The 42,933-nt window shown below is 59.0% G+C and carries 37 protein-coding genes and 1 tRNA gene; 14 read left to right on the plus strand and 24 right to left on the minus strand.

Going from position 1 to position 42,933, the window contains the following annotated elements:
- Window positions 1-64: 64 nt before the first annotated feature.
- The 6 genes from VJ651_RS22860 to VJ651_RS22885 all read left to right on the plus strand — a co-directional run bounded on the left by VJ651_RS22860 (window position 65) and on the right by VJ651_RS22885 (window position 5,553).
- A complete protein-coding gene (locus VJ651_RS22860; protein WP_324109639.1) occupies window positions 65-1,348 on the plus strand; it encodes a glycosyltransferase family 1 protein in 1,284 nt (427 codons plus the stop codon).
- A gap of 105 nt (window positions 1,349-1,453) precedes the next feature.
- On the plus strand, window positions 1,454-2,221 hold the full coding sequence (locus VJ651_RS22865; RefSeq protein ID WP_324109640.1) for an SDR family oxidoreductase: 768 nt from the start codon (window positions 1,454-1,456) through the stop codon (window positions 2,219-2,221).
- A 48-nt stretch (window positions 2,222-2,269) separates the two neighbouring features.
- On the plus strand, window positions 2,270-2,893 hold the full coding sequence (locus VJ651_RS22870) for an HAD family hydrolase (protein WP_324109641.1): 624 nt from the start codon (window positions 2,270-2,272) through the stop codon (window positions 2,891-2,893).
- Window positions 2,890-3,984, plus strand: coding sequence for a lipopolysaccharide heptosyltransferase II (waaF, locus tag VJ651_RS22875; RefSeq protein ID WP_324109642.1), 1,095 nt, complete (start codon window positions 2,890-2,892; stop codon window positions 3,982-3,984). Before VJ651_RS22870 ends, waaF begins: the two co-directional genes overlap by 4 nt.
- Window positions 3,985-4,134: 150 nt before the next feature.
- Window positions 4,135-4,734, plus strand: a complete 600-nt coding sequence (locus VJ651_RS22880) for a hemerythrin domain-containing protein (RefSeq protein ID WP_324109643.1) — start codon at window positions 4,135-4,137, stop codon at window positions 4,732-4,734.
- A 138-nt stretch (window positions 4,735-4,872) separates the two neighbouring features.
- Window positions 4,873-5,553 carry a Ku protein gene (locus tag VJ651_RS22885; RefSeq protein WP_324109644.1) on the plus strand — a complete coding sequence of 227 codons (681 nt, stop codon included), beginning with the start codon at window positions 4,873-4,875 and terminating at the stop codon, window positions 5,551-5,553.
- Between the two features lie 56 nt (window positions 5,554-5,609).
- Here the strand turns inward: VJ651_RS22885 and VJ651_RS22890 are convergent, their stop codons facing one another.
- The 5 genes from VJ651_RS22890 to VJ651_RS22910 form a co-directional block, all read right to left on the minus strand.
- Complete coding sequence (locus tag VJ651_RS22890) at window positions 5,610-6,110, minus strand: DUF421 domain-containing protein (RefSeq protein ID WP_324109645.1); 501 nt, start codon at window positions 6,108-6,110, stop codon at window positions 5,610-5,612.
- Window positions 6,111-6,279: 169 nt separating this feature from the next.
- A complete protein-coding gene (locus VJ651_RS22895; RefSeq protein ID WP_324109646.1) occupies window positions 6,280-6,708 on the minus strand; it encodes a PRC-barrel domain-containing protein in 429 nt (142 codons plus the stop codon).
- 189 nt (window positions 6,709-6,897) lie between these two features.
- Window positions 6,898-7,491, minus strand: coding sequence for a PRC-barrel domain-containing protein (locus VJ651_RS22900; RefSeq protein WP_324109647.1), 594 nt, complete (start codon window positions 7,489-7,491; stop codon window positions 6,898-6,900).
- A 77-nt stretch (window positions 7,492-7,568) separates the two neighbouring features.
- Window positions 7,569-10,184 carry an FAD-dependent oxidoreductase gene (locus VJ651_RS22905; RefSeq protein ID WP_324109648.1) on the minus strand — a complete coding sequence of 872 codons (2,616 nt, stop codon included), beginning with the start codon at window positions 10,182-10,184 and terminating at the stop codon, window positions 7,569-7,571.
- A 237-nt stretch (window positions 10,185-10,421) separates the two neighbouring features.
- A complete protein-coding gene (locus tag VJ651_RS22910) occupies window positions 10,422-11,204 on the minus strand; it encodes a hypothetical protein (RefSeq protein ID WP_324109649.1) in 783 nt (260 codons plus the stop codon).
- A gap of 62 nt (window positions 11,205-11,266) precedes the next feature.
- On the opposite strand from VJ651_RS22910, the gene galU reads away from it, so the two are divergent.
- Together galU and VJ651_RS22920 are read left to right on the plus strand one after the other, a co-directional pair.
- Window positions 11,267-12,172: a UTP--glucose-1-phosphate uridylyltransferase GalU gene (galU, locus tag VJ651_RS22915; protein ID WP_324109650.1), complete on the plus strand. Its 906-nt coding sequence runs from the start codon at window positions 11,267-11,269 to the stop codon at window positions 12,170-12,172.
- 343 nt (window positions 12,173-12,515) lie between these two features.
- Window positions 12,516-15,257 (plus strand): hybrid sensor histidine kinase/response regulator, encoded by a 2,742-nt coding sequence (locus VJ651_RS22920; protein ID WP_324109651.1) that lies wholly within the window; start codon window positions 12,516-12,518, stop codon window positions 15,255-15,257.
- A gap of 47 nt (window positions 15,258-15,304) precedes the next feature.
- Here VJ651_RS22920 and VJ651_RS22925 read toward each other — a convergent pair whose 3' ends face one another.
- The 3 genes from VJ651_RS22925 to VJ651_RS22935 form a co-directional block, all read right to left on the minus strand.
- Window positions 15,305-16,702 carry a sigma-54 dependent transcriptional regulator gene (locus VJ651_RS22925; RefSeq protein WP_324109652.1) on the minus strand — a complete coding sequence of 466 codons (1,398 nt, stop codon included), beginning with the start codon at window positions 16,700-16,702 and terminating at the stop codon, window positions 15,305-15,307.
- Between the two features lie 389 nt (window positions 16,703-17,091).
- The gene (locus VJ651_RS22930) at window positions 17,092-17,526 is read right to left on the minus strand and encodes a BON domain-containing protein (RefSeq protein ID WP_324109653.1); all 435 of its coding nucleotides are present in this window, start codon (window positions 17,524-17,526) and stop codon (window positions 17,092-17,094) included.
- Between the two features lie 10 nt (window positions 17,527-17,536).
- Window positions 17,537-17,758: a hypothetical protein gene (locus VJ651_RS22935; protein ID WP_324109654.1), complete on the minus strand. Its 222-nt coding sequence runs from the start codon at window positions 17,756-17,758 to the stop codon at window positions 17,537-17,539.
- Between the two features lie 426 nt (window positions 17,759-18,184).
- Between VJ651_RS22935 and VJ651_RS22940 the strand changes: the two genes are divergently transcribed.
- Window positions 18,185-19,207: a sigma-54 dependent transcriptional regulator gene (locus VJ651_RS22940; RefSeq protein WP_324109655.1), complete on the plus strand. Its 1,023-nt coding sequence runs from the start codon at window positions 18,185-18,187 to the stop codon at window positions 19,205-19,207.
- Window positions 19,208-19,230: 23 nt separating this feature from the next.
- Here VJ651_RS22940 and VJ651_RS22945 read toward each other — a convergent pair whose 3' ends face one another.
- From VJ651_RS22945 to VJ651_RS23005, 13 genes are all read right to left on the minus strand, one after another.
- Window positions 19,231-20,097 carry an SDR family oxidoreductase gene (locus VJ651_RS22945; RefSeq protein ID WP_324109656.1) on the minus strand — a complete coding sequence of 289 codons (867 nt, stop codon included), beginning with the start codon at window positions 20,095-20,097 and terminating at the stop codon, window positions 19,231-19,233.
- Between the two features lie 30 nt (window positions 20,098-20,127).
- The gene (locus VJ651_RS22950; protein WP_324109657.1) at window positions 20,128-20,322 is read right to left on the minus strand and encodes a hypothetical protein; all 195 of its coding nucleotides are present in this window, start codon (window positions 20,320-20,322) and stop codon (window positions 20,128-20,130) included.
- A gap of 154 nt (window positions 20,323-20,476) precedes the next feature.
- Window positions 20,477-21,505: a tRNA dihydrouridine(20/20a) synthase DusA gene (gene dusA / locus VJ651_RS22955; RefSeq protein ID WP_414691387.1), complete on the minus strand. Its 1,029-nt coding sequence runs from the start codon at window positions 21,503-21,505 to the stop codon at window positions 20,477-20,479.
- Between the two features lie 67 nt (window positions 21,506-21,572).
- Window positions 21,573-22,466, minus strand: coding sequence for a DMT family transporter (locus tag VJ651_RS22960; protein ID WP_324109658.1), 894 nt, complete (start codon window positions 22,464-22,466; stop codon window positions 21,573-21,575).
- 112 nt (window positions 22,467-22,578) lie between these two features.
- Window positions 22,579-24,414, minus strand: coding sequence for a translational GTPase TypA (gene typA / locus VJ651_RS22965; protein WP_324109659.1), 1,836 nt, complete (start codon window positions 24,412-24,414; stop codon window positions 22,579-22,581).
- Window positions 24,415-24,512: 98 nt separating this feature from the next.
- A complete protein-coding gene (gene truB / locus VJ651_RS22970) occupies window positions 24,513-25,451 on the minus strand; it encodes a tRNA pseudouridine(55) synthase TruB (protein WP_324109660.1) in 939 nt (312 codons plus the stop codon).
- Between the two features lie 44 nt (window positions 25,452-25,495).
- Entirely contained in the window at window positions 25,496-25,885 is a 390-nt protein-coding gene (gene rbfA, locus VJ651_RS22975) for a 30S ribosome-binding factor RbfA (protein WP_136414461.1), read from the minus strand.
- A gap of 117 nt (window positions 25,886-26,002) precedes the next feature.
- Complete coding sequence (infB, locus tag VJ651_RS22980) at window positions 26,003-28,828, minus strand: translation initiation factor IF-2 (protein WP_324109661.1); 2,826 nt, start codon at window positions 28,826-28,828, stop codon at window positions 26,003-26,005.
- A 47-nt stretch (window positions 28,829-28,875) separates the two neighbouring features.
- On the minus strand, window positions 28,876-30,435 hold the full coding sequence (gene nusA, locus VJ651_RS22985) for a transcription termination factor NusA (RefSeq protein WP_136414457.1): 1,560 nt from the start codon (window positions 30,433-30,435) through the stop codon (window positions 28,876-28,878).
- Window positions 30,432-30,917, minus strand: coding sequence for a ribosome maturation factor RimP (rimP, locus tag VJ651_RS22990; RefSeq protein WP_324109671.1), 486 nt, complete (start codon window positions 30,915-30,917; stop codon window positions 30,432-30,434). The genes nusA and rimP overlap by 4 nt, the downstream gene beginning before the upstream one ends.
- A 269-nt stretch (window positions 30,918-31,186) precedes the next feature.
- Entirely contained in the window at window positions 31,187-32,770 is a 1,584-nt protein-coding gene (locus tag VJ651_RS22995) for a pseudouridine synthase (RefSeq protein WP_414691389.1), read from the minus strand.
- Window positions 32,748-33,650: an SMC-Scp complex subunit ScpB gene (scpB, locus tag VJ651_RS23000; protein WP_324109663.1), complete on the minus strand. Its 903-nt coding sequence runs from the start codon at window positions 33,648-33,650 to the stop codon at window positions 32,748-32,750. The genes VJ651_RS22995 and scpB overlap by 23 nt, the downstream gene beginning before the upstream one ends.
- Before the next feature lie 157 nt (window positions 33,651-33,807).
- A tRNA-Met gene (locus VJ651_RS23005) sits at window positions 33,808-33,884 on the minus strand.
- A 149-nt stretch (window positions 33,885-34,033) separates the two neighbouring features.
- On the opposite strand from VJ651_RS23005, the gene VJ651_RS23010 reads away from it, so the two are divergent.
- Entirely contained in the window at window positions 34,034-34,609 is a 576-nt protein-coding gene (locus VJ651_RS23010) for an NUDIX hydrolase (protein WP_324109664.1), read from the plus strand.
- A gap of 92 nt (window positions 34,610-34,701) precedes the next feature.
- Here the strand turns inward: VJ651_RS23010 and VJ651_RS23015 are convergent, their stop codons facing one another.
- Window positions 34,702-35,904 (minus strand): ammonium transporter, encoded by a 1,203-nt coding sequence (locus tag VJ651_RS23015; RefSeq protein WP_324109665.1) that lies wholly within the window; start codon window positions 35,902-35,904, stop codon window positions 34,702-34,704.
- 183 nt (window positions 35,905-36,087) lie between these two features.
- Between VJ651_RS23015 and aat the strand changes: the two genes are divergently transcribed.
- From aat to VJ651_RS23035, 4 genes are all read left to right on the plus strand, one after another.
- Complete coding sequence (gene aat / locus VJ651_RS23020; protein ID WP_324109666.1) at window positions 36,088-36,843, plus strand: leucyl/phenylalanyl-tRNA--protein transferase; 756 nt, start codon at window positions 36,088-36,090, stop codon at window positions 36,841-36,843.
- Between the two features lie 43 nt (window positions 36,844-36,886).
- Window positions 36,887-37,639 (plus strand): arginyltransferase, encoded by a 753-nt coding sequence (locus VJ651_RS23025; RefSeq protein ID WP_324109667.1) that lies wholly within the window; start codon window positions 36,887-36,889, stop codon window positions 37,637-37,639.
- Window positions 37,640-37,720: 81 nt separating this feature from the next.
- Window positions 37,721-38,764, plus strand: coding sequence for a quinone-dependent dihydroorotate dehydrogenase (locus VJ651_RS23030; RefSeq protein ID WP_324109668.1), 1,044 nt, complete (start codon window positions 37,721-37,723; stop codon window positions 38,762-38,764).
- A 60-nt stretch (window positions 38,765-38,824) separates the two neighbouring features.
- A complete protein-coding gene (locus tag VJ651_RS23035; protein WP_324109669.1) occupies window positions 38,825-39,868 on the plus strand; it encodes an NADP(H)-dependent aldo-keto reductase in 1,044 nt (347 codons plus the stop codon).
- Window positions 39,869-39,952: 84 nt separating this feature from the next.
- On the opposite strand, the gene clpA is transcribed toward VJ651_RS23035, so the two are convergent.
- Both clpA and clpS read right to left on the minus strand, forming a co-directional pair.
- Window positions 39,953-42,253, minus strand: coding sequence for an ATP-dependent Clp protease ATP-binding subunit ClpA (gene clpA / locus VJ651_RS23040; protein ID WP_136414440.1), 2,301 nt, complete (start codon window positions 42,251-42,253; stop codon window positions 39,953-39,955).
- The gene (gene clpS, locus VJ651_RS23045) at window positions 42,250-42,558 is read right to left on the minus strand and encodes an ATP-dependent Clp protease adapter ClpS (protein ID WP_136414438.1); all 309 of its coding nucleotides are present in this window, start codon (window positions 42,556-42,558) and stop codon (window positions 42,250-42,252) included. Before clpS ends, clpA begins: the two co-directional genes overlap by 4 nt.
- Window positions 42,559-42,933: the final 375 nt, after the last annotated feature.

Here is a 42,933-nt window from a genome sequence, read left to right on the forward strand (position 1 = left end):
CTAGGTACATGCTTTGCTTTGCCAGCCAAACAGTGATGTGATCATTCCAACAACGTGGATAACTATGCGAAAAATTGCTCTCATCAGCGAACATGCGTCACCTCTTGCGCGCATCGGCAGCATCGACAGCGGCGGACAGAATGTGTATGTCGCCCAGCTCGCCAAGCAGCTTGCGCGTCTGGGTTACCTGATCGACATATTTACCCGGCGCGACTCCGATCAACTGGAACCGGTCGTCGACTGGCATCCCGGCGTGCGCGTCGTCCACGTGCCGGCCGGTCCGCCGGAGTTCATTCCCAAGGAAGCCATGCTGCCGTATATGGAACAGTTCGGGCGATTCGTGATCCGCTTTGCGCGCCGGCAAAAGATGCGCTATGACATCGTGCACGCCAATTTCTTCATGTCGGGCATGGTGGCCCAGCAGATCAAGGCGACGCTGGGCATTCCCTTCGTGATGACCTTCCACGCGCTGGGTCGCGTGCGTCGCCTGTGTCAGAAGGAAGCGGACGCCTTTCCCGATATCCGCTTCGCCATCGAAGAACGCCTGATGCATGACGCGGACCGCGTGATCGCCGAATGCCCGCAAGACCGGCGCGACATGGAACAGCATTACGGCGCGCCGAGTGCACGGATCGACGTCGTCCCCTGCGGTTTCGACCCCGACGAATTCTGGCCGACCACGCTCGACGCGCGCCAGAACCTCGGACTGGACCGCGACGAGTTCATCGTGCTGCAGCTCGGTCGCATGGTGCCCCGCAAGGGCGTGGACAACGTCATTCGCGCCGTCGCCATCCTGCACCATCAGTATCAGGTGCCGGTGCGCCTGCTGGTCGTCGGCGGCAATGGCGAAAAGCCGGATCCGATCGCCACGCCGGAACTGGGCCGCCTGATGCAACTGACCGAAGAGCTGGGCGTGGCGCAATGCGTTACCTTCACCGGCCAGCGGCAGCGCGAGCAGCTGCGCTATTACTACAGCGCCGCCAATGTCTTCGTCACTACGCCATGGTACGAGCCCTTCGGCATCACCCCGGTCGAAGCCATGGCTTGCGGCACGCCGGTGATCGGCACCGCCGTCGGCGGCATCAAGACCACCGTGGTGGACAGCGAAACCGGCTATCTGGTGCCGCCCAACGATCCTGAAGCACTGGCCGAACGGCTCTCGTGGCTGCAGCGCCATCCCCACCTGGCGCAACGCATGGGATGGGCGGGCATGCGGCGCGCCTACCAGCATTACACCTGGCGCAACGTCGCCACCAGCATTGCCGGCGTCTATGAAAGCGTGCTGGAACCGGCCACCCGCTACGCCCTGCAGCAGCGCGCAGTATCGGGCGAACTGCGGGCGAACTGAGTCTTGAGGTGTGGAAGTGAAGGCCGGCATCGATTGCATCAACAAGCGCACGCCGGAACGGCGTAGCGTAAGACCAACCAAAATCATTTTTTCATGGAGAGCGCATTGAGCAACGTGAACGTATCCAGTTATGTCGCGGATCCCGCGGAAGCCGCGCTGTTCGCCGGCAAAACCGTTCTGGTCACCGGCGGCGGCAGCGGCCTGGGAGCCGCGCTGTCCCACATGTTCTCTGCCTGCGGCGCCAATGTCGTGATCGGGGATCTCGATTTCGACAAGGCGCAGACGGTGGCCTCCCTGCTCGATGCAGCGGGATATAAAACGCATGCCATCGGCTTCAACGTCGGCGATCCGGTCGCGGCCGAACGCGCTGTCGACGAGACCATCGAACGCTTCGGAACAATCGACGTGCTGCTCAACAACGCCGGCACCGATGTCACCTGTCCGATCGAGGAGCTGAGCCATGCCGATTGGGACCGCGTGATTCGCACCAATCTCTACGGCCCCTTCCTGCTCTCGAAGTACGCTGCACGTCACATGAAAGGCAGCGGCGGACACATCATCAACATTTCCTCCACCGCCGCCAAGCGCGCCTGGCCGAACGCCTCCGCCTATCACGCGAGCAAATGGGGCCTGCTGGGCCTGTCGCATGCACTGCATGCCGAACTGCGGCCGCAAAAGATCAAGGTCACCGCGCTTATCGCAGGCGGCATGAGCACGCCCTTCCTGCTCGATCGTTTTCCGGGCATCGACGTTTCGACGCTGCAGGACCCGGCCAATGTCGCGCAGGCGGTGAAGGCCGTGCTGCGGATGCCGGCGCAGACGGTGATACCGGAGATCATGGTCATTCCAATGCAGGAAACCTCGTGGCCATGAACAGGAAATGAGGGCATAACAAGAACGATATGACGACAAGGCAAAATCATGCGAGCAATCTTCCTTGACAAGGACGGCACTCTTGTAGAGAACGTGCCGTATAACGTCAACCCCGCCCTGGTGCAGCTCACCTGGAAGGCGGCCGAGGCGCTGCAACTGCTCACGCATATGGGCTTTGCCTTGTTCGTCGTCACCAACCAGCCCGGCGTGGCCGAGGGCATCTTCACCGAATCCGCTCTCGACGGCGTGCATCGGCGCCTGGCACAGCAGCTCGCGCAATACGGCGTCGCGCTGGACGGTTTCTACTTCTGCCCGCACAGCCCGGACGGAATGGTGGAACGCTATGCCGTGCCCTGCACCTGCCGCAAGCCGATGCCCGGCATGCTGTACCGCGCGGCGCACGAGCATAACATCGACCTCGGCGCTTCATGGATGGTCGGCGACATCCTGAATGACGTGGAAGCCGGCCATCGCGCCGGCTGCCGCACCGTCCTGATCGACAACGGGAACGAAACCGAATGGAAGATCTCGGCGCATCGCATGCCCGACCTGACGGCGCCCAACCTGTATGTGGCCGCGGGCATGATCGCGTCGGCCGAACAGAGTGGGCGCGAACAGACCATGCATATTCCCGGCCTGCGGCCCGGCAGCAGCGGAGTCGCTGTCCCATGACGGTAGAACGCTGGCAGCAGGCCCGGCGCATCCTGTGCATCCGACTCGATTACCTTGGCGACGTGCTGATGAGCACGCCCGCCATGCGCGCGCTGAAGGAATCGCTGCCCGGCAGCAGCGTTACCCTGCTGAGCTCCGCCGGCGGCGCGGCGGCGGCGCGCTACGTGCCTGAAATCGACGACACGATCCAGTACTGCGCGCCATGGATGAAGAGCAGTGCCGCGCAGGAGGCCGCGGCCGACTTCGCACTGATCGAACAGCTTGCGCAGCGCCGCTTCGATGCCGCCGTGATTTTCACCGTGTACAGCCAGAGCCCGCTGCCGGCCGCGCTGATGTGCCATCTGGCCGGCATACCGCTGCGCCTGGCGCATTGCCGCGAGAATCCGTATCAGCTGCTGACCGACTGGGTGCGCGAAACTGAACCTCAGGAGCAGGTGCGGCACGAAGTCAGGCGTCAGCTCGACCTGGTGGCGGCGATCGGTGCCGAAACGCGCAATGAACGCCTGTCCTTTCGTGTGCCGCCAGCCGATCTTGCCTGGGCAAGGAATTGCTTGCGGACGCTCGATATCGACGAGGCGCGGCCATGGATCATCCTCCATCCCGGCGCCAGCGCCCCCTCGCGCCGCTATCCGTCGCAGCACTGGACGGCACTCGCGCGCGACCTGTCCGCCCGATTGGACTGTCCCCTGGTCTTCACCGGCAATGAAGATGAAGCGGCGCTGGTCGAGCAGATACGCGGCGGCGAAGCGCGGGCGCATTCGCTGGCCGGCCGTCTCGACCTCGGCCGGCTGGCGGCGCTGCTGTCGCTCGCCCCGCTGGTCATCTGCAACAATACCGGCCCCGCGCATATCGCCGCCGCCGTCGGCACGCCGATCGTCGACCTGTATGCATTGACCAATCCGCAGCACACGCCGTGGCAGGTGCCCAATCGCGTACTGTTTCAAGACGTTCCCTGCCGTAACTGCTACAAGAGCATCTGTCCGCAAGGGCATCATCGTTGCCTGGCGGAAGTCACTCCGGAGCGCGTCATTGCGGCGGCGCTGGACCTGCTGCAAGGCCACATGCCGGCGCGGCGCCTTCTCGCAAGCTGAAGTTTCCATCTGCATTTTTTACATCGCATTGCAAAAACGCCGCCCCGCCTCGTGGCTATACCGGGATGCAGTGCGCCTTTCCGGCCAGCGCAAGCATGGCATGGAGCTTGCGGAGAAGCTCCACGCCGCCCAACCATGAAAGGAAACACCATGCCACGTAATGCGACATCCAAGGGATCGTCCAAGACCTCGAAATCATCCCCCCGCGTCTCTTCCAAGGGCTCGTCCACCGACGCATTGCATGTTCTTGCGGAAGATCACAAGAAGGTGCTCGACATGTTCGAGGAATTCGAGGAAATCAAGAACGACCCGGATGAGGAAGCAAAACAGTTGTTGATCGAAACCGCTTGCGCCGAGCTGACCATACACGCTCAAGTGGAAGAAGAAATTTTCTATCCCGCCGCGCGCGAAGTTATCGAAGAAATGGATCTGCTGGACGAAGCCGAGGTGGAACATGCATCGGCACGGCAACTCATTACCGAGCTGGCCGCCATGGAACCCGACGACGACTTGTACGACGCCAAGTTCACGGTGCTGGGCGAGTATGTGAAGCATCACATCCAGGAAGAAGAGAAAGAGCTGTTCCCCAAGCTGAAGAAGGCGGAAATCGATCTCGACGAACTGGGAGAAGAGATCCGGCAACGCAAGCTTGAACTGCGCGAAGAGCTGGGCGTTCCGACCGACGACCTCGATGTCGAGGAAGACGAAGACAGCAGCGCCACGGGCAAGTCGCACCGGAACATACATTGACCCGCCCCGACGCAATCCGAAACGAAGTGGCGCGGCACGCCCCGCGCAAGCCTCTGTAACGACTGGACATGACGCGTGCGGCGAACGCGTCATGGAACGCTCTTGCAGAGAGCTCTCTCCTTTGAAGAAAGGTTTGTTGTGATTCTGCCCGACCAGGAAGTACGCGCAACCCATGCGAAATCAACTCATGCCGTGGATATCCTTGCATTCGTCGATGTGCAGGAAATTCCGTCCCTGTACTTTGAAACGCCTTATTGCCTGACACCCGCGCCGGGCGGCGAGAAGCTCTATGCCTTGCTGCGGGAGACGCTGCGCAGCACCGGCAAGATCGGCATCGCCTGCGTCGTCATCCAGTCGCGCCAGCACCTGGCGGCGCTGGTGCCGCGCGGCCAGTCGCTCGTGCTCCAGACGCTGCGCTGGGCCAGCGAGTCGCTCCATCCGCGCCTGGATGTGACACTGTCCGATCCGGCTACCGGAGAAACCAGCGAGAGCGAGCTCGCGCTGCCGCCCTCTTTCATTTCACGGGCGCAGGAAAGCTGGACCATCGCAGGCGCCGAAGACGACGCCGAGAGCCTGCGCGACGATCTCGGCACGGAGGATGTGTCGCCGTTCGGCGACCGCATGCTCACCATCGGCCAGGGAACGGAAATCGAGGTGGAGGAGCTTGACGACTGGCTCGGGGAAAATGATGCGGATGACGGCGATTCGCTATTGTTCCTCATCCCGTCCAATCCGCATACCGGCGCGCCAAGGCCCGCCAACCGGCAGCGGCATCCCGCACGAATGACCCGGGCCAGGACCCGCCGCACGCTTCACTGAACACCGTGGCCGGAAAGAGACTTTCCGGCCACGGGCGCGACGGCCGCCGCGAAGAATCATTTCTCCCGCTTGATCACGCTGATCTGTCCGTCATTCTCCATGAACGCCGACTTCACCTGCGGCAGCGAATCGACGCCCTGCTCGCGCAGCTTGCTCCACAATTCATCTTCGGTAATGAATTCCCGGCGCAGGTTGCGCTTGAGGATGACGCCGTTCTGGATCAGGTGCAGGGGGCCGGGCTCGGCCAGTTTGCGAAACGCGGGCACGTAATAGCCAAGCCAGTCCAGGAACACGTTCCAGCCGATCAGCGTCGCCACCAGTACCATGCCGTCGGAAATGCTGGTGTATTCGCCCGCCATGGCGTTTTGTGCCGCGTCGGCCACAATCACCAGCACGAGCATGTCGGCGATGCCTACCGCGCCGACTTCGCGGCGCACCACGAAGCGAAAGATCAGGAACAGGAACCAGTACATCGCCGAGCCGCGAATCAGGATCTCGGACAAGGGAACGCTCAGGCCGAACAATTCTCCCCAATCGATCGATAAGAAGTTTTCCATTATCGTGTCTCGCTAGCTGCCCACATGAAAATGGCGCCGTTCGCCGACGCCATTTCCGTCTCCGGTTGCGGCACTCGGGAAGCGCCTGATCAGGTCGGCCACTCCCGCAATGGAATCTCCTTGCGGGGAAGACCGCCCCGGTGCGCTTTCCCTGAGTCCCGTTTGTGCACTACTGCCAGTATGGCCTGCTGTTGTAGTAGGAATGGACTTCGTTGGCCCAGGTGGTGTCGGCCATGGAAGGCCAGTGGTCCTTGTCGAAGCCCGGCGCATTCTTCAGCCGGTCCTTGTCGATATCCAGCACGAAGCACTTCTGGTCGGCATCCAGTGTCAGTGCGCTCCAGGGCACGGCGAACAGCTTGTCGCCGATGCCCATCACGCCGCCGAACGACAGCACCGCATAAGCGACGCGGCCGCTCGGCACATCGAGCATGATGTCCTCGATTTCACCGAGATTTTCGCCGCGCGAGTTGATGACCTTGTCGCCTTGCAGCGTATCGGCCGCCATCACTTCAGGACCCGGTCCCGATATGTTTGCCTGTCCGCCGACCACGCGTGCACCGCCACCGCCGGTACTGGTGGAAGAAGGGTAATTGCTCATGAGTCTTTCCTTTCAATAACTACTTGCACGTTCTGCAGAGCGGCTTGTTGATGCCTTATCCGGTAAGCCGATGCCGACGCTTTTCGATTGACTCCCTGTTAGTGCCGTCATGAATCCGTGTCGGGAGCTCGGTTCTCCTTCGCGCCGGGCGATGCCCGCACGCACTCCCCACATGATTCACGACAGGTTCTACCGTGCAGGGGCGGACTTGCCGCTCGCCCCCTTGCTGCTGCTCATTCCGCTTGCGCCGCTGGCACCGGAGGCCGTGCCGCCGGGCGACAGCGTGTTGTTGCCGGCCGTGCCGCGTCCGACCCTGCGGCTCCAGAAGCGGTCGACATCGGCACTCCACTGCCGGTCCGCCATATCCGGCCATTTCCGCTTGTCAAAGCCGGGCGCATGGCCCAGCGTTTCGCGGTCCGCCTGCAGCGTGTAAAACGTGCCGTCGTCACTCGGCTGCAAGGCTTGCCACGGGATGGGGTGATATTTCTTGCCGGCGTCGGCCACGCCGCCAAAACTCACCACCGCATAAGCGATCGCGCCGCGCCGGCTGTCGAGTATGAGATCCCTGATGACACCGATCTTCTCGCTCTGCGGATTCCTGACATTGGCGCCGACGATCTTGCTGCTGCGGTACAGATGTTGCTGCCGCACCGAGTTGCCCTCCTGCTGCGCCGAAATGATTTCCGTGCTTCCGGACAAGGCGGATGGTTGCGCGGCCACGCCGCCAGCGCCGAACCCGGCAGCGGCGAGCGCGAGCAATCCGATGCGAAGTGAGGCTTTCATGCTTCCTCCTTTGCCCATATCCGATTCCCGCCAGAGACGTTCATGTGGAACCATGCAGCAAGCCGCGTGCCACCGCCCTACTCGGCGGCGAGCGCGCTTTTCTTCGGCTCAACCCACTTCACTGCCTCGGCCGCCTTCTTGCCGGCAATGAAGGCGTGATCCGAGTTGTAATACTCCCATTCGCTGTAGCGCCCGGCGAGAATGATGTCGTGCATTGCCAGCCACGACTTGATGGTGTCCACGTTCTTCGCGCGCGCATGGTCGTACACCACATAGCCGTAGGGCATGTCGATTTCGTTGGCGGCGATGATCTTGTCATCCGGACGGAACATGCCGACCTTGATGCAATCCTGGATGCAGCGATCGATCAATTCCTTGCCGCTAGCGGGCAAGGGCTTCCATGTCGGCGAATAGGTGATCTCGCAGGTGATGCCGAAGCCGCCGGGCGCATTGCATTCGGGGCTGGCGTTGCCCTGGACAAAAATGCGATGGAAGATCGTATCTTCAGGATAATAGATCCAGTGCTTGTCGGTGATGTTCTGGCGCGCCACCCCAAGATTCACGCAGCGCACCGAGATGTGCTTGAGCCCCTCGGCCGCCTGTCTGACTTCGTCGGGCGCTTCATCGCCGATCATCCTGACCAGTTCCGGCAAGGGCATGGTGCTGATCAGGTTGTCGTACTGATAGCGGCGGCCATCCGCCAGCGCGATGATGCGCTGCTTCGGCGAGATGTGCGTCACTTCCGCATTGAGTTCGATGGTGCCCTTGATATGCGGTACGAAGCCGGACATCAGCGCCTGGAAGCCGCCGCGCAAGGGATAGCCGAAGCGTGCGTTGGGACCCATCGGCTTGCCGACAGGCTGCAGTGCGCCGTCGATGATTTCTTCCAGGTTCGGCAAGGGTACGCGCCCGCCCAGCCATGAAGTTTCCATCTCGTTCAGGGGCACGGCCCACAGCTTGCGATTGTAGGGAATCGCAAAATGCTTCGCGATGCCCGCGCCCCACACCTGATAAATGAATTCCTCGAAGTTGGCCGGGTTGCGCCGCTCCAGCGCCGCCACCTTCGAATCCGGCAAGGCGACGCCGCCGTCGGCGCAGCAATCCTGTGCGCGCGCCTTTGAAGGAGCGGTGCCGGATCCGGTGCCGGACTTGCTCAGGCTGCCGAAGCGCGCCTCGATGGCGCCGGTAATGCATTCCTTGATGACGTCGGGCGGCAAGCCATACAGCGCACCCTGAAAGGGATAGCGCGTGTAGACGTTCTTGCTGTACACCCAGGCTTCACGGTCTTGCCAGTGCACGTTGGAACCGAGCAGCAGGTCGTACAACTCCAGCACATAAGGGTCGTTGGAAAACATGATGTGGCCGGCGTAATCGAAGGTGAAGCCATTGTCCTTGATCGAGCGGCACCATCCTCCGACCATCGAATTGCGCTCCAGCAGGACCGCCTCATGCCCGAGGTGATACGCCGCGCTCAGCCCAGTCGGACCGGCGCCAATGATGGCGGTGCGGGCGAACTTGAGCGCTTCATGCTGGCGCAGGCGGTTGATGTTGACCACCGGCTCATCGGGCGTCGACACCTTGAGAGCGTGCGGCTGGCGGCGCGGCGCGCTGTCGAGCAGCGCGCGCATCTTCTCGACGGTCGAATCCCAGGAAGTCGACGCCAGCACCCGGCGCATCGCCGCGATCTTCGTTTCCTGCTCCTCCGGCGAAGCCAGCAGCGCCGCTTCGCAGGCGGCGATGAAAGCCGGCGCGTCGTGCGCGATGGCGACGATATCGCTGTAGGCGTCGGCCACATCGGTGACCGGCGTGCTGACGATCGGCAGTTCCGCGGCCATGTATTCCAGCGTCTTGGTCGGACTGATGAAACGCGTCGCCTCGTTCAATGCGAAAGGCAGCAGGCAAACGTCCCAACCCGCCAGGAAATTCGGTAGCGCGTGATAGGGCTGCTGCCCGAGGTAATGAATATTCGTGCGTTGCGGCAGCGTGGCGGGATCGATCTTCACCACCGGACCGACCAGCACCACTTGCCAGGACGAGTGCGCGTCCGCCAGCCTGGCAATCAGCTCCGTGTCGAAGCGCTCATCGATGACTCCGTAGTAGCCGAGGCGCGGGCCGGGAATGTCCTTGTGCGCGGGATGCGAATTGCTTCGATCCAGCGCCTGCACGAAATGCGTCGCGTCAACACTGCTGGGAAAGCAGTGCACGTTCGGATGGCGGTCGCGCTTCGCGCGATACAGGCTCTGCCCTCCGGTGAAGACGATGTCGGCCACCTTCAGCAAGGCGCTCTCGCGTTGCAGAAGCTGCTTCGGCGCATTCTTGAAAGAGGCCAGTTCGTCCATGCAGTCGTAGACCACCAGGCGCGGCTGCATTTCCTGCAGCAGCGGCAGCGCCATCGGCGTATAGAACCAGGCGATGTGATCGTGGTAGTCGCGCACCAGCTGACGCAGCAGCTTTTGCAGATGCGGCAGCTGGTCATCATGAAAACCGGGCATGTTCACCGGCGTGTGCGGCTGGCATACCAGGACATTGGGCGCCGGCGAATAGGTGGTCAGGAAGGTCTTGCTTTCGTGGCAGACCGGTTCTTCGACGAACACGATCGGATAATGCGCGGCCAGGCGCGACAACAGGTGTTGCGGGCGCTGAAAAACGAAGTCCCAGCGCAGATGCGAAAAAACGATAATTGCAGAAGCCATGCTATCTCCTTGCCATGAAATGTCGAAAATGTCGGTCAAGCCCCTGCGCATGACGTCGTGGCGAGGCACACGGCAAGCATTGCGTGCCGCGCGCCATATCGCCGTCGATGTCCTTTCGTGAGTCGTCCGTGCCGGATCGACTCGGCATCGGCGCATGCGAATGCATGACGGACGGAAATTCCGCAGCATCATGCATCCGGCGCGCGCAAGACGGTCTGTGGGAAGCAGCAGCGATCATCATGTCGGATGCAATGTCTGGGCGTTGAAAGGAGCTTGCTGACGCACACGCACATAAACCAGTCCGCATGCGATGGCGGAATGCATTGCGGCAAAGTCTGCAGAGATCGTGCAACCACCGATTCTGTTGCTTTGCATACGCTCAATGCATTGCGACTTGCCGACGCAAGAGCTGTGCCGAGCAATCCGGCGCTGCTTCGACGAGGTAAGTGCTTGCACCGAGAGCATTTCATTTCCGTCATTTTTACAGCCGCTGGTAAAAGCTACACCGGCATATCGCCAACCTGTTCTCCGCGCGGCAAGATGAAACCGCATTGCCGCCGAAGTTTCCTCCAGCATACTTATTGAATGCCGGCAGGTGATGATCAGGCGCAAGAGCCGCCTGCGCTCGATGCGGCATTTCAACTCTCTTTTTCCCCGGAAAGAAACTTCGTCGCCAAACGCGCCGCTTTCCTTTCCGGGCATCAAGTGCGGCGAGCTCGGTACGCTTCCTGCTTGATCGGAATGCCCCGCCAAGGCGGATGCAGGCGCCGCCCTTGATGGATGGCGACAGCCCGCCGGAAAGCGGTTATCGAACACATGTAACAACATGTAAAAACGGCTAGCGAATGTAATCGTTACCCATGCATGACGTGGAGTTCGGCGAGGTGAGGCGCGATGAGGCGAACATCGCAGATGACAGCGCCTCTCGCAACCGGCAACCGGTTTGACAGATCTGCGCAGCGGATTTTTCACCGATGCGGTTTGCGTTCCGAGGCGCGGCGATTCCTTGTTCTCGCCCATTGCGCCACCTGGAGTTCGCCGCCTCCCGACTTTGATCAACCACTGTACGAAGAGAGACGACAATGACCAAGATTCGCAAAGCGGTATTTCCTGTCGCCGGTTTAGGCACGCGCTTTTTACCCGTCACCAAGGCATCGCCGAAAGAAATGCTGCCCATCGTTGACAAGCCTCTTATTCAGTACGCCGTGGAGGAAGCGGCAGCAGCAGGCATTACCGAAATGATTTTCGTGACCGGGCGCGGCAAGCGCTCCATCGAGGACCATTTCGACAAGGCATATGAGCTGGAATCGGAGCTGGCTTCGCATGGCAAGGTAAAACTGCTCAAGGAGATACAGTCGCTATTGCCAGCCAACCTGCACTATTCCTACGTGCGTCAGAGCGAAGCTCTCGGCCTCGGCCATGCGGTGCTGTGCGCACGTCCGCTGGTCGGCGACGAACCCTTTGCCGTCGTGCTGGCGGACGACCTGATCGATGCCGACGTGCCTGTGCTCAAGCAGATGATTGACCTGTACGAGCAGCACGGCAGCTCGGTGGTCGGCGTGCAGAACGTTCCGCTCGACCAGACGTCCAGCTACGGCATCGTCCGTCCGCAGTCGATGGGCGTGCGCATCCATCGCATCGCCGATATCGTCGAAAAGCCGCAGCCCGAGAACGCACCATCGACGCTCGGTGTCGTCGGGCGCTACATTTTCACGCCTGACATTTTCGACTACCTGGAGAACGTTACCCCGGGCACCGGCGGCGAGATCCAGCTGACCGACGCCATCGCCGCCATGCTCGCCGAGCACCCCGTGCTCGCCTATGAATTCAAGGGACACCGCTACGATTGCGGCTGCAAGATCGGGTATTTGGAAGCGGCAGTCATGTTTGCGTTGAAACATCCTGCCGTGGGTGAAGAGTTCAGCCGCTTTCTTGCACAGTTGAAATTGCCCGATCTGAAACAGAACATCGGCGGCAAGACTGCCTGAACGCGGGTGACGCAAGGCAGGCTGCAATACGGGCTGCATGCGAGCACGGAGCTTGCTTGCCTGACTGGACACGTTTCCCTTGCGATGTTGTCGCCGGTCAAGGAAACGTGTCGGCTTGCTTGCGGTTTCCCGGATGCATGCGATGAAACGTGCATTAGCATTATCGTGCCGTGGTCGTGGCGCAGATAGCATCATGCAGCGCCCTATGTTCCGTCCCGCGTCCACAGCGTTTGGAAAACAGGAGTGCGTTTTTACCATGGCTGTCTCAAGCAACCAGGTCTCGATTAATCTTGGCAATGAACATCACTCACATACGGAGCCAAAGGACACCTCGTCCCATGCAATGCGTACACCTCCTTCAAACGATGCGCCGCGATCCGACGAAGAGCATTATCGCCAGTTGATCGAGCGCTGCTCGGAAGGCGTACTGCTGATAAGGAATGCCTGTATCGTCGGCACCAATCGTGCCGCGCTGAAACTGCTCGGATACAACAGCCAGGACCAGGTCAACGGCCGTACGCTGGGCGATGTGCTGCAGGCACGCAGCGCGGCCGCGCACGAAACACATAATGTTTCCCTGCCGGCGGAATGCCCGGCTTCATTCGAACACAAGCTGCAGTTGCCCGACGGCAGCCTCATCGACGCCGAAATCATCATCACTCCCTGCCTCGATGCCAGCGTGCCGGATGGACGCTTGATCGTGCTGCGCGATGTCAGCGCGCGCAATCGCATTGCCGCGGCCCTGTTCGAGCAGGACCAGTACTTGCGCCTGATCACCGACATGGTGCCGGCCTTGATCGCGTACATCGATGCGGGCGAACGCTACCGCTTCGTCAATGCCGCCTACAGTTCCTGGTTCGGCCGCCCGGCCGCCGAGATCGTGGGCAAGACCCTGAACCAGGTGCTTGGTCCGCTCTATCCGCAGGCCTATCCCTACATCACGCGCGCGCTCAGCGGCGAACAGGTGACTTATGAACTCACTGTCCATAACATGCTGGGCGAACGCCACGTCATGACGACGTATACGCCCGATATCGCGCCCGACGGCCGCGTGAGCGGATTTTCCGCGATGATGACCGACATCACCGAGCGCCGCAACGCGGAACAGACGCTGCGCGAGCGCGAGAAGCAACTGCGCCTGATTACCGATGCCTTCCCGGTGCTGATCGCCCAATGCGACCCCGATTACCGCCTGCGCTTTGCCAACAAGGCGTATGTCGATCTCTTCGGCCATCAGCCGGAGTCCGTGATCGGCAAGCGCATTCCCGATCTGGTCGGCGAGGAGATGTTTGCCGGCATCCGCCAGTACCTCGACGCCGCCCTGCGCGGCGCGCCGCAGGAGCATGAAACCAGGGTACGCCTGCCGCAAGGCGAGGAACGTTACCTGCACATGATGTACATGCCGGAGCTGAACGAGCACGGCGAAGTGTGCGGCCTGTTCGCCGCGATCAGCGATACCACCCAGCTGCGCGAGGCGGAAGAACAACTCCATCGCCGCGAGCGGGAATTCAAGACCCTGGTGGAAAATTCGCCGGACATCATTTCGCGCATCGACCGCGACATGCGCCATGTGTATGTCAATCCCGCCATCGAAAAGCTGGCCGGCATCAAGCCCGAAGCCTACCTCGGCAAAACCAAGGGCGAGCTCGGCCTGCCCTTGTCGATGGTGCAGGCCTGGGAAACCGCGGCACACGCCGCTTTCGATACCGCCACGGAGCAACGGCTCGACTTCGATTATGTAATCGACGGCCACATGCGTTATTTTTCCGGCCGCATCATTCCGGAAATTGATCGCCACGGCCATATCGAATCGGTGATCGGCATCGCCTACGACGTCACCGATCGCGCCAGAATGGAGAAGGAGCGCGACGAGCTGCTGGCGCGTGAACGCACTGCGCGCATCCAGGCCGAAACCGCGGCACGCGCGCGCGACGAATTCCTTGCCATCGTCTCGCATGAGTTGCGCGCGCCCTTGAACGGCATTCAGAGCTGGGCGCATGTGCTGGAGAATTATGTCAAGGATGTCTCGAGCGCACCTCTGGCGCAGCGCGCGCTGCAGGGCATCAAGACCGGTGTCGGACAACAGGTGCGCCTGATCGAAGACCTGCTGGACGTGACCCGCATGATGAGCGGCAAGCTGCGGCTGGTGAAGCAGCCGCTTGCGCTCTTGCCTGCCCTGCAGGCTGCCGTCGAAAGCGTGCGCTCGATGGCCTCCGTCAAGCGCATCAGCATCAACTGCACCTACCGCATCACGAGCGAGCAGATCGAAGGCGACGCCGATCGCGTGCAGCAGATCTTCTGGAACCTGCTGTCGAACGCCATCAAGTTCACCCCGGACGGCGGCAACGTGTGGCTCAATGCAGAGCAACGCGACAATGAAATTGCCGTGACCGTGCGCGATGACGGCGTCGGCATCTCACCCGACTTCGTGCCGCATCTGTTCAATCGTTTCAGCCAGGAAGACACCTCCAGCACGCGCGACCATAGCGGTCTGGGGCTGGGCCTGTTCCTGGTGCGCCACCTGGCCGAATTGCATGGCGGGCATGTCCATGCGGAGAGTGAAGGCGAAGGTAAAGGCACCACCTTCCATGTTCATTTTCCGCTGCGCATGCGCTCCGAGAAATACCTCACTCTCGGCGCAGGCGAAGATGGGACTGTGAGCAGTCTGCCTCTGCCCTCTCTCAAAGACGTCCACATCCTGCTGATCGATGATCAGGAGGAAGCGCGCGAGTCCCTGACCGTCGTCCTCGCCGGCGCCGGGGCCGCGGTGTTCGCCGCCGGCTCATGCCAGGAAGCGATGGAATGGCTGCGTACCCTGGCCAGCAATGATCTTCCGGATGTATTGGTCTGCGATATCGCCATGCCCGGCGAAGACGGCTATTCAGTGCTGCGAAAAATCCGCGCGTGGCAATCGGCGGCAGGTGATACCCCCTTGCAGCGCATGCCCGCGCTGGCACTGACCGCCTTCGCCCAGCGTGAGGATCGCATCAGGGCGCTGACGGCAGGTTTCCAGATGCACGTCACCAAGCCGGTGGCACCGGAAGAACTGCTTGTCGTGATTGACGCGATGGCCGCACGGGCATGAAAGGCGGATTCATTCCCCGGTGACGGCTCACCGGGGAAGCAATGCCTTCAATGATAGGAATCGCTGCCGCCGTGCATCGAAGAAGCGCTTTCCTTCTTCTGCATTCCCTCGTACGGACCGTATTCTTCCAGCCTGTTATACAAGGTCTTGAGGCTGATCCCGAGAATGTCGGCGGCACGCTTCTTCACGCCGCCACAGAGTTCCAGCGTGGCATAAATCAGCTTGCGATCGACGTCGGCCAGCGAAGTGCCGACCGGAATGGCCAGCGTCAGTCCGACCGGCGAGTGAGTCGTGATGACCGGCGCCAGTGCTGCCGCATCGATCGTCTGATCCGACAGGATGAACGCACGCTGTATGTAATTGCGCAGTTCGCGTACGTTGCCGGGCCAGTGATAATTGCTCAGGCATGCCAGCCCGTCCGGCGCCAGCACCTTGTTCGTCCCATGCGCCGCGTTCAACTCGTCGAGGAAATGCTGGGCCAGCAGTTCGATGTCAGCGCCGCGCTCGCGAAGCGGCGGAATCTTGAGCGGGAAGACATTCAGCCGATGATACAAGTCAAGGCGCAGCCTGCCTTCCGCCACGGCCGCCTCCGGGTCGCGATTGCTTGCGGCAATGACGCGCACATCGGTTTCGATTTCCTGGTTGCTGCCGATACGCATGAACGAACCGGTTTCCAGCACGCGCAGCAATTTCACCTGCAACTCTGCCGGCATCTCGGTAATTTCGTCGAGAAAAAGCGTGCCGCCGTTCGCACGTTCGAAATAGCCTTTGTGCTGCCGGTCGGCGCCCGTAAAACTGCCCTTCTCATGGCCGAAGATTTCACTCTCAATCAACTGCGGCGAGATGGCGCCGCAATTCACCGGAAGAAAGGGACGTTTCTGCCGCAGGCTCAAGTCATGGATGGTCTGCGCGGCCAGCTCCTTGCCGGTGCCGCTTTCGCCCAGCAGCAACACGGTCGCTTCGGTCGGTGCAACCCGGGCGATATGGTTGTACAGCTTCTGCATCGCCGGCGCCGCACCCAGCATCTGGCCGAAATGCCCGAGCCTGCGCAACTCGCTGCGCAGCACGCCGATTTCTTCCTTCAGGTCGACCGTGCGCGGAATCCGCGACAGCAAGCCTTTCAGGCGGCGAAAATTGATTGGCTTGGTCAGGTAGTCGGCCGCGCCGAGACGGAGTGCTTCCACTGCCGTCTCGACACTTGCGTGCCCTGTGATCAGGACGATTTCGGTCGTGGCGCGGGATTCGATATCGTTGAACAAATCCATACCGCTCCCGTCCGGCAATTTGATGTCGATCAGCACGACATCCGGTCGCTGTCGCACGATCTGCGCCTGAGCGTCGCGTATCGTGCCCGCCACCGCGGTGGTAAATCCTTCTTCGGCAGTAATCGCCGCGAGCGCCTCGCGGGTATTTTCATCGTCATCGACGATCAATACATGGGGCATATGCACAATCTCTTTCCGGTTTTAAAAGTTGAAGGGATATCGCGCAGACAAACATGCCGCATCCTCGGACGCGGCATGTCATCGGGCCAACCTGCGGCATCGCGCCGCGGCCGGTCTTCATGCAAAAAACCCATTCAGGTTTGCAAAAAATGCTTTTTGTATTTGAGTGCTGCTTCGGATTACGTGTTCAATAAACTATTCACAGCATATGCCTCGAACTGTCATTGTCCAAGCCAGCATTTACCGTGTTATTGAGCCAAAACAGTCGGCTAGGCGCTTGTTCCGATGAACAAGAACTTGCAGCGAATAATGCGCCTTTTGCGCCTTTCCGCATTGCGCCCGTCGATGTTCAGTTACTTGCGTTGCCAGGATATTGCAGAGATGTTGGACTATTGTTTGACGGTCATTTTGTTATCGACCTTTTTGACACCCTCCACTGAGCTGGCGATCTTTACCGCCTTGTCGATCTGCGCCTTGTCGTGAACGAAGCCGCTCAGCATGACCTCGCCCATCTTCGTTTCGACACTGATGTCAGTGCCCTTGACCTGCTCGTCGGCGAGCAAGGCACTCTTGATTTTCGTGGTGATGATGCTGTCATCGATTGCAGCGCCGACGGACGAGCCGGAGCTGCCGGAAGATGGGGCGGCCGTGTTCCCCGAAGTACCGGAGGACTCGCGAGACGCTCCGGCGGTACTGCTGCCGGATGCGCTCGATGTAGTGCCGCCGGAGGCCCGGTCCGCTTCCTTGCGGCCGCATCCAGCAACTGCCACACTCAACAAGGCGCCCAGCAAAACGACTCTGGAAGTAGCGGCAATTGCTTTCATGCTGAACTCTTTATTTCGAGGTTCCGCTCGAGCCGCTGCTGCCCGAGGAACCGGACGTGCCGGAAGAACCCGAACCCATGGAGCCAGAACCACCCGAGGAACTGGAGGTACCGCTCGGCGAGCCGCTTGCGCCCGAACTCTGATCGCCGGCGCGCCGCTCACAACCGACAGCTGTCATGCTCAATGCGGCAAGAATCAACAAGATTTTCGACGTAGTCTTGAGTGATTTCATTCTTGTTCCTTTCATGAAAAGTTAACGCTGCCCTCGTACCTTGACCATGGCATGAAGGATAAGTTCTTAACTTTTTCGCAAAACGAGATGCCGCAAAGCGACATTGAATGTCGCATCGGCAATACCGTGTCATTGTTACGCGCAAGGCGCAATGCTTACATGCGGGGAGCGACGGGTTTGATGTACGGAAAGATCGGCTCCCGGAGTTTTCCTCTCGGAATGAATTGTCGATACAGGATCGCCGCAACGCACTATGCGAAGACGCGCTGCACGATATCGTGTATTGTTAGACCATGCTTCGCGCGAGTCCCTCACCTTGGTCGGTCGCGTCGCCTTCAACACATTTGACCTATCTCGAAACCCCACGCGTTTGCGTGAAGGAACTGAATTTACGCAAGCGCTACTTCAGGCATTGATGTAAAAATCATGGCATCGAATCAGACGCTCATGGCGGGGCACAACGACGCCCTGCCTCCCGCTGACCGGCTGGAACCCGAAATGAATTTCGAAAAATCACTCAACCGCCTTGGCATTCTGCAAGGCACTTCTCCAGCCATGGAGCAGCTCTACCAGCAAGTGGAAAGAGTTGCCGCAACCGACGCCACGGTGTTGCTCGTGGGCGAAAGCGGCACCGGCAAAGAGGTGATCGCCAAGGCGATCCATCAGTCGAGTGCGCGCAGCGGACAAGCCTTCGTTGCGGTGAATTGCGGCGCGATCCCGGCGCACCTGATCGAGGCGGCATTGTTCGGACATGAGAAAGGCAGTTTCACGGGTGCCGTACGCCAGCAGATCGGCTACTTCGAACATGCGTCGCATGGTACTCTGTTCCTCGACGAGATCACTGAGATGCCGGTCGACATGCAAGTCAAATTGCTGCGCGTGCTCGAGTCGGGCACCTTTCTGCGTGTCGGCGGCGACGAGGAAGTGAAGGTCGATGTGCGACTGCTGGCAGCAACCAATCGCGATCTCGACCTCGCCGTCAAGGATGGCAGCCTGCGCGCCGACCTGATGTACCGCCTGGCCGTCTTTCCGATTCGCATTCCACCCTTGCGAGAGCGCGGCACCGATATCGAATTGTTGGCGCAGCACTTCCTCGACTTGCTCAATGAAAAGGAAAATACGAAGAAAGTTTTTTCGCGCGCATCGCTGGAAGTGATTCGCTCCTATTCGTGGCCGGGTAACGTGCGGGAACTGAAGAACGTGGTGCACCGCGCCTTCATCCTGGCAACCGATACGCTGAACATCGAGGACTGCATTTCCGATCTCTCGACCAAGAAGCCCACCGAGCATGAAGGCTACCTGAACTTTTTCGTCGGCACGCCGCTGGCCGATGCGCAAAAGGAAATCATCCTTGCGACATTGAAACACTACAGCGGCAACAAGCGCCTCACCGCCGAGGCGCTCGGCATCAGCCTGAAGACCTTGTACAACCGCCTCAAGGAATATTGAGCGTCATGTGGCGGCAGGCCGCGTCATGCATTGACCACTTCGCCGCCGTTCGGATGCAAGACCTGTCCTGACATGAAGGATGCGTCCTCGCTCGCCAGGAAGACATAGGACGGCGCGATTTCATCCGGCTGCCCCGGCCTGCCCAGCGGCGCTTTCTCGCCGAAATGATCGACCGCTTTTTCCTCGAAACTCGACGGAATCAGCGGCGTCCACACCGGCCCCGGCGCCACCGCATTGACCAGGATGTCGCGCTGGATCAGCTGCTGCGACAGCGAGCGCGTGAACGCGACGATCGCTCCCTTGGTCGACGAATAATCCAGCAGGTGCGCACTGCCGCGATAAGCTGTCACCGAAGTGGTATTGATGATGCGCGCGCCAGGCTTCAGGTGCGGCAAGGCAGCCTTTACCGTTAAGAACATCGAGAACACATTGGTGCGGAAGGTCTTCAGCAATTGCTCTTCCGTGATGTCTTCGATGCTCTTCTGCGGATATTGCTGCGCGGCGTTATTCACCAAGATGTCGAGCCTGCCGAATGAGGATATCGCGGTGTCCACCATCTTGCCGCAGAACCCGGCATCGCCGACATCGCCGGCGAGAATCACGCATTCGCGCCCTTCCGCTTCGACATGGCGCTGCGTTTCCTTCGCATCTTCGTGTTCGTCGAGGTAGGCAATCACCACATTCGCGCCTTCCTTGGCAAACCCGATGGCGACGGCGCGACCGATGCCGCTGTCACCGCCGGTCACGAGCGCCACCTTACCCTTGAGCTTTCCGCTGCCCTTGTAATTGCGCATTTCCGACTCGGGGCGCGGCCGCATGGCCGCCTCCGAGCCTGGCTGATGCTCCTGATGCTGTGGTGGAATATCGGGCTTGGCTTCCTGATTAGACATGGTCATCCTTTCCAATGCACTGCGCCGAACTCAATGCTTCCGGGGCTTCTGCTGCGTCCGGCTCTTGCCGGCTTTCTTCAGCGATATCGCCACCGCCTGCTTGATTGCCTTCTTTTTCGACCTGGGATGACTGCTGCCAATCTTGCCTTCGTCTTCCCATTCATGCACAAGCGTCTTGATATTGCTCTTCACCGCATCCTGACTCTTTCCGCCTTTCAGTGGCATGGCCGTCTCTCCATGATTAGTTGATGAAAATGATCGATCGCCGGAAGACATTCATCTTCAAGGCCTTCGATCACAACAAGAAACAAAATGACGAGCGAATTCTGTGCCATTGTCGCGATGGCACAGAGCAGGATGCAGAGGGGAAAAGGATGAATCAGGCCGCGGTAGGCTGCGTGCGTGCAAGCGCTTCCAGCAGCAGGGCGGGATCGCCGGCCGCAAGCTTTTTCGAATCGGAAAGGATTTGACGGAATGCGCGCGCGCCCTGCATGCCGGCCATCAGCCCGAGCATATGACGCGTCATGCTATTGAGACGCAAGCCGCCGCCGACACGACTCTTGCCATAACGCACAAGTTGTTCGCGCATGTAGGGCAGCATCGCCTGCAGCACTTCGGCCCGTGATTTCACCGGCGTCGCATCACCGTAATAGCGCGCATCGAAGGAGGCCATCAGGTAGGGATTGTGATACGCCTCGCGCCCGATCATCACGCCGTCGACATGCAGCAAATGCGCGTCGATGTCCTCGACGGTCTTGATGCCGCCATTGATGATGATTTCGAGTTGCGGGAAATCACGCTTGAGGCGGTAGGCGTATTCGGCTTTCAACGGCGGAATCTCGCGGTTTTCCTTCGGACTCAAGCCTTTGAGAATCGCATTGCGCGCGTGTACGATGAAGGTCGTGCATCCGGCCTCCGCAATGGTGCCGACAAAGTCGCGCACGAAATCGTAAGCCTCGACCTGGTCGATGCCGATCCGATGCTTGACGGTCACATCGATACTGACCGCATCCCGCATCGCCTTCACGCAGTCGGCCACCAGTTGCGGCTTTGCCATCAGGCAGGCACCGAATGCGCCCTTTTGCACGCGCTCCGACGGGCAGCCGCAATTCAGGTTGATCTCGTCGTAACCCCACTGCTCGCCAAGCTTCGCGCCTTGCGCAAGCTCGGCAGGCTCGCTGCCGCCCAGCTGAAGCGCAACCGGATGCTCCTCGTCGTTGAAATTGAGATGACGTTCCACGTCGCCGTGCAACAAGGCGCCGGTCGTCACCATTTCGGTATAGAGCCAGGTATGACGCGTGATCTGCCGATGAAACATGCGGCAGTGGCGATCCGTCCAGTCCAGCATGGGTGCAACGGACAGGCGGCGGGGAGGCAGCGTGGCGATTTCTTGGGTGAGGATCGTCATGGGAAAGTATTTTACCGGCTTGGCTTGCGGCACGACGAGCGTGCGCAGCTCCTGGCGGCGAATGTGATTAATTCCTGGCCACGGCAACGGTCCGCATGGCCGCCAGCTCATTGAATACAAGCGCAAGCATGACAACTGCGCCACCGATCAGGGTCTCCCGCGCGGGCACTTCACCGGCACCCAGCCAGGTCCACAGCGGCCCGAGCAAGACCTCCAGCAGAGCGAGCAAGGACACTTCCGGCGCCGATAAGCGCTTGGCCGCGCGCACCATCAACATACAGGGCAGGCCCAGCTGGAAAAAGCCGAGAATCGCCAGGATGACAATGTCATGCAGCGACGCCTGCAAAGGCCACGCAAACGGCAGCATCATGGCCGCCGAAAAGACGCTTCCTAACAACACGGCCGGAATCAGATCAACGCCGTGGCCCGCCCGCTTGATCGCGATCAGGTTGACCGCCGCGGCAATCGGCACCGCCGTGGCAATCATCATCCCGACCAGATGCTGCCCCTGCACACCGCTCATGCTGCTGACGAACATCCAGAGTATGCCGATGAAGGCCGCGATGATCGCAGCCCAGGTACGCTGCGCGATCCGCTGCTTGAGAAACAGCCACGCAAGAAATGCCGTCAGCAAGGGCGAGATGCTCATCACGATCAGCGTATTCGCGACCGTTGTCTTGGTCAGCGCGATCATGAAGCACATGAACATCACGCTCCACATCAGACCGCTCAACACGCCGAGGCGCCCAACGGCCAAAACCGTTGCGACCGCCTTGCTCCATCCCAGCGTCATCATCATGGCGCCCGCGACGAAAGTGGCCGAGAAAAAACTGCGCCAGAACGTGATCTCGAATCCACGCGCCGCGTCGAGATGGCGGGTGAGTACGCCGGCCATGCTCCACATGGTCGGCGCAATAATCATCAGCAGTATCGCCCGCTGATGCGAATTCAATATTGGCATGATCAATCCACAAAAAATCAGCCCGGTAACCGCAAGGGTGACCGGGCTTGAAGATGATCCAACGTTGTCATGCGGCCGGATCAGCCGCCCGATACTTTCGGAAGGGACGCGATTATGCTGCCTCGCGCGACGCCTTCTTGCGCTCGTGCTCTTTCAGGAAGCGCTTGCGCAGACGAATACTCTTCGGCGTGATTTCCACCAGCTCGTCATCCTCGATGAATTCCACCGCATACTCCAGCGTCAGCTGGATCGGAGGCACCAGGCGCACGGCTTCATCCGTGCCGGACGCACGCACGTTGGTCAGCTGCTTGCCCTTGATCGGATTGACCACGAGATCGTTGTCGCGCGAATGGATGCCGATGATCATGCCTTCATACACCGGATCGTTGTGGCTGACGAACATGCGGCCGCGATCCTGCAGCTTCCACAGCGCATAAGCCACGGCGGCGCCGTCGTCCTGCGAGATCAGCACGCCATTGCGACGGCCCGCCAGTTCAGGCTTGGTGCTGTCAACCGGTGCGTAGTCATCGAAAATATGGCTCATCAAACCGGTGCCGCGCGTCAGCGTCATGAATTCCGACTGGAAGCCGATCAGCCCGCGTGCAGGAATTCGGTATTCGAGACGCACGCGTCCTTTGCCGTCCGGTTCCATGTTCTGCAGGTCGCCACGACGGCGGCCAAGCTCTTCCATCACTCCGCCCTGATGCGCGTCTTCCACGTCCACCGTCAACAATTCGTACGGCTCGCACTTGACGCCGTCGATATCCTTGAACACCACGCGCGGACGCGACACCGCCAGCTCGTAGCCTTCGCGGCGCATGTTTTCCAGCAAAATCGTCAGGTGCAGTTCGCCGCGACCCGAGACTTCGAACGTCGTATCGTCGCCGGTATCGGTCACACGCAATGCCACGTTCGACTTCAGCTCACGATCGAGACGATCGCGGATCTGGCGGCTGGTGACGAACTTACCTTCGCGGCCGGCCAGCGGCGAATTGTTCACGAGGAAGTTCATGGTCAGCGTCGGCTCGTCCACTTTCAGCATGGGCAATGCGTCCGGCGCATCCGTGGCGCACAGCGTGCTGCCGATGCCGATTTCTTCGATACCGTTGATCAGCACGATGTCGCCGGCCTGTGCTTCATCGACAAGCTGACGCTCCAGGCCTTTGAATTTCAGCACCTGATTGATACGCGCCTTGATCGGGGTCGAATCCGGACCGTTCAGAATGATCACATCCTGCAGCGCACGCACGCGGCCGCGCTTGATCCGGCCGATACCGATCTTGCCGACGTAAGAGGAATAATCCAGGGAAGAAATCTGCAGCTGCAAGGACCCGTCCGGATCGTCGTCGCGCACCGGAACGTGTTCCAGCACGGCGTCGAACAAAGGCTTCATCGTTCCCTCGCGCACGTTCGCGTCGAGGCTGGCATAGCCGTTCAGCGCCGATGCGTACACCACCGGGAAATCCAGCTGATCTTCGGTCGCGCCCAGCTTGTCGAACAATTCAAAGGTGGCGTTGATCACCCAGTCCGGACGCGCGCCCGGACGATCGATCTTGTTCACCACCACGATCGGCTTCAGGCCGAGGGCCAGCGCCTTGCGCGTCACGAAGCGCGTCTGCGGCATCGGGCCTTCAACCGCGTCGACCAGCAGCAGCACCGAATCCACCATCGACAGAACGCGCTCCACTTCGCCGCCGAAGTCGGCGTGGCCCGGCGTATCGATGATGTTGATATGCGTGCCTTCGTACTCGACCGCGCAATTCTTCGCCAGAATCGTGATCCCGCGCTCTCTTTCCAGATCGTTGGAGTCCATGACGCGAGTATCGACCTGCTGGTTTTCGCGGAAGGTGCCGGACTGGCGCAACAACTGGTCGACCAGCGTAGTTTTGCCGTGGTCGACGTGCGCAATGATGGCGATGTTGCGCAGAGCGCGATTGGTATTTGACATAGTGGTTTAGCGCAAGATTCGGGGAACCAAACAGTATAGCATGCCGGTCCGCCTCAACCTTAACAAAAGTGTTGAAATTTCAAAGAGTTGCGGCGCATTTACGCATTTGCCGCCATTGCGACGAGGCGTTCAGGCGCAAGCACGCCATATTCCATCAACTGCGCGGTACCGAGCAGGCAACCATCACCCTCGCGATAGACGCGCACGCGGCCGAATTCGGCAGGAAATGCGAGGTTTTCCTTCCCCAAGGCCAGACGCTGACCGTGCAGGAAACGTTGCGCCAAGGCATCCGGCAACACCACCGGCGGGAAGGACGACAACAATGCATCCACCGCCGCGAGCCGGCCGGTCCGCTCCTGTTCGGGCGTGGCGGCGAGCGTCTCAAGCGTCACGGCATGCTCAATGGACAAGTTTCCCACGCCGATCCGGCGCAATGCCTGCAGATGCGCTCCGCAACCAAGCGCTGCGCCGATATCCTCGCCCAGTACGCGTATGTAAGTCCCCTTGCTGCATCTCACATGCAGCCTCAGGAACGGCGCCTGATAGTCCAGCAACTCCAGTGCATGAATCGTCACCCGCCGTGCTTCGCGTTCCAGCGTCACGCCTGCCCGCGCGTACTCATACAAAGGCTTGCCATCACGCTTGAGCGCGGAATACATCGGAGGCACCTGATCGATTTCACCACGAAACCTGCCCAGGACGGCATCGATCTCCTCGCGCGTGACACTTACCGCCCGTTCTGCAGTGACCGCGCCTTCGGTATCGCCCGTCTCGGTGCTAACGCCAAGATGAACAAGCGCTTCGTAAGTCTTGTCCGCATCGAGCAGATCCTGCGAAAACTTCGTTGCTTCGCCAAAACACAAGGGGAGCAGGCCGGTCGCAAACGGATCGAGCGTGCCGGTATGCCCTGCCTTTTGCGCATTCAGCAGCCGCTTGGCCTTGATCAGCACGTCGTTGCTGGAATGGCCCGCGCCTTTGTCCAGTAGCAATACGCCATGCACGGGCACGCGGGGTTTCTTGGGCGATATTTGCGCCATAGTAAAAAGGAAAATGCCGCGCGATTCCGCCCGACATGAAAAACTCAGTCCGGCTCCGAGTCCTTGGAGCGGGTTGCATTCGCTTCGTCGATCAACTTCGACAATTCCATGCCGCGCACAGTCGACGTGTCATGCACGAAATGCAGTTCGGGAATGGTGTGAATCGTCAGGCGTCGTCCCAGCTGGCCGCGAATGAAACCAGCCGCCTTGCGCAGGCCGGACAGCGTGTTTTGCACCGCTTCCTCATTATCGACCAGCGTGGTGAAAAACACCTTCGCGTGCGCATAATCCGGAGTGACCTGGACTTCGGTAATGGTAATCATCCCGACGCGCGGATCCTTCAGTTCGTAGGCAATGATTTCGGCGAGATCGCGCTGAATCTGGTCCGCCACCCGCACGCCGCGGCCCGGGATGGATTTGCTGTGTTTAGCCATGATGATGCAACCTTTGAGCCTGTTATGAAGCAACCTGCACCGCGGGACCTCGCCTTGAGATCCCGGGATTGCGGTTGCGTGTCCACCGGACCGGCAAAGCTGCCGGCCGCAGCCGGCTTACAGGGTACGCGCGACTTCCTGGATCTCGAAGACTTCCAGCTGATCGCCTTCCTTGATGTCATTGAAGTTCTTCAGCGACAAGCCGCATTCGAAGCCGGACTTCACTTCCTTCACATCATCCTTGAAGCGCTTGAGCGAATCGAGCTCGCCGGTCCAGACGACTACATTGTTGCGCAACAGGCGAACCGAGGCGCCACGCTTGACCATGCCGTCGAGCACGTAGCAGCCGGCAATCGCGCCGATCTTGCTGACATGGAACACCTGGCGGATTTCCACAAGACCCAGTGTCTGTTCGCGCTTCTCCGGCGCCAGCATGCCGGACATCGCAGCCTTGATCTCGTCCACCGCATCGTAAATGATGTTGTAGTAGCGAATATCGATGCCGCTTGCTTCCGCAAGCTTGCGCGCGGCGGCATCCGCACGCGTGTTGAAGCCGATGATGACGGCCTTCGAGGCCACGGCCAGGTTGACGTCCGACTCGCTGATGCCGCCGACTGCGGCATGCACGATCTGCACGCGCACTTCGCTGGTCGACAATTTTTGCATCGAGTGAACCAGCGCTTCCTGCGAACCCTGCACGTCGGCCTTGATGATCAACGGCAGATTCTTCACCTCGCCCTCGGCCATCTGCTCGAACATGTTTTCCAGCTTGGCCGCCTGCTGCTTGGCCAGCTTCACGTCGCGGAACTTGCCTTGACGGAACAAGGCGATTTCGCGCGCCTTGCGCTCATCCGCCATGACCATCACTTCCTCGCCGGCAGCCGGCACTTCGGTCAAGCCCTGGATTTCGACAGGAATCGACGGACCTGCCTCGGAAATATTTTTTGCGTTTTCATCCAGCATCGCCCGCACGCGGCCGTATGAAGAGCCTGCCAGCACCACGTCGCCACGCTTCAAGGTACCGGACTGAACCAGTACTGTCGCCACCGGTCCACGGCCCTTGTCGAGCTTCGCTTCGATGACGAGCCCCTTGGCATTCGCGTCGATCGGCGCGGTCAGTTCCAGCACTTCCGCCTGCAGCAGAACGTTTTCCAGAAGATCGTCGATGCCCTGCCCCGTCTTGGCGGAAACCGGGATGAACGGGGCGTCGCCGCCGTAGGCTTCCGGCACGACACCTTCGGTGACCAGTTCCTGCGTCACACGTTCGGTATTGGCACCCTGCTTGTCGATCTTGTTGATCGCAACCACGATCGGAACGCCAGCCGCCTTCGCATGGGCGATCGCTTCCTTGGTCTGGGGCATCACGCCGTCGTCGGCCGCCACCACCAGAATCACAATGTCGGTCGCTTTCGCGCCGCGTGCACGCATTGCTGTAAATGCCTCGTGGCCCGGCGTATCGAGGAAGGTGATGATGCCGCGCGGTGTCTCGACGTGATACGCGCCGATATGCTGTGTAATGCCGCCTGCTTCACCCGCTGCCACTTTGGCGCGGCGGATGTAGTCGAGCAGCGAAGTCTTGCCGTGGTCGACGTGACCCATCACGGTCACCACCGGAGCGCGCGGCAATGCTTCGGCATCGGGATGCGTGGCGCCGACTTCTTCCAGCATGGCTTCGGGGTCGTCGAGCTTGGCGGCAAATGCCTTGTGGCCCATTTCTTCCACGAGGATCATCGCGGTTTCCTGGTCCAGCACCTGGTTGATCGTGACCATCTGGCCAAGCTTCATCAAGTGCTTGATTACTTCGGAAGCCTTGACTGCCATCTTGTGCGCCAGCTCGGCGACGGTAATCGTCTCCGGCACGTGCACTTCCTTCACCACGGCTTCGGTCGGGACCTGGAAATTGGATTCGCGCTGGTCGTCATGGCCATGTCCGCGACGTCCCTTCGGGCCGCTGCGCCAGCCGTCGCGGCCGCCCGGGGTCGTTGCCGCACCGTTGCCGCGTGTCTTGAGGCCGCCGCGCTTTTTCGCAGCATCATCCTGCCAGGTTGAAGAGACATTGGCCGACTTGATCGACTTCTTGTCACCGCCCGCCGGTTTCTTTTCTTCTTTTTTGTCAGTCGGCTTTTTCTCGGCCGGCTTGTGCAAGGTGCCTTCTGCCGCCTTAGCAACCGGTGCTGCCGGAGCAGGCTCAGGCGCCTTCATGACCTTGCGCGGCGCGCTCATCATCGCCTTGATCTGCGCGACTTCGTCAGCCACCATCTTGCGCGCGCGCTCGGTCGCGGCCGCTCTTTCGGCAGCCGCCTTGGATTCCTGTTCGGCCGCTTTCTTCTTGGCCTCTTCGTCGGCCTGGCGCGTCTTCTCTTCAGCCGCAGTCAATTCCGCTTTTTGCGCCTGAGCTGCCGCCGCGACCCGCTCGGCCTCTTCAGCCGCCTGGCGTTCGCGCGCGGCCCGCGCCTGCGCTTCCTTCTCGGCTTCCAGCTTGGCCAGATGCTCTTGCTTTTCACGCAGTTCCGCTTCCTGACGCGCGATCAGCTCAGCCTGTCGGCGCGCCTCTTCCGCCCGACGTGCCGTTTCGGCTTCATCGACAACCGGAGCAGGAGCTTCCACCGCTGTTGCCGGCGCTTCTTCAATCGTCGGCTCGTCGCGTTTGATAAACGTGCGCTTCTTGCGAACTTCAACCTGGATCGTGCGCGACTTGCCTGTGGCGTCGGCCTGCTTGATCTCGGTTGTTTCCTTGCGCGTCAGCGTAATCTTCTTTTTCTCGCCGTCGGGGGACGCGCCATGTGCGCGGCGCAAGTGATTCAACAGCTTATCCTTGTCGTCTTTGGACAATGGATCGGACGCCGAACTCTTGTCGACGCCTGCAGCACGCAGTTGCGTCAACAGCAGGTCTGCGGGCATCTTCAGTTCGGTGGCAAATTGGGCTACGTTGTTACTCGCCATTCAGTCCTCTTTTCTATGTGGCTCAGATGATAATGGAGCGTTGCGGATCATTTAGTCTCGGTCAGCTCCCGCGCTTTCGCCTGCAAGGCGCGCGCCCGGTCATCGTACTTGGCGTCGATGAGCCGCATTTCATCATCCGTCACATCCTCAAATTCATTTTCAATCAATTGACGCGAACGCTCGATCGGCAATGCCAGAATCGCGCCGAATTCGTCATAAGCTAAACCGGCAAACGCTTCCAGCGTCTTGATCCCGGCCAAGCCCAATTTGCCGGCCGTGACACGGTCGATGCCGTCCAGGTTGACCAGCTCGTCCGTCATGCCTTCCAGGCCCTCTTCCGATGCAATCGCTTCGGTCACCAGCGCGTCGCGTGCGCGATTGCGCAGCTCGTTCACGGTGTCTTCATCGAATGCTTCGATATCCAGCATTTCGGTAATCGGCACGTAGGCAATTTCCTCCAGGCTGGAAAAACCTTCTTCCACCAGAATGTCGGCAACTTCCTGGTCGACATCGAGTTTCTCCATGAACACGGCGCGAATCGCGGCGGCTTCCGCAGCGGATTTGTCCGCGGACTCTTCAGCCGTCATGATATTGATCTGCCAGCCGGTCAACTCGGATGCAAGCCGTACATTCTGCCCGCCGCGCCCAATGGCAATTGCCAGGTTTTCCTCGTCAACGACAACATCCATTGCATGTTTTTCTTCGTCGACGACGATCGACGAAACATTCGCCGGCGCCAGCGCACCGATCACAAACTGCGCCGGATCTTCCGACCACAGCACGATGTCCACGCGCTCGCCGCCCAATTCACCGGTCACCGCCTGCACGCGCGAGCCGCGCATGCCGACGCAGGTACCGATCGGATCGATGCGCTTGTCGCTGGTAAATACTGCGATCTTCGCGCGCACACCCGGGTCGCGCGCCGCCGATTTAATCTCCAGCAAGCCTTGTTCGATTTCCGGCACTTCCAGCTCGAACAGCTTCATGATGAATTCCGGCGCCGTGCGGGACAGGATCACCTGCGGACCGCGCGCATTGCGATCAATACGCAGGATGTAGGCACGAACACGATCACCGATACGCAGGTTCTCTTTCGGAATCATCTGGTCGCGCGGAAGGCGGGCTTCGATCTTTCCGGATTCAACGATGGCATCGCCACGTTCCATGCGCTTGATGGTGCCGGTAACAAGCGAGTCGCCGCGCTGCAGGAAGTCCGCAAGGATCTGCTCGCGTTCGGCGTCACGAATACGTTGCAGCACAACCTGCTTGGTATCCTGCGCAAAGCGGCGACCGAAATCGACGGATTCGATCGGCTCTTCGATGTAATCATCGACTTCGATATCCGGAATCTGTTCCTTGGCCTCGAAGTGCAGCACTTCTTGGTCGGGCAACTGCAAGCCAGCCTCGTCGGGCACGACATGCCAGCGGCGGAAGGACTCGAACTCGCCGGTTTCGCGATCGATAGAAACGCGCACATCGACGTCGCCCTCGTAACGTTTCTTGGTCGCTTGCGCGAGCGCATGCTCGAGCGCTCCGAAGACGATTTCCTTATCGACGTTTTTCTCTCGTGCCAGCGCATCGACCAACAACAATACTTCACGACTCATGCTTTGCGACTCCTAAAGTCCACTTTCGGCACCAGGCGTGCCTTGTCCACATCGGCGAGCGTAAAATCGAGCATCGCCGGCCCATCTTTTCCTTCAAATTCCAGCTTCAGCGTTTCGCCGTCCGGCATATGCAAAACGCCTTGAAACGACTTGCGATTTGCCGCACCCGGCATCGGCATCCGCAACTTCACGATCGCTTCCTGTCCGGCAAAACGCGCATAGTCGGCCAGCTTCTTCAGCGGGCGATCCAGACCCGGCGACGAAATCTCGAGCCGCTCGTAATTCGCGTTTTCCACCGTCAGCACATGGGATAACTGATGACTGACCTTCTCGCAGTCCTCCACCGTAATGTTGCCCTTGTCCGCATCTTCAGGCGGGAAGTCGATGAATACGCGCAGCAGTCCATGAGCCGCCTGTTCGAATTCGACCAGTTCATAGCCCATGCCAACGACTGTTCTTTCAATTAAATCCAACAACCGCAAAACCATTCTCCGTAGCGATCCAAGCCGGGGCAAACACACGCAGAATCCGTTGAAGAAAAAAAAAATGGGCATCTGCCCATCTTTTTTATCGCTCCAGCCCATGCGGGTGTAGTTCCCGACAAGCACTCTTGCGGGCCGACTTTTGTTAACTCTCTAATTATAAACAATTATTTGGTGCATCGCAATGGCAATAAGGTCCCTCCGCAGAACAGAGGGTCAAATAATTTCAAATCAGAAATTTTCACGCCGGACCAACCGTCCGGCGCCACTTAACCGCGTGTTCGCCGGCGCACGATGGCGTGCATTCCTATCCCCGCACGTGCCTGTCCGCCGCCTGCACGCGCTTGCCCGCCGCCGCGGCGAGGTTGTCCGGCATCAGGGAAACCAAGCGCAGTTTGCAGCGGATCCGGCTGACGGCTGCGTTGCGCCCCCTGTCCGCGACTGTTGCCGCGAGCCGGGCCACGCTTTTGCCCCTGATTCTTGTCAAAACCGTTGCCGTTGCCGTTGCCGTTGCGATCGACCGCCTGACGTTCGGGGCGGGCCTTGCCCGAAGTCGAACCAGCAGCCTTTTCAAGGCCGCTTAGCGCCATCAAATTGCGTACGGCTTGCTCGTCGAGCTCCTCCCACCGGCCACGCTTCAGATTACTCGGCAAGGTCAATGCACCATATCGAGTCCGGATCAGACGCGATACCGTCAGACCCACGGCCTCAAACATTCGGCGCACTTCGCGGTTGCGTCCTTCGCCAATAATCACGCGATACCAGCGGTTCGCTCCTTCCCCGCCACCATCCGAGATCTTTGAAAATTGCGCGACGCCATCTTCCAGCTCAACGCCACTGAGCAGCTTCTGGCGCATACCCTCTTCGAGTTCGCCAAGCGTACGCACCGCATACTCGCGCTCGATGCCATAACGCGGATGCATGAGGCGATTCGCAAGATCGCCCGAGGTCGTAAAGAGCAGCAAGCCCTCGGTATTGAAGTCGAGTCGACCGACGGCAAGCCATTTTCCCGCTTTCATCGTGGGCAAGTGCTCGAATACGGACGGGCGCCCTTCAGGGTCGCTATGACTCACGATTTCGCCTGCCGACTTGTGATAAACAAGAACCCGCGGCGGACGCTTGCTGATCTTGCGCTGAATGAGCTTGCCGTTGATGCGCACCTGATCGGTCGGCAGAATCCGCTGACCGATGTGTGCCGGCTCGCCATTGACGGACACCCGTCCGGCGATGATCAATTCTTCCATGTCGCGACGCGAACCGAGGCCGGCATCAGCCAGCACCTTATGCAATTTCGGCGCATCGTCCTCGGCCGTCAGGTCGCGCCGAACAGTCTTCACTGCCGCCTGGCCGCGACGCGCTCCTTTTACATCCTCGTCCGCAACGGAGCTGTCGAATGCATCGGAAGTAACAAAGGAAAATATATCGTCGTTAGGGCCGCCCTTGGCGCGCGGCTGCTGCGTCTTGTTGACGGGACCAGCCTGCTTTCCCCGTTGCTTCTGGGCCGGCTTTCCTTTTTGACGCTCGTCTCGCTTGCGTCCATCCACGGCTTTCCGCTGGGTCTTGCCCGCATCCGGCGCCACATCAACTATAGGAGCCTGTTCGCCTGCACCTTCCGATGCAACTTCCTGGCTGGAGGAGCCTTCCACATCGGATTGGCGCGGCGATCTTGCACGCCTCAGGCTGCGCGGACCACGCACGCCACGTTTGGCGGGTTTCGTTTTGCCTTCCTCCGCTTGAGCGGAGCCGGAGGACGTGCTATCTGGCGTCAAATTGTCGCTCTTGCCGGAGTCCGCGTTTGCGGAAGAATCGGTGGTTTTGGCCACTGGCGTCTCATCGTGGGTAGGCAGATTCATCGTTCGGTTCTTGATCATGCTGGCTTCTTGTTGCGATGTCATCTTGCGCCTCTTCTACGGGCGCGACATCAACGGAAGGAACCTCTTCCGCTTCGGATTCCGAAGAAACAAGCGGTATAGAGTCGGCATCGCCAGGAGAATTCGATTCTTCTGCGACGGTTGACACAGATGCCTCAAGGCCGGCATTGATCGCCTCAACTGCCTCGGGATTCTGTGCGGTTTCGGTTTGCGCGTCTTCTGCGCATGGCTGCCCTGGAAATTCCATAGCAGCCTGGTCGACGCTGGATTGCATCCCGCTTTCCAGCGCCTGCATTTCCGGCAACATACCTCCCTGGACCTCTTCTTTCGCGACGTCCTGCAAAGGCGGCAGTTGATCGAGCGAGGTCAGTCCGAGGTCATCAAGGAAATGTTTAGTGGTTGCAAACAGCGCGGGGCGCCCCGGCACATCCCGATGCCCGATTGCCTCGATCCAGCCCCGGTCTTCGAGCATCTTGATGGTCTGCGAATTAACAGTCACGCCGCGAATTTCTTCGATATCGCCGCGCGTCACAGGTTGCCGGTATGCGATGATGGCGAGCGTTTCAAGGGTGGCACGCGAATACTTCGGGGGTTTTTCCGGATTCAGGCGCTCGAGATACTTCTTCATTTCGGGGCGGCTCTGAAACCGCCAACCGGTCGACAGACTGACAATCTCGATACCCTTGTCGGCCCAGTCATTGCGCAATTCTTCGAGCATCGACTTGATGGTGTCAGCGCCGATCACTTCTTCACCGGCGTCGACGTTTTCCGCGTAGAGCTTCTTCATGTCGTTGATCGACAGGGGCTCATGGGCGCAAAGCAATGCCGTTTCGAGGACTTTCTTCGCCTCAATAGTATTCATTTTTATGCGTCTTGTTTTTTACTAACAATGTGCAGAATTTTCGTCAACGACAGGCATCTGACGATGTCGTCCGGTTAGAGAACCAGTTGATACTATTCCGACGCCCAGATTTATTGGAGGTTTAATGGCGGGCGGGAATTTATAAGACTTAAAGACTTGGTTGCGGGGGCAGGATTTGAACCTGCGACCTTCGGGTTATGAGCCCGACGAGCTGCCAGACTGCTCCACCCCGCGTCTGAAGGGATGAAGTATATCCGGTATCGACGATCAACGCAAATGCAATATTGATTGCCATGCGCGATGATACACTTGCGATGCGGCTTCTCGAGGGCCGTGCACACTCACAACAGGCCACGACCAACACTTTATTCGCACACTCCTTTATGAAATTCTGCTCAGAATGCGCGCATCCTGTCTCGCTGCTGATTCCGCCCGACGACAATCGTCCGCGTTATGTATGCGAACAATGCGGCACGATTCACTACCAGAATCCGAAGATGGTGATCGGCTCCATTCCGGTTTGGGAACAGAACGATGAAACGCGAGTCCTGCTATGCAAGCGCGCTATCGAGCCGCGCCATGGCTACTGGACACTGCCGGCGGGTTTCATGGAAAACGATGAAACCACGGGTGAGGCGGCCATGCGCGAAACGCTTGAGGAGGCCGGCGCGCGCATCGAACTGCACGAACTGTTCTCACTGCTCAACGTGCCGCACGTGCACCAGGTGCATATGTTCTATCGTGCCACTCTCCTTGACCTGGACTATCAGGCGGGCATCGAAAGTCTCGAAGTCGAATTGTTTTCGGAAGCACAGATTCCATGGGACGACATCGCCTTCCCCACAGTGGCGCACACACTGAAGTTCTTCTTTGCAGACCTCGCGCGTATTCGCAGCGAAGGCGGCGCATATTCCTTGCATACGCGAGACATTCTGAAACCGATGCGGCGAAGCGACTAGGACTATCTCGCTCTGACACACCGACAATCAAAAAAGGAAGGGCAGCGTCTTGCTGCCCTTTTTCATTTCCGCAAACTGCCAATGGCGCACGCCTACCAGCTTGTCTCGCGCTCCGCAGTCGCACTGATCTTATGAATCGACAGGTCTGCTCCGTCGAATTCCTGTTCCGGATCAAGTCGAATGCCGACAACTTTCTTCAAGACGATGTAAATAATTGCCGATCCGATCAAGGCGATGCTCACTCCCATGACCGTACCAATCAACTGGGACATGAAGGAAACGCCGCCGACACCCGCGAACACCTTCTGCCCGAAAATACCCGCCGCGATGCCGCCCCAGACACCGCACAGGCCATGCAATGGCCAGACGCCAAGCACGTCGTCAATTTTCCATTTGTTCTGTGTGCGCGTAAACATCCAGACAAAGATTGCACCCGCAACCCCGCCGGTGATCAAGGCGCCGAGTGGATGCATCAGGTCCGATCCGGCACAAATCGCGACCAGACCTGCAAGCGGTCCGTTGTAGGCAAACCCCGGATCGTTCTTGCCCATCAGGACTGCGATCAGTGTTCCGCCCACCATGGCCATCAGCGAATTCAGCGCCACCAAACCGTTCATTTTGTCCAGCGTCTGCGCACTCATCACGTTGAAGCCGAACCATCCCACCGTCAGGATCCATGCACCAAGCGCAAGGAACGGGATGTTTGAAGGCGGATGTGCGGCGACCGCTCCATCCTTTGAATAGCGGCCGCGCCGCGCCCCCAACAGCAATACCGCCGGCAAGGCGGCCCAGCCGCCCACCGCGTGCACCACCACCGAACCGGCAAAATCATGAAACTCTTCGGAAAACGCTGCCTTGAGCCACGCCTGGATGCCGAGTTGATGGTTCCAGGCGATGCCTTCGAAAAACGGATACACAAGGCCGACCAGGAGCGCGGTCGCAAACAATTGTGGATAAAACTTCGCGCGCTCGGCAATGCCGCCGGAAATAATGGCGGGAATCGCAGCCGCGAACGTCAACAGGAAGAAAAACTTCACTAGCTCGAAACCATTCTTTGCCGACAATGTGTTTGCATCCGTGAAGAAGCCGATGCCGTAGGCGACCGTGTAACCGACGAAAAAATAGGCGATCGTGGATACCGCAAAATCGACTAATATTTTGACCAAGGCATTGACCTGGTTTTTCTTGCGCACAGTACCGAGTTCCAAAAATGCAAACCCGGCATGCATGGCAAGAATCATGATGGCGCCGAGCAATATGAATAATGCGTCGGTACCGGTTTTAAGCGCGCCCATGCAGAAGATCTCCCTATAAGTGTGCAAAATAATGACGATCGACAACACCTAAGCAAAAACTATTCCGTTGCGGTGCGAAAATATAAGTTATTGAATTACAAGAATTAATTTTCAATAAATGCAAAAAACACGAGTTTTTGCACTGATAGTGTGCGGAACCATGGTCCAGTTTGGGGAGGTCCAATGATTCCTTGGCTGGATGCACGCTCTCCTTTTCCCGACGTTTCCAAGGCACTGACCGAAGCCGACGGGGCCCCGGGTTTGCTCGCCGCCGGTGGAGATTTGTCGCCACGACGCTTGCTGGAAGCCTATCGTCATGGGATTTTTCCCTGGTTTTCGGAAGGCCAGCCGATCCTTTGGTGGAGCACCGATCCCCGCATGGTCTTGCTGACCGAACGTTTTGTCATCTCCCATAGTCTGAAAAAGACACTGAAGAAAGTCGACAACAGTATGCGCACCGACCGGCGCTGGGAAATTCGCTTCGACAGCGCATTCGAGCAGGTGATGCGTGCATGCGCAGAACCGCGCAAGGATAGTGCCGGTACGTGGATATCACCGGACATCATTCGCGGCTATGGCGCGCTGCACCGCCAAGGCTATGCACACTCTTCGGAGCTGTGGCTCGATGGCGAACTGGTCGGAGGTGCGTACGGCGTCTGTATCGGAAAAATGTTTTATGGCGAGTCAATGTTTGCGCGCGTGTCTGACGCTTCCAAAATCGCTCTCGCCTATCTGGTGCATTTTCTTCACGCTCATGGGGTGACCCTGATCGACTGCCAGCAGGAGACGTCCCATCTTGCCTCACTGGGCGCTTCGCCGATACCGCGAGCGGAATTCATCGCGCATCTGCGCGAGGCCGTCGATCTTGCGCCGATAGAAGAATGGCAACCGCTACCATTATTTCGAGCAAGCGGAAAAAATCCCTTATGTCCTCCATGACATAAGGTGTAAATTATGACTATCGCAGTCCGGCTATCTGCATATGACGCATCTTAAAGACCTGCCCTTTGCCACCTTGCAGTTCTACGCAACGGCTCCGTATCCCTGCAGTTACCTCGATGGCCGGCAGGCGCGCTCTCAAGTCGCGACGCCCTCGCACCTCATCAACGCGGATGTCTACTCCGAACTGGTCAAGAATGGATTCCGTCGTAGCGGCATCTTTACTTACCGCCCCTATTGCGACGGATGCCAGGCGTGCATTCCGGTGCGGGTCAAGGTGAAGGAGTTTTTCGCCAATCGCAGTCAGCGCCGCGCATGGAAACGTCATCAGGATCTGACGACCTGGGTCACCAACCTTGCCTATGTTCCCGAACATTATGAGTTGTACCTTCGCTACCAGGCGGCACGCCATGCAGGCGGCGGCATGGACCAGGACAGCCGCGACCAATATGCGCAGTTTCTGCTTCAGAGCAAGGTCAACACGCGCCTGGTCGAATTCCGAGAAAGCGACGGCACGCTTCGCATGGTCAGCATCATCGACATCCTCAGCGACGGACTTTCATCGGTGTACACCTTTTACGACCCGGATGTGGAGGGCGCGTCGTACGGGACCTTCAACGTGCTGTGGCAAATTGAACAAGCCAGACATCTGGACATGTCCTATGTGTATCTCGGCTACTGGATCAGGGACAGTCAGAAAATGGCTTACAAGGTCAATTTCAAGCCGCTGGAAGCGCTCCAACGAGGCCGATGGGCAGAATGGCGCGCCGACCATCTGTCCGGCAGCGGTCGTTAACAAGTTGCAAGAGTAAAATAGCGCCTTCCGCGGCGGCGCATGAATGGCGCCCCGCACGCCATTGCCTAACTCTTGAGTGTCATGTCCAACAAGCTCCTCTACGCGCTCGCCCGCCCTTTCCTCTTCTCGCTTGATCCCGAAACCGCGCATAACTTCACCTTGCCGGCGCTGAAGCGCGCCGCCAGTCTCGGCCTGACTCAGCTTATCGCACGCCCCGCACCCGATCCGCGAACGGTCATGGGCATTAACTTTCCCAACCCCGTTGGACTGGCTGCCGGATTGGACAAGGATGGCGGCTATATCGATGGCCTGGCGGCACTTGGTTTCGGTTTCATCGAAGTGGGCACCGTGACGCCACGCGCCCAACCCGGCAATCCGCAGCCGCGCATCTTCCGCCTGCCCAAAGCGCGTGCGGTGATTAATCGCATGGGATTCAACAACGGCGGCGTCGATGCGTTCGTCGCCAATGTGCAGGCATCGAAGTTTTACCAGAACAAGGAAGGCATCCTCGGCCTCAATATCGGCAAGAACGCGGATACGCCCATCGAACGCGCCGCCGACGATTATTTGCATTGCCTGGAAAAGGTCTACCCGTATGCGAGTTACGTGACCGTCAATATCTCGTCCCCCAATACGAAAAACCTCCGACAGTTGCAGGGCGGCTCCGAGCTGGATGCCTTGTTGTCGCAACTCAAGAACGCACAGCATCGCCTTGCTGACCACCACATGCGCTACGTGCCGATTGCACTCAAGATCGCACCTGATATCGACAGCGAGCAAATCAAGACTATCGCTTCCGCCCTGCTTCGCCACAAGATGGATGCGGTCATTGCCACCAATACCACGATCTCGCGCGATGCCGTCAAAGGGCTGCCGCACGCGGAGGAGACCGGCGGTCTGTCCGGTGCGCCGGTATTGGAAGCATCGAACAAGGTGATTCGTGGCCTGAAAGCGGAATTGGGCGACGCACTTCCGATTATCGGTGTCGGCGGAATCCTCTCAGGACAAGATGCGCAGGCCAAGATCGATGCCGGCGCATCGCTGGTCCAGCTCTATACCGGGCTGATCTACCGCGGTCCGGCCTTGGTCACGGAGTGCGCAGCAGCCTTGCGCAAATCGCGTTAAAGTTCTGTCATGTCCGCCGAACCAGGCGAATGACCTCCCGAACTTAACCGATACCCGTACATGGAAAAGATTACTCTCGGTACCAGCGATCTGAACGTTTCCAGGATTTGTCTTGGCACCATGACCTTCGGTGAGCAGAACACCGAAGCCGACGCGCACAGTCAACTCGATTATGCGATCGAGCGCGGCATCAACTTCATCGATACTGCGGAAATGTACCCGGTGATGCCGCGCGCCGAAACGCAAGGGCGTACCGAAGCATACATCGGCACCTGGCTGAAGAAATCCGGCAAGCGGCGCGATGTCGTTCTGGCGACCAAGGCCGCCGGCCCTTCACGCGGAATAACATGGATACGCAACGGCGAAAGTGATTTCGACGCTGTCAATCTGCGGGCCGCCGTTGACAGCAGTCTGAAACGCCTGCAGACGGATTACATCGATCTCTACCAATTGCACTGGCCCAGCCGCAATGCGCCGATTTTTGGCCAGATCGCGTTCAATCCCCAAAAGGAACGCCCTCATGCAGCAATTGAAAATACCTTGGAAGCACTCGCGGATCTGGTCAAGGCCGGAAAAATCCGCCACATCGGCGTATCAAACGAAACGCCATGGGGCGTATGCGAATTCGTCAAGCATTCCGAGTCCAGCGGCTTGCCGCGCATCGTATCCATTCAAAATGCGTACAACCTGTTGAATCGCAGCTTCGAATCGGGGCTCGACGAGGCCTGCTTCCGCGAAAATGTCGGCCTGCTCGCGTACAGCCCACTCGGTTTCGGCCAGTTGTCGGGCAAGTATCTCGATCATCCGAAAGCACATGGTCGCCTGACTATTTTCCCGCCAAGCTGGAGCCCTCGCTACCTGCGTGACTCGGTAGCGAAAGCCGTGAAACTTTACGCCGCCCTCGCGCGACAAAATGGCATGACGCCGGCGCAGCTTGCGCTGGCATGGTGCCATTCGCGCTGGTTTGTCGCATCGACCATCATTGGCGCCACCACCATGCAGCAATTGCAGGAGGATATTGATGCGTTCTCCGTCAACTTATCTGATGAAGTGATCAGCAACATCAACGCCATTCATTCCGAAATCGCGAATCCGGCCCAATAAGTCCGGCTCGCCGCAACACCCCCGGCATATAAAAAAGCCCGAATCCACTTGAATGGATTCGGGCTCGTTTGAAGCCAGACCAGCTTATTCGACTTCCAGCGTTTCTTCAGGTGCCGGCGGAGGCGATGCATCGCCTTCCGCGAAATCGAGCTTGATCTGCTCGTTTTCGTCCAGATCGACCGTGACACGCCCACCCGATACCAGGCGGCCGAACAACAACTCGTCCGCCAGCGCCTTGCGGATCATGTCCTGGATCAGGCGTGACATCGGTCGTGCGCCCATCAGCGGATCGAAACCCTTGCGCGCGAGGAACTTGCGCAAGTTCTCCGTGAAGATCGCCTCGACCTTCTTCTCGTGCAGTTGCTCCTCGAGCTGCATCAGGAACTTGTCCACCACACGCAGGATGATTTCCTCGTCCAGTGCCTTGAAGCTGATGGTGGCATCCAGCCGATTGCGGAATTCCGGCGTGAACATGCGCTTGATGTCCGCCATTTCGTCGCCGGCTTCCTTCTTGTCGGTGAAGCCAATCGAACGCTTCTGGAGGCTTTCGGCGCCCGCATTTGTGGTCATGATGATGATCACATTACGGAAGTCCGCCTTGCGACCGTTATTGTCGGTCAGCGTGCCATGGTCCATCACCTGCAGCAGGATATTGAAGATATCCGGATGCGCCTTCTCGATCTCGTCGAGCAGCAGCACCGCATGCGGCTTCTTGGTGACTGCCTCGGTCAGGAGACCGCCCTGGTCGAAACCGACGTAGCCCGGAGGCGCGCCAATCAAACGGCTCACGGCGTGACGCTCCATGTACTCGGACATGTCGAAGCGGATCAGCTCGATGCCGAGGATGAACGCCAACTGCTTCGCCACCTCGGTCTTGCCGACGCCGGTCGGTCCGGAGAACAGGAAAGAGCCGATGGGCTTGTCCATCTTGCCCAAGCCGGCGCGTGCCATCTTGATCGCCGAACCCAAGGCCTCGATGGCCGGATCCTGCCCGAATACGACATTCTTCAGATCGCGCTCGATCGTCTGCAGCTTGGTGCGGTCGTCCTGATTGACGCTCTGCGGCGGAATGCGCGCGATCTTGGAGATGATGTCCTCGATTTCCGACTTGCCAATCGTCTTCTTCTGCTTTGACTTCGGCAAAATGCGTTGTGCGGCGCCCGCCTCGTCGATCACATCGATCGCCTTGTCCGGCAAATGACGGTCGTTGATGAATCGCGCAGCAAGCTCCGCCGCCGATGTCAGGGCCGATGCCGAATATTTCACGCCATGATGCTCTTCGAAACGCGACTTCAGGCCACGCAGGATTTGCACCGTCTGCTCGACGGTTGGCTCGTTCACGTCGATCTTCTGGAAGCGACGCGACAGCGCATGGTCTTTCTCGAACACTCCGCGGAACTCGGTGTAGGTTGTTGCGCCAATGCACTTTAGCTGGCCGCTCGAGAGCGCGGGCTTCAGCAGATTGGATGCGTCCAGCGTGCCGCCGGATGCGGATCCCGCACCGATAATGGTATGGATCTCGTCGATGAACAGGATGCCGTGCGGGTTGTCACGCAGCTGCTTGAGCACCGCCTTCAAACGTTGCTCGAAGTCGCCGCGATATTTGGTACCCGCCAGCAGCGCACCCATGTCCAGCGAATAGACGACCGCGTTCTGCAACACTTCAGGCACGTCGCCCTGCGTGACGCGCCATGCCAGCCCTTCCGCAATCGCGGTCTTGCCAACGCCAGCCTCACCAACCAGCAAAGGGTTGTTCTTGCGACGACGGCACAAGGTCTGGATCACGCGCTCAACTTCGGCTTCGCGGCCAATCAACGGATCGATCTTGCCTTCGGCAGCCAGCTTGTTCAGATTCTGCGTGAACTGATCGAGCGGACTTTCCTTCTGCTGACCTTCAGCCTGCGCATCTTCCGTACCTTCCGGCGCTTTCTGCGAATCGAGCTGCTGATCCTTGCGCACGCCGTGGGAGATGAAATTCACCACATCAAGCCGTGTGACGCCTTGCTGATGCAGGTAATACACGGCGTGTGAATCTTTTTCACCAAAGATCGCGACAAGCACGTTGGCACCGGTCACTTCCTTCTTGCCGTTGGACGCGGATTGCACGTGCATGATCGCACGCTGAATCACGCGCTGGAAACCGAGTGTCGGCTGAGTGTCGACCTCGCTGGTTCCAGGTACTGTCGGCGTATTGTCGCTGATGAAATTCGTCAGCGTTTTGCGCAGGTCTTCAATATTGACGGCGCATGCGCGCAATACTTCCGCAGCTGATGGGTTATCGAGCAACGCGAGCAGCAAATGCTCGACTGTAATGAACTCGTGTCGCGCCTGGCGGGCTTCGACAAAAGCCATGTGCAAACTAACTTCAAGTTCCTGCGCAATCATGCTTCCTCCATCACGCATTGCAAGGGATGTCCTGCTTTTCGAGCGTGGGTTAAAACTAATTCTACTTTAGTGGACGCTATGTCTTTTGGATAGATGCCACACATACCTTTTCCATCGCGATGAACCTTAAGCATGATCTGCGTCGCGGTTTCACGATCCTTGTTAAAGTACTCCTGAATGATCGCAACGACAAATTCCATGGGCGTATAGTCATCATTTAAAAGCAGGACCTGGTACATCGGCGGCGGCTTCAGCTTCTGCTCTTGCCTAGCAAGGACCGTACCGTTTTCATGCTGAGTTGCCATACGTCTGATTCTAATGGGTTCAACTTTGCCGAATTCGCAAAAGTAAGGGTATTCCAACTAGATATTGATATTACGCTTTTTCCGCGCAATTCGCAGATGATGCTTCGACCGCTGAATTCAAGGACGACGAGCTGAAGATTCCTTGTAATATGTCAAAAATGACCAGAAAACCGCCTTGACTTTTATAATTTTTGCAGGAACAATGGTACTTATTGACAATGATAGCGTTATGGGATTGTCAATAGAAGTGAGCAGGTTTTAGGAGGGGGCGGCAGCGTGACGCGAGGCTTCTTGCTTATACGGCTCGTGTGATTAGCTATTAATGAAAGACGCTTTTATGGCAACAGGTACCGTCAAGTGGTTCAACGATTCCAA

This window comes from Noviherbaspirillum sp. (assembly GCF_035254865.1).
GTDB lineage: Bacteria > Pseudomonadota > Gammaproteobacteria > Burkholderiales > Burkholderiaceae_D > Noviherbaspirillum.

Excerpts from the sequence above, each read along its gene's own strand:
- scpB (WP_324109663.1), bottom strand. The coding sequence starts at position 33,650 with ATGAATACTATTGAGGCGAAGAAAGTCCTCGAAACGGCATTGCTTTGC.
- typA (WP_324109659.1), bottom strand. The coding sequence starts at position 24,414 with ATGTCAAATACCAATCGCGCTCTGCGCAACATCGCCATCATTGCGCAC.
- truB (WP_324109660.1), bottom strand. The coding sequence starts at position 25,451 with ATGGCGCAAATATCGCCCAAGAAACCCCGCGTGCCCGTGCATGGCGTA.
- VJ651_RS22905 (WP_324109648.1), bottom strand. The coding sequence starts at position 10,184 with ATGGCTTCTGCAATTATCGTTTTTTCGCATCTGCGCTGGGACTTCGTT.
- VJ651_RS22925 (WP_324109652.1), bottom strand. The coding sequence starts at position 16,702 with ATGCCCCATGTATTGATCGTCGATGACGATGAAAATACCCGCGAGGCG.
- VJ651_RS22930 (WP_324109653.1), bottom strand. The coding sequence starts at position 17,526 with ATGAAAGCAATTGCCGCTACTTCCAGAGTCGTTTTGCTGGGCGCCTTG.
- VJ651_RS22890 (WP_324109645.1), bottom strand. The coding sequence starts at position 6,110 with ATGGAAAACTTCTTATCGATCGATTGGGGAGAATTGTTCGGCCTGAGC.
- VJ651_RS22900 (WP_324109647.1), bottom strand. The coding sequence starts at position 7,491 with ATGAAAGCCTCACTTCGCATCGGATTGCTCGCGCTCGCCGCTGCCGGG.
- VJ651_RS22870 (WP_324109641.1), top strand. The coding sequence starts at position 2,270 with ATGCGAGCAATCTTCCTTGACAAGGACGGCACTCTTGTAGAGAACGTG.
- VJ651_RS22860 (WP_324109639.1), top strand. The coding sequence starts at position 65 with ATGCGAAAAATTGCTCTCATCAGCGAACATGCGTCACCTCTTGCGCGC.
- rbfA (WP_136414461.1), bottom strand. The coding sequence starts at position 25,885 with ATGGCTAAACACAGCAAATCCATCCCGGGCCGCGGCGTGCGGGTGGCG.
- VJ651_RS22945 (WP_324109656.1), bottom strand. The coding sequence starts at position 20,097 with ATGTCTAATCAGGAAGCCAAGCCCGATATTCCACCACAGCATCAGGAG.
- VJ651_RS23015 (WP_324109665.1), bottom strand. The coding sequence starts at position 35,904 with ATGGGCGCGCTTAAAACCGGTACCGACGCATTATTCATATTGCTCGGC.
- clpA (WP_136414440.1), bottom strand. The coding sequence starts at position 42,253 with ATGATTGCGCAGGAACTTGAAGTTAGTTTGCACATGGCTTTTGTCGAA.
- VJ651_RS22895 (WP_324109646.1), bottom strand. The coding sequence starts at position 6,708 with ATGAGCAATTACCCTTCTTCCACCAGTACCGGCGGTGGCGGTGCACGC.
- VJ651_RS22950 (WP_324109657.1), bottom strand. The coding sequence starts at position 20,322 with ATGCCACTGAAAGGCGGAAAGAGTCAGGATGCGGTGAAGAGCAATATC.
- VJ651_RS22995 (WP_414691389.1), bottom strand. The coding sequence starts at position 32,770 with ATGAATCTGCCTACCCACGATGAGACGCCAGTGGCCAAAACCACCGAT.
- waaF (WP_324109642.1), top strand. The coding sequence starts at position 2,890 with ATGACGGTAGAACGCTGGCAGCAGGCCCGGCGCATCCTGTGCATCCGA.
- VJ651_RS22960 (WP_324109658.1), bottom strand. The coding sequence starts at position 22,466 with ATGCCAATATTGAATTCGCATCAGCGGGCGATACTGCTGATGATTATT.
- VJ651_RS22910 (WP_324109649.1), bottom strand. The coding sequence starts at position 11,204 with ATGGGCGAGAACAAGGAATCGCCGCGCCTCGGAACGCAAACCGCATCG.
- VJ651_RS22920 (WP_324109651.1), top strand. The coding sequence starts at position 12,516 with ATGCGTACACCTCCTTCAAACGATGCGCCGCGATCCGACGAAGAGCAT.
- VJ651_RS23035 (WP_324109669.1), top strand. The coding sequence starts at position 38,825 with ATGGAAAAGATTACTCTCGGTACCAGCGATCTGAACGTTTCCAGGATT.
- galU (WP_324109650.1), top strand. The coding sequence starts at position 11,267 with ATGACCAAGATTCGCAAAGCGGTATTTCCTGTCGCCGGTTTAGGCACG.
- aat (WP_324109666.1), top strand. The coding sequence starts at position 36,088 with ATGATTCCTTGGCTGGATGCACGCTCTCCTTTTCCCGACGTTTCCAAG.
- nusA (WP_136414457.1), bottom strand. The coding sequence starts at position 30,435 with ATGAGTCGTGAAGTATTGTTGTTGGTCGATGCGCTGGCACGAGAGAAA.
- VJ651_RS23025 (WP_324109667.1), top strand. The coding sequence starts at position 36,887 with ATGACGCATCTTAAAGACCTGCCCTTTGCCACCTTGCAGTTCTACGCA.
- clpS (WP_136414438.1), bottom strand. The coding sequence starts at position 42,558 with ATGGCAACTCAGCATGAAAACGGTACGGTCCTTGCTAGGCAAGAGCAG.
- dusA (WP_414691387.1), bottom strand. The coding sequence starts at position 21,505 with ATGACGATCCTCACCCAAGAAATCGCCACGCTGCCTCCCCGCCGCCTG.
- VJ651_RS22940 (WP_324109655.1), top strand. The coding sequence starts at position 18,185 with ATGGCATCGAATCAGACGCTCATGGCGGGGCACAACGACGCCCTGCCT.
- VJ651_RS22935 (WP_324109654.1), bottom strand. The coding sequence starts at position 17,758 with ATGAAATCACTCAAGACTACGTCGAAAATCTTGTTGATTCTTGCCGCA.
- VJ651_RS23010 (WP_324109664.1), top strand. The coding sequence starts at position 34,034 with ATGAAATTCTGCTCAGAATGCGCGCATCCTGTCTCGCTGCTGATTCCG.
- infB (WP_324109661.1), bottom strand. The coding sequence starts at position 28,828 with ATGGCGAGTAACAACGTAGCCCAATTTGCCACCGAACTGAAGATGCCC.
- VJ651_RS23030 (WP_324109668.1), top strand. The coding sequence starts at position 37,721 with ATGTCCAACAAGCTCCTCTACGCGCTCGCCCGCCCTTTCCTCTTCTCG.
- VJ651_RS22880 (WP_324109643.1), top strand. The coding sequence starts at position 4,135 with ATGCCACGTAATGCGACATCCAAGGGATCGTCCAAGACCTCGAAATCA.